At 51.9% G+C, this 57,671-nt stretch carries 41 protein-coding genes (2 of these 41 cut by a window edge); 12 read left to right on the plus strand and 29 right to left on the minus strand.

The window, feature by feature from the left end:
- From SH449x_RS19975 to SH449x_RS20010, 8 genes are all read right to left on the minus strand, one after another.
- Window positions 1–5: the start of an NUDIX hydrolase gene (locus tag SH449x_RS19975; protein ID WP_482377842.1), read on the minus strand. Its footprint begins 589 nt before the window's first position; the window shows 5 of its 594 coding nt (coding positions 1–5); it begins with the start codon at window positions 3–5; its stop codon lies off the left edge, out of view.
- A gap of 887 nt (window positions 6–892) precedes the next feature.
- Window positions 893–1,354, minus strand: coding sequence for a hypothetical protein (locus SH449x_RS19980; protein ID WP_482377843.1), 462 nt, complete (start codon window positions 1,352–1,354; stop codon window positions 893–895).
- 28 nt (window positions 1,355–1,382) lie between these two features.
- Window positions 1,383–3,515: an RHS repeat-associated core domain-containing protein gene (locus SH449x_RS19985; RefSeq protein WP_482377844.1), complete on the minus strand. Its 2,133-nt coding sequence runs from the start codon at window positions 3,513–3,515 to the stop codon at window positions 1,383–1,385.
- Window positions 3,516–3,525: 10 nt separating this feature from the next.
- Window positions 3,526–3,954: a hypothetical protein gene (locus SH449x_RS19990; RefSeq protein WP_482377845.1), complete on the minus strand. Its 429-nt coding sequence runs from the start codon at window positions 3,952–3,954 to the stop codon at window positions 3,526–3,528.
- Window positions 3,935–6,109, minus strand: coding sequence for an RHS repeat-associated core domain-containing protein (locus tag SH449x_RS19995; RefSeq protein ID WP_482377846.1), 2,175 nt, complete (start codon window positions 6,107–6,109; stop codon window positions 3,935–3,937). The genes SH449x_RS19990 and SH449x_RS19995 overlap by 20 nt, the downstream gene beginning before the upstream one ends.
- A 329-nt stretch (window positions 6,110–6,438) precedes the next feature.
- Complete coding sequence (locus SH449x_RS20000; RefSeq protein WP_482377847.1) at window positions 6,439–6,771, minus strand: hypothetical protein; 333 nt, start codon at window positions 6,769–6,771, stop codon at window positions 6,439–6,441.
- A gap of 54 nt (window positions 6,772–6,825) precedes the next feature.
- Window positions 6,826–7,167, minus strand: coding sequence for a hypothetical protein (locus SH449x_RS20005; RefSeq protein WP_482377848.1), 342 nt, complete (start codon window positions 7,165–7,167; stop codon window positions 6,826–6,828).
- Complete coding sequence (locus SH449x_RS20010) at window positions 7,151–8,656, minus strand: RHS repeat-associated core domain-containing protein (RefSeq protein ID WP_482377849.1); 1,506 nt, start codon at window positions 8,654–8,656, stop codon at window positions 7,151–7,153. Before SH449x_RS20010 ends, SH449x_RS20005 begins: the two co-directional genes overlap by 17 nt.
- 59 nt (window positions 8,657–8,715) lie before the next feature.
- On the opposite strand from SH449x_RS20010, the gene SH449x_RS20015 reads away from it, so the two are divergent.
- Window positions 8,716–8,856 (plus strand): hypothetical protein, encoded by a 141-nt coding sequence (locus SH449x_RS20015; protein ID WP_482377850.1) that lies wholly within the window; start codon window positions 8,716–8,718, stop codon window positions 8,854–8,856.
- 682 nt (window positions 8,857–9,538) lie between these two features.
- On the opposite strand, the gene SH449x_RS20020 is transcribed toward SH449x_RS20015, so the two are convergent.
- Together SH449x_RS20020 and SH449x_RS20025 are read right to left on the minus strand one after the other, a co-directional pair.
- The gene (locus tag SH449x_RS20020; RefSeq protein WP_482381874.1) at window positions 9,539–10,459 is read right to left on the minus strand and encodes a hypothetical protein; all 921 of its coding nucleotides are present in this window, start codon (window positions 10,457–10,459) and stop codon (window positions 9,539–9,541) included.
- Window positions 10,401–13,661 carry an RHS repeat-associated core domain-containing protein gene (locus SH449x_RS20025; protein WP_482377851.1) on the minus strand — a complete coding sequence of 1,087 codons (3,261 nt, stop codon included), beginning with the start codon at window positions 13,659–13,661 and terminating at the stop codon, window positions 10,401–10,403. Before SH449x_RS20025 ends, SH449x_RS20020 begins: the two co-directional genes overlap by 59 nt.
- Before the next feature lie 226 nt (window positions 13,662–13,887).
- Between SH449x_RS20025 and SH449x_RS20030 the strand changes: the two genes are divergently transcribed.
- Complete coding sequence (locus tag SH449x_RS20030; protein WP_482377852.1) at window positions 13,888–14,589, plus strand: HD domain-containing protein; 702 nt, start codon at window positions 13,888–13,890, stop codon at window positions 14,587–14,589.
- A gap of 4 nt (window positions 14,590–14,593) precedes the next feature.
- Here SH449x_RS20030 and SH449x_RS20035 read toward each other — a convergent pair whose 3' ends face one another.
- Together SH449x_RS20035 and SH449x_RS20040 are read right to left on the minus strand one after the other, a co-directional pair.
- Window positions 14,594–15,772 carry a sialidase family protein gene (locus SH449x_RS20035; protein ID WP_482377853.1) on the minus strand — a complete coding sequence of 393 codons (1,179 nt, stop codon included), beginning with the start codon at window positions 15,770–15,772 and terminating at the stop codon, window positions 14,594–14,596.
- 72 nt (window positions 15,773–15,844) lie between these two features.
- Window positions 15,845–17,137, minus strand: coding sequence for a lactonase family protein (locus tag SH449x_RS20040; protein ID WP_482377854.1), 1,293 nt, complete (start codon window positions 17,135–17,137; stop codon window positions 15,845–15,847).
- A 323-nt stretch (window positions 17,138–17,460) separates the two neighbouring features.
- On the opposite strand from SH449x_RS20040, the gene SH449x_RS20045 reads away from it, so the two are divergent.
- From SH449x_RS20045 to SH449x_RS20060, 4 genes are all read left to right on the plus strand, one after another.
- On the plus strand, window positions 17,461–21,330 hold the full coding sequence (locus SH449x_RS20045) for a DPP IV N-terminal domain-containing protein (RefSeq protein ID WP_482377855.1): 3,870 nt from the start codon (window positions 17,461–17,463) through the stop codon (window positions 21,328–21,330).
- Window positions 21,331–21,526: 196 nt separating this feature from the next.
- Window positions 21,527–22,891 carry a radical SAM protein gene (locus SH449x_RS20050; protein WP_482377856.1) on the plus strand — a complete coding sequence of 455 codons (1,365 nt, stop codon included), beginning with the start codon at window positions 21,527–21,529 and terminating at the stop codon, window positions 22,889–22,891.
- Entirely contained in the window at window positions 22,888–24,249 is a 1,362-nt protein-coding gene (locus tag SH449x_RS20055; RefSeq protein ID WP_482377857.1) for a 3-keto-disaccharide hydrolase, read from the plus strand. The genes SH449x_RS20050 and SH449x_RS20055 overlap by 4 nt, the downstream gene beginning before the upstream one ends.
- Window positions 24,250–24,425: 176 nt before the next feature.
- Window positions 24,426–25,547 (plus strand): formylglycine-generating enzyme family protein, encoded by a 1,122-nt coding sequence (locus SH449x_RS20060; RefSeq protein WP_482377858.1) that lies wholly within the window; start codon window positions 24,426–24,428, stop codon window positions 25,545–25,547.
- A 17-nt stretch (window positions 25,548–25,564) separates the two neighbouring features.
- On the opposite strand, the gene SH449x_RS20065 is transcribed toward SH449x_RS20060, so the two are convergent.
- From SH449x_RS20065 to SH449x_RS20075, 3 genes are all read right to left on the minus strand, one after another.
- Window positions 25,565–26,698, minus strand: coding sequence for an FAD:protein FMN transferase (locus SH449x_RS20065; protein ID WP_482377859.1), 1,134 nt, complete (start codon window positions 26,696–26,698; stop codon window positions 25,565–25,567).
- A 281-nt stretch (window positions 26,699–26,979) separates the two neighbouring features.
- The gene (locus SH449x_RS20070; protein WP_482377860.1) at window positions 26,980–27,846 is read right to left on the minus strand and encodes a menaquinone biosynthesis family protein; all 867 of its coding nucleotides are present in this window, start codon (window positions 27,844–27,846) and stop codon (window positions 26,980–26,982) included.
- Between the two features lie 14 nt (window positions 27,847–27,860).
- Window positions 27,861–28,562: a phosphorylase family protein gene (locus tag SH449x_RS20075; protein WP_482377861.1), complete on the minus strand. Its 702-nt coding sequence runs from the start codon at window positions 28,560–28,562 to the stop codon at window positions 27,861–27,863.
- A gap of 213 nt (window positions 28,563–28,775) precedes the next feature.
- On the opposite strand from SH449x_RS20075, the gene SH449x_RS20080 reads away from it, so the two are divergent.
- From SH449x_RS20080 to SH449x_RS20095, 4 genes are all read left to right on the plus strand, one after another.
- A complete protein-coding gene (locus SH449x_RS20080; RefSeq protein ID WP_482377862.1) occupies window positions 28,776–30,263 on the plus strand; it encodes a Gfo/Idh/MocA family protein in 1,488 nt (495 codons plus the stop codon).
- Between the two features lie 521 nt (window positions 30,264–30,784).
- Entirely contained in the window at window positions 30,785–32,035 is a 1,251-nt protein-coding gene (locus SH449x_RS20085; RefSeq protein ID WP_482377863.1) for a leucine-rich repeat domain-containing protein, read from the plus strand.
- Window positions 32,036–32,244: 209 nt separating this feature from the next.
- Window positions 32,245–32,604, plus strand: a complete 360-nt coding sequence (locus tag SH449x_RS20090; protein WP_482377864.1) for an STAS domain-containing protein — start codon at window positions 32,245–32,247, stop codon at window positions 32,602–32,604.
- Between the two features lie 127 nt (window positions 32,605–32,731).
- Window positions 32,732–33,163 (plus strand): ATP-binding protein, encoded by a 432-nt coding sequence (locus SH449x_RS20095; protein WP_482377865.1) that lies wholly within the window; start codon window positions 32,732–32,734, stop codon window positions 33,161–33,163.
- Between the two features lie 8 nt (window positions 33,164–33,171).
- On the opposite strand, the gene SH449x_RS20100 is transcribed toward SH449x_RS20095, so the two are convergent.
- The 3 genes from SH449x_RS20100 to SH449x_RS20110 form a co-directional block, all read right to left on the minus strand.
- Window positions 33,172–33,594, minus strand: coding sequence for a universal stress protein (locus tag SH449x_RS20100; protein WP_482377866.1), 423 nt, complete (start codon window positions 33,592–33,594; stop codon window positions 33,172–33,174).
- A gap of 192 nt (window positions 33,595–33,786) precedes the next feature.
- Complete coding sequence (locus SH449x_RS20105; protein ID WP_482377867.1) at window positions 33,787–34,539, minus strand: response regulator; 753 nt, start codon at window positions 34,537–34,539, stop codon at window positions 33,787–33,789.
- Window positions 34,532–37,246 (minus strand): DUF4118 domain-containing protein, encoded by a 2,715-nt coding sequence (locus tag SH449x_RS20110; RefSeq protein WP_482377868.1) that lies wholly within the window; start codon window positions 37,244–37,246, stop codon window positions 34,532–34,534. Before SH449x_RS20110 ends, SH449x_RS20105 begins: the two co-directional genes overlap by 8 nt.
- Before the next feature lie 234 nt (window positions 37,247–37,480).
- Between SH449x_RS20110 and SH449x_RS20115 the strand changes: the two genes are divergently transcribed.
- Complete coding sequence (locus SH449x_RS20115; protein WP_482377869.1) at window positions 37,481–38,737, plus strand: outer membrane beta-barrel protein; 1,257 nt, start codon at window positions 37,481–37,483, stop codon at window positions 38,735–38,737.
- Window positions 38,738–38,854: 117 nt separating this feature from the next.
- On the opposite strand, the gene kdpC is transcribed toward SH449x_RS20115, so the two are convergent.
- From kdpC to SH449x_RS20155, 8 genes are all read right to left on the minus strand, one after another.
- Window positions 38,855–39,412 (minus strand): K(+)-transporting ATPase subunit C, encoded by a 558-nt coding sequence (gene kdpC, locus SH449x_RS20120; RefSeq protein ID WP_482377870.1) that lies wholly within the window; start codon window positions 39,410–39,412, stop codon window positions 38,855–38,857.
- A 65-nt stretch (window positions 39,413–39,477) separates the two neighbouring features.
- Window positions 39,478–41,565, minus strand: coding sequence for a potassium-transporting ATPase subunit KdpB (gene kdpB / locus SH449x_RS20125; protein WP_482377871.1), 2,088 nt, complete (start codon window positions 41,563–41,565; stop codon window positions 39,478–39,480).
- A gap of 21 nt (window positions 41,566–41,586) precedes the next feature.
- On the minus strand, window positions 41,587–43,257 hold the full coding sequence (gene kdpA, locus SH449x_RS20130; RefSeq protein WP_482377872.1) for a potassium-transporting ATPase subunit KdpA: 1,671 nt from the start codon (window positions 43,255–43,257) through the stop codon (window positions 41,587–41,589).
- A gap of 436 nt (window positions 43,258–43,693) precedes the next feature.
- A complete protein-coding gene (pdeM, locus tag SH449x_RS20135) occupies window positions 43,694–44,386 on the minus strand; it encodes a ligase-associated DNA damage response endonuclease PdeM (protein WP_482377873.1) in 693 nt (230 codons plus the stop codon).
- 3 nt (window positions 44,387–44,389) lie between these two features.
- A complete protein-coding gene (locus SH449x_RS20140; protein ID WP_482377874.1) occupies window positions 44,390–46,948 on the minus strand; it encodes a DEAD/DEAH box helicase in 2,559 nt (852 codons plus the stop codon).
- On the minus strand, window positions 46,945–48,567 hold the full coding sequence (locus tag SH449x_RS20145; RefSeq protein WP_482377875.1) for an ATP-dependent DNA ligase: 1,623 nt from the start codon (window positions 48,565–48,567) through the stop codon (window positions 46,945–46,947). The genes SH449x_RS20140 and SH449x_RS20145 overlap by 4 nt, the downstream gene beginning before the upstream one ends.
- On the minus strand, window positions 48,564–49,661 hold the full coding sequence (locus tag SH449x_RS20150; RefSeq protein WP_482377876.1) for a ligase-associated DNA damage response exonuclease: 1,098 nt from the start codon (window positions 49,659–49,661) through the stop codon (window positions 48,564–48,566). The genes SH449x_RS20145 and SH449x_RS20150 overlap by 4 nt, the downstream gene beginning before the upstream one ends.
- A gap of 21 nt (window positions 49,662–49,682) precedes the next feature.
- Window positions 49,683–49,925 (minus strand): DUF2256 domain-containing protein, encoded by a 243-nt coding sequence (locus SH449x_RS20155; RefSeq protein ID WP_482377877.1) that lies wholly within the window; start codon window positions 49,923–49,925, stop codon window positions 49,683–49,685.
- A 124-nt stretch (window positions 49,926–50,049) separates the two neighbouring features.
- Between SH449x_RS20155 and SH449x_RS20160 the strand changes: the two genes are divergently transcribed.
- Entirely contained in the window at window positions 50,050–50,604 is a 555-nt protein-coding gene (locus SH449x_RS20160) for a hypothetical protein (protein WP_482377878.1), read from the plus strand.
- Window positions 50,605–50,615: 11 nt separating this feature from the next.
- Here the strand turns inward: SH449x_RS20160 and SH449x_RS20165 are convergent, their stop codons facing one another.
- The 3 genes from SH449x_RS20165 to glgP form a co-directional block, all read right to left on the minus strand.
- Complete coding sequence (locus SH449x_RS20165) at window positions 50,616–53,951, minus strand: DEAD/DEAH box helicase (protein ID WP_482377879.1); 3,336 nt, start codon at window positions 53,949–53,951, stop codon at window positions 50,616–50,618.
- Window positions 53,952–54,204: 253 nt separating this feature from the next.
- Window positions 54,205–55,746, minus strand: coding sequence for a DUF4332 domain-containing protein (locus tag SH449x_RS20170; protein ID WP_482377880.1), 1,542 nt, complete (start codon window positions 55,744–55,746; stop codon window positions 54,205–54,207).
- A 21-nt stretch (window positions 55,747–55,767) separates the two neighbouring features.
- On the minus strand, window positions 55,768–57,671 hold the 3' portion of the coding sequence (gene glgP / locus SH449x_RS20175) for an alpha-glucan family phosphorylase (RefSeq protein WP_482377881.1). Its footprint extends 298 nt past the window's final position; the window shows 1,904 of its 2,202 coding nt (coding positions 299–2,202); its start codon lies off the right edge, out of view; it ends in the stop codon at window positions 55,768–55,770.

Consider the following 57,671-nt stretch of genomic DNA (forward strand, 5'->3'; position numbering starts at 1 on the left):
GACATGCAGGCTGAAGGTGTAAGGGAATACTTGCACAATTTAGCAGCAAAAAAATCCGCTGTCAGCAAGGAATGCCCCATGCTTGACGTGGGGTATCTTACGTTTCTCGCTAAATAGGTCGAGAATCTCCTCTCCCCTCATCCAGGTTCGGCGGCTTCGCCGCCGAAAAGAAGGGGGGGAGAGGGTTGGGGGAGTCGTTGCTTAGCGAGAAACGTAAAGCTCCGCAGGGCAAGCCTGCGGCATCCTCCCTCTATGCCACACAGCACGCGTAAAGATCAGAGCCAGAACTTTCATAAAGCAAGTACGGTTCCGATCTCAGCGGTCTTGGCATCCGTTTGGTCTGCAGGAAAATCGACTCGGCCCGCGACGTCGTATTGTTCCGCTCCAACAATTCGCAACAATTCGGCCATCGTACCGAAACGAGGTCTGAATCTCTACCGTCTCAATTCGGCCAAAAATACGACCACAATTCGGCCCGTAACACTTAACCCGGTTGGAACACGATTTGGCGATGCACCCGTTTCCTCTTTTAGATGCCGTTTTCTCTGGCTCGCCGCTCACTTTCCTTGCCCTCCGCTGCTCGCCTGCGCTGTGGTCGCTGGACTCGCTAGCGTTCGTCCTCGGCTACGGGCAACGCTCGTTTACCGGGAATTCAAGCTCACCTACTTCGATAACTATCATCGACGATTCGAGCCGTGTTGGCATGGCTAACGTCCTTTCGGCTCCCAAGCGAAAGATGCATCCTACTAAGACATTGCGGCGGCTTCCTGCCGCCGCTCTTCAGTTCAAACATCGTCGACAACGCAATGCATCAACGCGCTTCGAACATCACACATTGGAAAATCCACTGAGGTTCCGCCGGATTGCGGCGGCTCTGCTTAAGCCACATTCACTATCCGGCGGTTGTAGTTTGGTCCCCATCTCGCACACCTACAGCACATTTAGACATTATCCATGCACTCATTCGGTCGACCACTTCAACGCATTCCTTTGGGCCTCGCAATCGAAGCATTACAAGCTGATCGTCGATCGAATCTACCTCTACAACGACCCCAGTCGGAAGCGAGCTCAACGCGATTGGGAGGTATTTGTCGAGTAATTTTGATTGCAGCGCTCCGCATAGAATGTTTGCGTTGTCATCCTCGTTATCAGCGACCAATCGATTCGCAGTCTCGCCAATACCCGCCATTACGGCATCGAACAATTGCTCTTCAATCATGAGTTGAATGCTATCCGGGACGCTGACTCGAAGGTTCGTGTTTGCCACCTGCCAAGCTATTCCATCTACGCCGCGAAGGCCGTCTTCGATTTTCTCAATGCTTGCATCTGCACCCAAAACAAACGTGTATTCCATAGCTTAAAACTTTACCCTTTTGTGGCTTCTATCGGCCCATACACCAATCCCAGAACCGGCTGAAAGCATCTTCCAATGGTGGCTGCTCGTCCATAACCCCAAAGATCGATTGCCGCGAATTCATCCATTCGTTAGTGCTTCGTATAAGCTCCGCTCTCTCTCGATCAGTAAGCGGGCCCGAACGCCTCGAGATTACTCCACCTGGATCAACAACATAGTTGTAAACTGGCGTTCCCGCATCGACTATCACCATTCGAAAGCCGGATTCAATAAGGTCAGCACCAACGGCCTCTCTACCCATTGCTTCAAAGACTTCACCGCCACTCTTTCCGTTTGCAAACGCACTTCCACCAGCTCCAATGATGAAGATTGTACCGATTGCGCCTGGTATTTTTGGAGCGAACCTCTTCGTGTATCGAATTAGAGTACCGGCTTTCACTTGTGAAGCAATCGACTCGACCAACTGTCCATTTTGCAATATCTCCAGGACATTTCCGGCCGCAAGTCTGAACGAATGCCCAGTCTTCGCGAGCTTGCCCATAATGTCCTTGGTCCCTTCCGCATACGCGAATCCGTTTTTTAACGCGTCGAATTGGGCAGGTGTTAAAGACGAACTTTGCCCCTTGCTGATTATTTCCGTTGCCCAATCGGTCCATTGTGACCACGCTCCATTCTTGTACAGCTTGTGGTGCATATTGTGATCAGCAGCGTTAACCAACGTCATCGTGAAAGTACCGGTCTTTCGATCAAATGATTCATGATGCCAAACATGGCTACCTCGCGAGAACCCTTTTGACTTCTTCCCTGCGAGTTCATCCAACATCTTGTTGTCCATCTTCCTATCGCCCTGCGGAGTGATTTGATATCGGTGCGTCTTCCCATTTGAGTCCGGAACCGCAGAGATGAGCGGCGGTTCCTCGTACAATCCACTTGGGTCTGTCGCCATCGTAGGTTTATTCCCCACATATCGATAGAGATTCTCATCGCCGGCGGCGAAGCCGATGGGGTCTTGGCTGATGAAGCGGCCGGATTGGGTGCTGTAGTAACGATTGCGGTTGTAGGTTAATCCTCCTACGGGCTCGATGTCGCGGCCTGCGAATCCGTGATACGGCTGCTTCAATGCATTGCTCTGCGAGATTAGCTTGCCAAAGGAATCGTACTGCAATGTGTTGACTACTACCGCATTGACGCCGGTGGTCCTTTGCGCTACCCCGCGAACGGTTCCCAAATGATCGGTTAACTGATATTCAGGGGTACCCGCCGTTCCGCCGCTAAACCGTTGCTCGGATAGTACGCTGTCGACCCCAATGCCATAACGGAATCGACGTGTCGTTTGACCCGTTGCTCCCAGAATCTGACCAACTTGATCGCCATCGCTCATCAAATAATCGACCGATTGAGCATAACTCCCTGATCCAATGCCCGTTTGATTGCGAACGCTGGTTCGCCTGCCGGTCGGGTCATACGAATAATTCACTTGGCCGGTGAGACTGGTCAAGCTCGCATTGCTATGCACATCAATCTGAGTCAATTGACCTCTTCGGTTCCAAACGTAACTTTCCGTTTGTCCTGTGGTCTTGCTCGTGCGAACAGTCGTTCGTCCCTCAGCATCATATTGGTAGGTAAAATCACCGTCATCGAGCAGACGATTCCAAGTTCCAATTTGAGTCGTCTTGCCCGCTCGGTTAGTCGGGTTTCCGTTGGCATCGTAAGTGTAGCCCGTTGAGCCCGCTTGAATGAGTTGGCCATTGGCCGAGTAATTGTAGTTAGTGGTACCTTGTGGGGTGGTCAAGCTCGCTAAGCGGTTCGATGCACTGACATAAGCCATGCTGTAGGTCGCGAGCGAATTGGTACCTGATTGGTAGCTGATCGACGTGGGCCGCCCCGCTAAATCTCTCGTCGTGGTTTGCACCAATTCGGGATTGGAAGTGACGCTGCCGGTACCTTGCTCAGCGGTCGTGACAAGATCAAGCGTATTGTAAGAGAATTTGGACCAGAGGTTTCCTCCGGAAGACTGTGTGCGAGACTGCTGAGTCATCCGATCTCGGAAGTCGTAAAGCATGGCGTCGGTGTACTGGATGGTGGAGCCGTTGCTTAGCGATTTGCTGGTCGTTCTACCTGCCGTGTCAAAGGTATAGGTCTGTTTCAATACGTCGCTCACCTATGGATCGTTAGTTCGAGTTTCGTTCAGAAAGAGCAAAAATCTTCGAGATCAGCTCAGAGGGAACTTTATATCTTTCCAAAGTAGATCTAAGAGCATCTTTCTGTTCGGATGTGGCTGTCCCCCAAACGACTTGATATACGAATGTCAGCTCTTCGATAGGAATGTCGTAGTTGTATAATTCGTTTACTACGTCTTCTTCTTCGGGGTGATCTAGCTCGCTACGCAATAGCACTGGTGTTCCAATATTAATCAGATCCCTATATAGCGATGCACTTTGTTCTTCATCTTTGATGAAATAATAATCTCTTTTCTTTTTGTTAAATATAACGCAATGATCGTAAGGGCTTCTGTCCGTCCCGCGTAATTTAACGAAAACAATTTCTCGTGGGTCGTAGCCAAACCACCGAGTGAGCCTTTCAATAGCATCTTCTGACATACTTATCTCTTGTTAGGGTATTGGGAACGTTAATATTATACATGAACACCGATCCGTCGGACTGTACGACCTGAGACTCCCATTGGTCAAAAAACTCAAGGGTAACCCTATCGTCCCAAGAAGCCATAGGCCTTGAGAGAGGCGGATGAGTGTGCCAAAGCAGCTCGCCCTTCAATCCATCCTTGTAAACGACTCGTCCCATCTCTCCCGGCTCACCCGAAAACAATCGATATAGCACTTGCTCTTCAACTTTTTTTGTGATCGGATCTTTAACATGCATGGTAACTTTGACCAGCGAGAACTCAATGTCTTCGAAGTGTCTGGAAATCGACGCCCCTTCCTCGGCCGTTAACTCACGTTTTACGGGTAAGGACGCACGACCAGGGAGTGAAGGAACAATGACATCCCCAGCGGAGGATGTCCATGGTCCACTATTTTCACCGGCTAGGCCAGGACCAAGTTTGGAAGGCACATTTTTTTCAATCAGGCCAGAACTCGACCTGCCCACCCTCACGGATCGCATTTTTAGCAACTGCAGATGGGGTATCAATGAAATTGGCAACTCAATGCCAGCCGCCACGGGATTTTCTTTCCCTCCAGCAGCGTTCTCTCCGTACATTAAGTGGTAGATGGGAACGGTGGGCGCTAATGGTGTTAGGCGAACGACCTCACTTGAATCCTCAAACCCTCGCTGTGATGCATATGATCGAAGTTCCGGTGGCTCGGTTAAGCCATTTGCAAGCCCAGCTGTAGAGTAGCGAATAATGCCGCCACCCATGCCTCCAACTCCATTCGCATGATTCGAATGAATTGTTCCCGTTGGCCCTAGATGCGTGCTGCCGCCCGTTGCATATGCGGCTCCGTAGTTGAAATGTCGGTTAAACCACTGACGCATGTAATAGAATGGATCACCTCCCGAAACGGGACTGCCCCATAAGCCCGTCGGATCAGTCGCATTTGTCGGACTATTTCCGACATATCGATACAGATTCTCATCACCGGCGGCGAAGCCGATGGGGTCTTGGCTGATGAAGCGGCCGGTTTGAGTGCTGTAGTAACGATTTCGGTTGTACGTTAATCCTCCTACAGGCTCGATGTCGCGGCCTGCGAATCCGTGATACGGCTGCTTCGATGCATTGCTCTGCGAGATTAGCTTGCCAAAGGAATCGTACTGCAATGTGTTGACCACCGCAGCATTGACGCCGGTGGTTCTTTGCGCCACCCCGCGTACGGTTCCCAAATGATCGGTTAACTGATACTCAGGGGTACCCGCCGTTCCGCCGCTAAACCGTTGCTCGGATAGCACGCTGTCGACCCCAATACCATAACGGAATCGACGTGTCGTTTGACCTGTTGCTCCCAGAATCTGACCCACTTGATCACCATCGCTCATCAAGTAATCGACCGATTGAGCATAACTCCCTGATCCTACGCCCGTTTGATTGCGAACGCTCGTTCGCCTGCCGGTCGGATCATACGAATAGTTCACTTGGCCGGTGAGATTGGTCAAGTTCGCATTGCTATGCACATCAATCTGAGTCAATTGACCTCGCCGGTTCCAAACGTAATTTTCCGTTTGCCCTGTCGTCTTGCTCGTGCGAACAGTCGTTCGTCCCTCGGCATCATATTGATACGTAAAATCACCGTCATCGAGCAGACGATTCCAAGTTCCAATTTGCGTCGTCTTGCCCGCTCGGTTAGTCGGGTTTCCGTTAGCATCGTAAGTGTAGCCCGTTGAGCCCGCTTGAATGAGCTGGCCATTGGCCGAGTAATTGTAGTTAGTGGTGCCTTGTGGGGTGGTCAAGCTCGCTAAGCGGTTCGATGCGCTGACATAAGCCATGCTGTAGGTCGCGAGTGGATTAGCACCTGATTGGTAACTGACCGATGTGGGCCGCCCCGCTAAATCTCTGGTCGTGGTTTGCACTAATTCGGGATTGGAAGTGACACTGCCGGTACCTTGCTCAGCGGTCGTGACAAGATCGATTGAATTGTAGAAGAATTTGGACCAGAGGTTTCCTCCGGAAGACTGTGTGCGCGACTGCTGAGTCATCCGATCTCGGAAGTCGTAAAGCATGGTGTCGGTGTACTGGACGGTAGAGCCGTTGCTAAGCGATTTGCTGGCGATGCGCCCCACTGTGTCAAAGGTATAATTCATGGTCGAGGTCACCGATGACGCTCCCACGGCCGAAGTGACTTGTGGAATTGTCGTAATCTCCGAGGTCACCAATCCTGCCGTATTGTAAGTCCAATTGACTTTGTCTGTTGCGGATTGCGTGATGCCGGTCAGCCTGGAGCGAGCATCATAAGAATAATCAAAAGCCGTACTGGTACCAGTCCAGCATCGGCAAGTGAGTGGCTTTGTTTATACTGTTGTATAGGTCCGCTCCAAAATTCGCAACCATTCGGCCATCACACCGAAAAGAGGTCCAAATCTCTACCGTCTCAATTCGGCCAAAAATACGACCACAATTCTGCCCGTAACAATTATTCTGCTTTCCCAAGCCAACTGTTTACCAGGACTACAATAACCGTGAAGACTAGTGCTATCAAGAAGACCAGCCAGATGGACCAATACCAACTTATCAAGGATAACGGTGAATGGCATACGTAGCTTATCGCAAGTCCTAACAGCGCGACTGTGCTCAATCGCCATTCAACAGGTAGCTTCTTGGTCAGTTGATACCCAAACGCCATAAGCCCTGAAGCGAAAAGGTAGAGCCATCCGCAGCCAAATGCGAATCGCCGAAATTCATCGAAACCTAGTGTTCCATTCTTGTCGATGACCAAATACAAGTACGCGACAAGGATCGACAACACTCCGTTCACAAACACCGAGTATGCAACTGGGTGGCACTGTTTGTCTATTCTCTGCTAAAACCTTGCGGCGGCATCGTGCCGCCGCTCTTCAGCTCCTGGGCGTTCATCGAAACTCACTAAGAACACGTCGTTTAGGTCTTCTAGATCACAACTGATCGGTTCGATGTGCATTAGCATAAACCAATTCTCTGCATTTGCATCGCCATGCGCAATCGTTGTGGATACAAACCGGAGTTGCTTCGTAGGATTCCCTGCAACGTGAAACAGTTGACCTGGGAAAACACGATCCATTCCTTCTACGAACTTAACATGAAGGCTGAACCTACCTCGAAATCCTTGCTTGGCAAGGATGCACTTGACCGCAGCCAAGGCAACTTGGTCACTTGCACTTCTCAAGGTCGTCCAAAAAACCTCGAAGTCTGCTTTGGATATTTGATACTTCATTCTCTGGAATCTTCCACTTGCTAGCGTTCTGGAGTAGTTTTCTCTGTGCTTCTATCTCGGCCATTAGCCTAGCTTTGACTTCGCCGTACTCATCGACCCATTTCTGATACCGTCCTTTGATTCGCTGAGTATTGTGAATAAACTCCTCGAATACGTGAGACCGTGAAGCACCCGGAGAAAGAATGATTTCACCAGCCTTTTCGCTGGCGCCCATCACGCCTTTCCCATACGTATCGAGAAGGTGTTGAGCCGCCCAATCATCGTCCCAAATGTCACCGCCATTCTTCTCAAATGCTTTCTTCATTTGATCATAAAGTCGACGGTCTGCCATCGGCTGAAGATCGTCGCCCGTGCCAAGCAGAGTTCTTCCGAGGTTGTCGGACTGCTTGACAGCAGCTTCACCGCCTTCAGCAAGAAGCCTTTTCGGATTGAGTGTCAAAATGTCAGCTGCCAAAACCGCCTTGTCTGCAACCTCAAGTGAAACCTCTGATGCACGCAAAGTGCTTTCAGCTTCCCCAAGCAAACGCCGATATTCTCTTCTCGGATCGCTTGCACTATTCACAACAGATGACGGTACACCAAGTGATCTCAATTGATCCTTCGGGAAATCCTCAATACTCTTGTAAGAAGTCCCGAGTCGTTGGTTCAGTCCCTGAACCAATTGATCATGCTCCGAGTACAGCTTTTGCCACTCACTTTCAGAGGGAATTGCCTGCTCAAACCAAGGTTCTGCCCATGTCCACGGCTTGTACCACGTCCAATCTAATCCCGATGGATCCCTACGATTGGTTGGTGAATTTCCGGTGTACCGATAGAGATTCTCATCACCAGCGGCGAAGCCGATGGGGTCTTGGCTGATGAAGCGTCCGGTTTGAGTGCTGTAGTAACGATTGCGGTTGTACGTTAATCCTCCTACAGGCTCGATGTCGCGGCCTGCGAATCCGTGATACGGCTGCTTCGCCGTATTGCTCTGCGAGATTAGCTTGCCAAAGGAATCGTACTGCAATGTGTTGACTACTGCCGCATTGACGCCGGTGGTTCTTTGCGCCACCCCACGTACGGTTCCCAAATGATCCGTTAACTGATACTCAGGGGTACTCGCCGTTCCGCCGCTAAACCGTTGCTCGGATAGTACGCTGTCGACCCCAATGCCATAACGGAATCGACGTGTCGTTTGACCCGTTGCTCCCAAGATCTGACCCACTTGATCGCCATCGCTCATCAAGTAATCGACCGATTGAGCATAACTACCTGAGCCAATGCCCGTTTGATTGCGAACGCTCGTTCGCCTGCCGGTCGGGTCATCCGAATAGTTCACTTGGCCGGTGAGACTGGTCAAGCTCGCATTGCTATGCACATCAATCTGAGTCAATTGACCTCGCCGGTTCCAAACGTAACTTTCCGTTTGCCCTGTGGTCCGATTTCGGAGATCGATAACCATCGCCTTAGTCTTTGCCAAAGGGAACCAGAGCAAGTCGCTTTTGCAACAGCAACCTTTTCATGTTAGCCGCAAAGGGGGCTGGTCGCAATCGAGCACTTGATATTCTACCTGCAATCAAATGTGGCATAAGTCACCACATCGATCGCAAAGAAGGACGGGAGTTTTTCAAGTCGTTGGCGTTCACGGAATTGTTCGAATAAAGGGATAAGGCCCAGTCTGACGGCTCCGCTGACCTTGTGTCAGTGGACCGATGACTCGTTGGCTAGATCTGCGACAACACTTCCCGCGTTCTTCGCCCCCATTGAGCTTGCCTCAATGGAGCGCATGACGGTCTGGCTGGAGAACGCACCGACGCTGAGAAATTTCCGTCTTTCAAACTTCACCCTGCACATTTCAAACTTCCTTCGCTTCCACTGACGCAAGGTCAATGGAGAGCAAGGGGGTGGGGGTATACTCGTTGTCAATGAATATTCAGAATAACGGTTCACTCCGTAAATAGGTCGAGAATCTCCACTCCCCTTATCCAGGTTCGGCGGCTTCGCCGCCGAAAAGAAGGGGAGGGGAGAGGGTTGGGGGAGTCGTTACTTAGCGAGAAACGTGAAGCTCCGCAGGGCAAGCCTGCGGCATCCTCCCTCTATGCCACACGGCCCGAATTAAGATCAAAGCCAGAAATTTCATTAAGCAAAAACGGTTCCGATCTCAGCGGTCTTGGCATCTGTTTGGTCTGCAGGAACGTCGACTCGGCCCGCGACGTCGTATTGGTCCGCTCCAACAATTCGCAACAATTCGGCCATCGTACCGAAAAGAGGTCTGAATCTCTACCGTCTCAATTCGGCCAAAAATACGACAACAATTCGGCCCGTAACAACTAATGATTCCAGTTCATGGAATATCGACATGTATTTCTCGTCGCACCTTAAGTGCCTTTTGAAACTGTTCATCGGTTGCGCCGTCACATTCCGTATCAATTGGTCCGAAGGCAAACGGAGTCATGTCATTTCTAATCATCCATTCAAGAAGTTCGCCTGTAACCGCTACCCAATTTTCTCCGCTTACGGCATCGTCCAGATTCCACGTCGATAGTTTCACCGGCCAACCGGAACCGTTAGTCGGATTTCCGAATATGTCCTGAGTGTTTACTTCTTCCTGGGGTGTAAAAGATTCGCACTTCGGACATCTTTTGGGAACCTCTCCACATTCGACGCAAGCTACGATTTGATGCTTACAATTGGAACAATAGCCGTCCTCATCCTTTATGATTCCTGAGACTTTGCATACGTCGCTGATTGTATCCAAGAACCAATAGGCATATTGCAGCGACGACTCAATAAAAGAATCCTGTTTCTTGCTGTTTTGCACAAATCGAAAGCCCTTAAAGCAGCTCGATTCGAACAACTCTTTGACACTCGAGTGGATATACGCCGTTCCAACTCCATGAATTAGCGGCTGACAAGTGTCGTTACGCAATGAAAACTCAACCTTAGCTACACGCTTTCGAATCCGATTACATCCAATGCACACTCTAGCATCCAGGTATTCAAGTCTATCATTCAATACTTCGTTAAATTCGAAATCATCGAAGGGATCCTCAAAGTTGGGCCAAGGAACAAAACGGCTTGTTAGTCCCTCCGATTCCCAACGGATGTTTAGATTATCCGTGACGAAGATTTGCCCTGGGCAAATCCAGTAGAAGACACCGTCCAATTTCTTCCGCAATTTCGGTCGATAAATGCGCATAATGAGCTTAGTGATTGCTTCCTTCCCAATACAGTCCGCATTGGATGGAATTGTTGATTTTGTCATCAAGTCCTATCGAACGCCCCCAGTTCGCTGCTGCATCACCCAGATTCATCAATGCTTCACGACTGGGACTTCCCATCGGCCCTGATTTCTGACGCAAAACTCTGCTGTAGGCGGCAAGAAAGGCATCGAACTTATCCTGTTGTTCTGGTGTTGGCGCAGCCATTGCGGAAGCGGTATTCAGTCCACCGTACACTGTTACGAGAATACCGAATCTCCGCAACCACTTCGACCAGTTGGCGCCCGCCTTAGGTTTCGTCGAGAGCAAATTCTCCACTTGCTCATTAGCTCGATTGATGTACCTCTTTCGGCTCTCGTTGAAGGCAACACCATATTGCGGACCCAGGTGTGTTGGGGTTGCGTTAATAGCGGTGTGGTGTGCCTTCGCGATATCGTCCGCACTCGAACTAACTCCAATGTAGAATCCTGACCAGTTTGACTGCTGAGCTTTTACAAACTCCTGGTATCGACTAAATATCCTTCTTTGTGTTGCATCGTCAGCGCTTCTGATCGCGGCAGAGACATCTTCGTATCTGCGATAATTCAGTTTTCCTTTGTCGACATCGAGTTCTGAGCCTATCTGATCCCAAAACTCCCTCTGCTCTCTTGTGATTTGGTTATGAACATGAGTCGGAACTGCTACAATATAAGTTGGAGAGTGTACCCCCTTAGAAAACATCCCTCCCGGAGACATCTTTTGTAACCACGGAGCCATCGAATCGTGCTGACTGAACCAGTGGTGCGCTTGCCAAAAACGCGTATTTCCCCTACCAACCGACATCGTATCGTCTAACGCCTCAAAAGCCTCTAGAGTCCCCCGCTTTCGTAGCTCCTCAATAAAATCGTCGCGATACTCTTCCAATCCACTCGGATCAGTCGCATTTGTCGGACTATTTCTGACATACCGATAGAGGTTCTCATCACCAGCGGCGAAGCCGATGGGGTCTTGGCTGATGAAGCGGCCGGTTTGAGTGCTGTAGTAACGATTGCGGTTGTACGTTAATCCTCCTACGGGCTCGATGTCGCGGCCTGCAAATCCGTGATGCGGCTGCTTCGCTGTATTGCTCTGCGAGATCAGCTTGCCAAAGGAATCGTACTGCAATGTGTTGACTACTGCAGCATTCACTCCGGTGGTCCTTTGCGCTACCCCGCGAACGGTTCCCAAATGATCCGTTAACTGATATTCAGGATTGCTGGCCGTTCCGCCGCTAAACCGTTGCTCGGATAGTACGCTGTCGACCCCAATGCCATAACGGAATCGACGTGTCGTTTGACCCGTTGCTCCCAGAATCTGACCCACTTGATCGCCATCGCTCATCAAATAATCGACCGATTGAGCATAACTCCCTGATCCAATGCCCGTTTGATTGCGAACGCTGGTTCGCCTGCCGGTCGGGTCATACGAATAATTCACTTGGCCGGTGAGATTGGTCAAGTTCGCATTGCTATGCACATCAATTTGAGTTAGCTGACCTCGCCGGTTCCAAACGTAACTTTCCGTTTGTCCTGTGGTCTTGCTCGTGCGGACAGTCGTTCGTCCCTCGGCATCATATTGATACGTAAAATCACCGTCATCGAGCAGCCGATTCCAAGTTCCAATTTGAGTCGTCTTGCCCGCCCGGTTGGTGGGGTTTCCGTTGGCATCGTAAGTGTAGCCCGTTGAACCCGCTTGAATGAGTTGGCCATTGGCCGAGTAATTGTAGTTGGTGGTGCCTTGTGGGGTGGTCAAGCTCGCCAACCGGTTCGATGCGCTGACATAAGCCATGCTGTAGGTCGCGAGCGAATTGGTACCCGATTGGTAGCTGATCGACGTGGGCCGCCCCGCTAAATCTCTCGTCGTGGATTGTACCAATTCAGGGTTCGAAGTGACACTACCGGTGCCTTGCTGCGCGGTTGTGACAAGATCGATTGAATTGTAAGTGAATTTGGACCAGAGGTTTCCTCCGGAAGACTGTGTGCGCGACTGCTGAGTCATTCGATCTCGGAAATCGTAAAGCATGGCGTCGGTATATTGGACGGTGGAGCCGTTGCTAAGCGATTTGCTAGCGATGCGCCCCACTGTGTCGTACGTATAATTCATGGTCGAGGTCACCGATGACGCTCCGAGGGCCGAAGTGACTTGTGGAATTGTCGTAATCTCGGAAGTCACCAATCCTGCCGTATTGTAAGTCCAATTGACCTTGTCCGTTGCGGAACGTGTGATACCAGTCAGTCTGGAGCGAGCATCATAAGAATAATCAAAAGCCGTACTGGTACCAGTCCAGAGTTCTTTGGAGACTTGGCCACTCACGTTGTGTTGATACTCGGTTTTGGCACCGGTTCGATCGGTGTATTCTCGTGTTTGACCGGGAGTCGTGTATTTCCATTGACGCGAAGCGTTTCCGACTTGCTCCTCGGTTGCAACCCGTCCCATGGAATCATAAACCCATTTGGTGATGTTATTGTTGGGGTCTTTGAGTTCCGTAATTTGACCCGCAGGATTGTATTTGTAGGTGGTGGTGCCACCTCCAGACTCGACCGTCGTTATCGGACGCCAAAGTCCGTCATACGTAACGGTATTGCTTTCACCATCTGAGGAGGTTTGCTGAACCGTTCTCAAGTTGCTCGTAAAGTTGTAGTTCCATGTCGTACTGCGCCGAACAAGAATGCCAGTACCGTCCGGATCTGGTTCCGACATGGTTGTGATACGATCCCAAGGGTCATATTGGAAATTGGTTGTTGCCCCATTGGGAGCCGTGATGCCAGTGTTACGACCTAAATTATCGTAGGTAAAGTTTGTGGCAAAATTTACATCGGCAACGCCAGTGAGCGGATTCGGACCGCGCACCGAGGTGACTTCGTCAAATCGGTTGTAAACATATTGCGTGAACGCACCGGCGAAATTTCTTTCGCTCGTTAGCCTGTCCAGGTTGTCGTATTGGAATGAGGCGAATACCGTACCTGTGCCATTTAATGAGGGCATATCGATTCGGGTCAATCGATCTCGCGAGTCACTGGTATAGGTTAATGCACGTCCGTCAGGAAGAGTTACTGCCTGGTAGTGCAGTCCGTTAGAACGAGTTTTGGCGCCGAATTGCGTCATTGATCTCCCGGCGGGCCCGATGCCGTCTGGATCTGAGGTGACGATGCTCGACAGTCGTCCCAAGGTATCATAGCGGTTGATTTGTGCCTGTCCGTTGAGATTCGTCGCGGCGACCTGATCCATTTTGGAATCGTATGCGAACGTCACGCGCGGTCTGCAAATCGAGCCGCAACTAGCCCTGCTCCGTTTTTGTAAAAAATCGGTAAAATGCAAAATTCATGGCTACACGGCACCAAAACCAATACATACATAGGAAAAATTCCGTGGCAACCATCGGCTTTGAGGCGAGCGAGCAATAGCGATACTATCAACAGCACGCAATACAAACACACATTACAGGACTGTAACTTTGAATCAGGTTTGGAATGAAACTTGGGAATCGCAGATCTCTTCGTGGGTGGATCGCGCGATCGCGGATGCGGACGCTGGTCACGGCGTGGACCACGTCAAGCGGGTTGTTGTTAACGCCGCTCACTTGAGCCGTACCGAACAAGCCAACGTGGATGTTGTCATGCCCGCGGCTTGGTTGCACGATTGTGTATTCGTCCCTAAAAACTCACCCGACCGATCGCGAGCCTCTCGCTTGGCTGCCGAATCCGCCTCAATATACCTCAGTTCCATAAACTACCCCGCTGAACTGATCCCTAGGATTTATCATTGCATCGTGGCCCATAGCTTCTCGGCGAACATCGCATGCGAGACTTTAGAAGCGATGGTCCTCCAAGATGCGGATCGCCTGGAAGCGGTCGGCGCGATCGGAATTGCCAGATGCTTAATGACCGGTGGGGCTATGCGACAACGGCTCTACCACCCCGACGAACCGTTTCCATTGAACCGACAGCCGCAAGACGATGTGCAGTCAGTCGATCACTTTTTTGCTAAGCTTCTAAAGCTCCCGCAGACTATGAAAACCAACTCTGGTGCCGCGATGGCTCGAGCGAGAACGGGATTTATGATCCAGTTTCTGAATCAACTGGCCAGCGAACTCGGAATCGATATCGCGCACGTGGATGCGGCGATACGTAAGAACTGCGAGAGCCGAGCAACCTAGTCAATCAGTCCTGTTTCCCCAACAACCAAGCTTCGTCGAACTGGGCATGTTTCATGCTCTTGCCTCCCTCGACAAAGTAACTGTACACGGCATGCACCAGGCCATCGTGTGTCTGAATGATCGCGGGATAGTGGAACGAGCCACTCGGCTGATCTTCTAGATATTGCCCTAGTTTCCACGTTCTACCCTCGTCCTCGGAATAGCTCAGTGCCAAGCGATTTCGACCTCGGATGGTATCGTTATGAATCATCACCCAGCGACCACTCGTCAGTCTCACGGTATCAAGGCCGGAACCCGGATTCGGCAGTTCCGTGGAGTAAACGGCTCCCCACGTTTCTCCTCGATCGGTCGACTCGCACGCTCGAACACGCTCCGTGACCCCGTTCTCTCGCATGTAAGCGACCAAGCTGCCGTCTGCCCGCTCGAGCACAGCGGGCTGGATATTACCGAAGCCAATCAGCGGTTCTGAAGCGTGCCATGTCTCCCCTTGGTCGTCGCTGATCGCCATCAGTGAGAAGGAATAGGTGTCGGAGTAAAGAGGCAATACGATGCGTCCATCCTTCAAGACGGTCGGTTTGCACCGAGGTTGCCAACCGAGCCGTTGAAAGAGCTTGTCCGGCAAACGCTCCTTGACCAAGTCGATAACCTTTTGCAACGATTCAGAGATAGGTGTTTCGATCTCAGCCACAAGCTTGTCCAACTCCTCGAGAGCTTTGGGGCTGAAGTCGTTTGGCTTAAGCCACAAGCTGTCTCGTCGATTCCAAGCCGGGTTGCCAACTCCCACGGGATTCTCGGAAACGAGAAGCTGCGTCACGCAGGACTCCCATGTATTGGCTAGAACCAACGGCCAAAAGAGCAGCAGTCGGCCTCGTTCGTCGACCATGAGGCACGTGTTTCCGTCAGGAAAGCCCGGGGTGTCTACCATCAAAAACGGTTCGCTCCAAGTGTCAGAACCAACCGGTCGCCGGGAACCGTACACGGCAACATCATCTGCCTTTCGTTCTCCTGACCCTCTATACCACGAAACGATCAATTCCCCATTGGCGAGCTCCGCAATTCCGGGTGCATGGTTATGTTGATGATGCAACGGAAAAATCAGCTCGGACTGCATCCCCTGTTGGGAAAGTACCGGTTGGCCAGAAATCAGGTAAACCAAGCAAAAGAATGCTGTAATCAGTCGCATTAGAAATCCGCTTTGGATCGAGAGGAAGGAAGAAGTTGAGGTGGGGTCAGGACGACAATTCTAACGTGTCGGTTATTTGGCTGGCAACTCTGCAAAGACGACGTGGGATGGATTTCCCACGGGTGTAAAGTGCCCTGAAAAGTGCAGCTTGCCCGACGGCTTGTCCACGTGAAATAGAACCACGTTATCCGCACGTTGGTTGCAGCAGTAGAGGAATGACCCGGTCGGATCAAAGCTAAAACTTCTCGGGTAATTGCCCCGTGTCCATTCCTCACCAATGTAGCTCAACAGTCCATCCTCGCCGACAGAATAGATGGCGATAGAATCATAAAGTCGGTTGCCGGCGTACACAAATCGACCGTCATCAGACACTAGAATCTCTGAGCAGAAGTTGCTTCCCGCATAACCGGGTGGCAAGGTCGATATCGTCTGCCGGTGCTGCAACGTCCCTTTCGTTGCATCATAGTCAAAGAGGGAGACCGTTGAGCCTTCCTCTTGAACCGAATAAAACCATTTGCCATTCGGATGGAAGTGGAAATGGCGAGGTCCATCCCCCGCAGGCAGTTGCGCAAACGCGGGCTCATTTGCTGTTAGTAGCCCTGTTTCGGAATCGAATCTCGAAACAAAAATTTTGTCCAAGCCGAGATCGACATGCAGAACGAACTGCCCGCTGGGGTCTGACTGAATCATATGCGCATGGGTTCGGTCGTGTCCGCTAAAGGCAAAACTGCCTGGGGGAGCACTGGCGGCACGCGTAGGTCCGATCTCTCCTGCATCGTTGATAATACAAGCCGCTGCACCGAGGCTCCCGTCCTCGAGAACAGGCAGAACCGCCACCGATCCGCCAAAGTAGTTGGCTACGAATAGCCACTCCTCACTTGGGTGCAGCGAAAGGTAAGTCGGTCCGGCTCCTCCGGAATCGACTCTAGCTAAAAGGGTCAGATTGCCTGAATCGGAATCGATTTTGTAAGCACTAACGGTACCGTGTTTGGCATCACCCACGCGATCGGTCTCATTCGCGGAATAGAGACGGGTTTGGGCTTTGTTCACACAGAGGCAACTCGGGCTGGTGCCCAGTTCGAAGATACCGGCAGGTTTGAGTGTGCCCTGAGAGCGGTCCACTTCAAAGATATGAATACCTCGCCCGTTGCCAGGCGGCAAGTCGACTTGGGTGGGCAACACATCTTGCAACGGGGAGCTAAAGGTTCCTATGAAGGCAAAAAGTCGCGTTGGCAATTCGTCTTCCGTGGCCGCTCGCAGCGTGGAAAAGCTCTCGCTAAAGCCGAGAGCCGACAGCAACGCAATAGCGAACGGAACAGGGATCCCAAATACTCGGTGGGATAAACAGTCCATGAATTTTCTCATGGTTCGATTCGGTTTCCTAAAGGGCCTGCGGGTGGCCAAGTGCTGGTGGGATGTGAAACTGTCGAGGGTTGTCAGGCAAGTACGAAACTCGCCAGTGCTCCTCTAGGATACTCGAAAATCGGGCGCAAGGTGAAAAGAACTGCGAACTCGGCCTACCTAAGCTTTCATCGGTCGAGTGGATTTGCCCTTTCCTGCGATTAACTATAAACTGCGTTTCCGCATGGCTGCACTCTCTCCCAGTTATCGCTTTTGTAAACGCGTCCGCTGCGCCTTTGCTTCAGGCCTCGAAAACTCCTTGACCTTGCACCGTACCGATGGGCTTTATGAAATCAACTTCCGTTCAAAACCTCCTCGCTTGTTACATTAGTTATTTCGCGATCATCTTAGCCCTCGCAGTCTCGCTCCCCCAAAACGCATACTCACAAGGTGACAATGCGAACGATCCTCTCGCCAAGCTGCGTGAGCTTAAGACGGTTGCCGAACAGACCTCCTACCAAGGGACTTCGGACGAGTTTCAGGTCAGTGACTTTCTCGATCAAATCGATCAGGCCAGCAAGAAAGTTACGAGAGTATCACTTGGTAAAACCACCGAGGGACGCAGGCTAGACGCAGTTGTGCTGGCGAAGGAAGGTGGCAATCCGCTCCCACTCCCGGCTTCGGACAAAAGACTCGTCGTTCTCATTCACGGAAACATTCATAGTGGTGAATGCGATGGTAAAGAAGCGATTCTAGCACTGATGCGGGACTTGCTCCTCGATCAGGCCAAGCTCAATCGATACCTAGAAAAAACGGTTCTCGTCATCATGCCGAATTTCAATGCCGATGCCAACGCTCGCATTGGCAAACTCCACCGTCCCGGCCAAGCTGGCCCGGAGTTCGGAATGGGCCTCCGCGAGAATCCGTTCGGACTCGATCTGAATCGGGACTTTATGAAACTGGATAGCTCTGAGGTTCGCAGCCTCGTTCGCATCCTTGATGCTTGGGATGTCGATGTTCTGATCGATGCGCACACTACGAATGGTTCGCTGCATCAGTATGACCTGACGTACGACCTTCCTCACAATCCAGCATCGAATCAAACGATTGTTTCGTGGATGCGGAAAGAGTTGTTCCCAACAGTCACGATGGATCTGGCAAAGCAAGGTACGCCGGTTTTCTACTATGGAAATTTTTCTCGCGATTACAAACGTTGGGAATCTTACGGTCACGAACCGCGATACAGCACGGAATACATGGGTGTTCGTGGCAAGATCGGTATCCTCGTGGAATCCTATTCCTACGCAAGCTATCAACGTCGCATCGAAGCCTCCTACCAGTTCATTGATGCTTGTATCAACCAGCTTTCTCTGAATGCGGAAAAGCTTGGCGGCATGATTGCGGCGGAACGTCCACGCAATCCGCAAGTTCCGATCCAGGGCAAGATCGTTACGGAACCGGGAACCTTCTTGGCAAAGGGGTATGCCTGGAAAGAGCCCGTGAAAGAAAACGAATCCCGCCCAGCGTTTCCCTCGCCACGCGATAAGGAGCGACTCGATCAGTTGCTCAAGGTCGACTACGAAGTCGAATTGGTGAATCGAGGCGAAGGAACAGTACACGTCGCTGCACCGACCTACTACTACATCCCGTTCGAGTCCGCTTGGGCAGCGAGTAGATTGCGGTTGCACGGAGTTCGCATGTCGGAGATCACCCCGTCAGAAGCAGCAAAGCATACAGCTCAATCCATTGCAGCGACCGCCTATCGAATTCAATCCGTTACGAAGTTGCCCGCTTATCAGGGGCGTAATCCGCAAAAACTGGAAGTTGCTGAAGAATCCATGCCGTGGACTATGCAACCGGGTTGGGTTGTGCCGTCGGATCAACCGCTCGGTGTGTTGTCTGCTTTACTGCTGGAACCGCATGCCGACGATTCACTGGCCGCCTGGAATTTCTTCGACCCAGGCATTCAAGCCAAGTCGCTATATCCCGTTTTGCGGTTAGCATCGCTCCCCAACGGGACGGTTCTCAAGCCATTGCCGCCCCTCGCATGGGATGACTACAAACCGTCTGACATCAAGCGTGAAGAACTCACGATCGAGAAATTGTACGATCCTGAGGCAAAGGTCTCCTACATCGGCACCAGTACGCCGCTACCGAAGTGGCTGCCGGGCACTACGGACTATATCCAGCAACAGCAAGGGCGTTGGTTCTCGGTGGATTGCAAAACAGGTGCCATGACTCCTTGGGACCTGCCTAATCGCATGGCTTCGGCACTGCTCAAGCTCAAAGCATTCCAAGAGAGAGATGTAGCGAGGTACCGCACCTCGGTGAACGCATTTGATGACAGTTTTCAAAATGCTTTAGTTAATCACAAGAACGATCTCTTTCTTTACCAAACGGAAGGGAATTCTGCCCGGCAGTTGACGCACGATGGAGATGCTGAGGAGAAGGTGCCCTCGTTGAGCCCAGACGGCAAGCATGTCGCATTTGTTCGTGACAATAACCTGTGGGTTGTAAATTGTGAGTCTACGGAAATCCGTCAATTAACCACCGACGGAGCCGAGGAGATCCTGAACGGTTATCTAGATTGGGTCTATCAAGAAGAAGTCTACGGGCGGGGCAACTTCAAGGCCTACTGGTGGAGCCCCGATGGTAAGAAGATCGCGTTCTTGCGATTGGATGAATCCCCCGTACCCAACTTTGTGATCAACGATTCGATTTCGTTCTCCCAGAAGATCGAGAACATTCGGTATCCCAAAGCGGGTGAGCCCAACCCGTTCGTTTCGCTACATGTAGTCGATATCGAGACAGGGGCCATAGATGAAGTGCCGATGCCCAACGATCCCGTAGAGGATCGGCTGGTCGTTCGCGTCGGTTGGTCCGCACAAGACTCCGGGGAATTGGTTTACCAAGTTCAAAATCGAATCCAATCGCGACTAGATGTGCGGAGTTATGATGTGCAGACCAAGTCTGTTCATCAATGGTTGCGAGAAGAATCACCTGCTTGGGTTAATATTATTGACGAACCCCGATTTGTCACCAAGGATCGATTCCTTTGGGTGAGTGATACAGATGGAGGTCGACGCCATCTGTTTATGATCGACAGAAATGGGGATCGCAAGCAGCTTACCAAGGGAGATTGGGACGTTAAGAGTATTGTGTGGATGGCCGAAGACGGCTCACGAATTATCTTCACAGCCCATAAATCAGGCCGAGCCAATACCGATCTCTTGACGCTAGACACTGCTACTGGGGACATGCAGCAGCTAGAACCGCGTTTAGGAGTTGCGAGCACCACGGTGCACCCAAGTGGTGACTATCTAGCTTGCTCGTGGAGCAATACGGAGACTCCAGCTCAAATGTGGTTATTCGACCGAGCTGGCAACCGAATTAGACGTCTCGATGCCATGCAGAGCGATCGGTTCGACTATGTGAAGTCTTCCGCACCTGAGCAACTGACGGTTGCCGCAAGAGACGGATTTGAGATGCAAGCCGTACTCTACAAGCCGTCTGATTTCGACGCCAAGAAAGCAACCAAAAAGTATCCGGTTCTGATTCACGTTTATGCAGGTCCACGTTCTCCGACCGTGCAGAACTCCTGGGTTCGTCGAAGCGATCTTTGGCATCGCTATTTAGCCGAGCAAGGTATCGTAGTGATGCTGTGCGACAATCGCTCCTCGCTCGGCCGAGGAAATTCCGACACTTGGACGATTTACAAGAACTTAGGAGAGGTAGAGCTTCGAGACTTAGAGGATGCAGCAGGTTGGCTCAAGGGGCAGGACTGGGTCGATGCGGGGCGATTAGGCATCTGGGGCTGGAGTTACGGTGGGTACTTTACCGCGTACGCCATGACCCACTCCAAGCTATTCCGAGCTGGAATCTCGGGAGCTCCCGTGACCGACTGGCGAAACTACGATTCGATCTACACGGAGCGTTACATGTCGACTCCTGAGCTGAACCCAGAGGGGTATCGCACGAGCTCGGCGGTAGAAGCGGCCAAGGATTTGCATGGCCGCTTGCTACTGATCCATGGGGAGATCGACGAGAATGTTCATATGACGAACACCTTGCAACTGGCCCATGCACTGCAACAAGCCAACCACACCTTTGAGCTCATGATCTACCCCAAGAATCGGCATGGTGTGACTGATCCCAAGCAGCAATTTCACATGTATAAGATGATGACCGACTTCCTAAAACGGGAACTGGGGGAGTAGTCCCGAAAATGTGGAATCCACTTTCCGAATTCGGTATTTCCCACAACGATTGTATTCGTGGTAAGATATAGAGGCGGTAGCGGATAGGGTGGGGTACCTCCCTCAATGCCCTGAAGCATCCTGCCAGATGCCTGCGGCTGCAAAGTTCAGCAGCAGATTCATGCACGACATGCGTTGACTCCATCCCTGGGAACCTATGTACTTTCGACTCGCTAAACGCCTCCTGTTGGAAACCGACAAACGGCTTCTTTGGAAACTTGCTTACTTGGCCGGCTGGAAAGGTTTGCGAAGTGTCCAAAAGCACAAGAGTCGATTGAAGAAGGGAGAATTTTTTCCGCCGTTTTTGTACGTGTCGATCATCAACACGTGCAACCTACGTTGCCAAGGTTGCTGGGTCGATGTCGCGGGCAAACAGACGAAGATCGAGCTGGACGCCATGAATCGCATGCTCAACGAAGCCAAGGCGATGGGCAACTCATTCTTTGGTATTCTGGGCGGGGAGCCTTTTCTTCACAAAGAGATCTTGGACATTCTCGCAGCCCACCCTGACGCTTACTTCCAGGTTTTCACCAACGGCCATTTCATTACCGACGAAGTTGCTAAGAGGCTACGACAGCTCGGCAACGTTACGCCTCTTATAAGTGTTGAAGGGTCCGAAATTATCAGCGACCAGCGAAGAGGTCGCGGCGGTGTCTACAGCAAGACGATGGAGGGCATTCAAAACTGCCTCAACAACAAAGTCATGACCGGGGTTTGCACCAGCGTCTGTAAAACAAACATCGACGACTTGCTCAACGATCGCTGGGTGGACCGCTTGGTATCGATGGGAGTCATGTACTGCTGGTTTCACGTGTATCGAGTGGTCGGCCCGGAAAGCTCGCCTGAATTGGCTTTGAATACCGAAGAGCTGCGGAGAGTTCGCGAGTTCGTGGTGAACACCCGGGTCAAAAAACCGATCATCGTTATCGATGCCTATCATGACGGTCAGGGACGGGCTCTATGTCCGGCCGTGACTGGATTTACGCACCACATAGGACCGAGTGGCAGCATTGAGCCTTGTCCGATCATTCAATTGGCAACCGAAACGATCCATGACGATCGGTCGCTCAAGGATAAGTTCCAGAACAGCCAGTTTCTTAGGGATTTCCGGGAAACGGTCGCACAAAACACTCGTGGCTGCGTCGTTCTCGAGCGACCTGATTTGCTGCTAGAATTAGCCAAAAAGCATTCCGCTCAGGACACGACTCAGAGACAAACGGCGTTGCAAGAGATCGCTGCCATCCAGCCGCGTCGCAGCCAACACGTCCCCGGCAACGAGATTCCTGAAAGATCTTGGGCTTACCGGCTTGCGAAATGGTACGCCTTCCACGACTATGGAGCGTACACCCGAAGCTTTAACGCTGCGAACTGGGTCGACCCGGAAAAGGTGCCCCTAAAGGTCATCTCGGAGCAAAGCGTTACACCAAACGGCTCGTTGGCGATCAGCGACGCCACTGCCCATCAACCCACCGTTCACTCCATTTCCCCTCCACTCGCTTCAGAAACTTCTTCGACATCATGAAATCCAGGTTCTTGCGCAAGCTGCTAGTTTCGTCTCCGGCAGCACTTCTGTTTGGCTCAATGCTTTCCCTATCAGCAGTCTCGTTCGCCGATACGTTCGAGCTATTCAACGGGAAAGATTTTTCCAATTGGTATGGTAGTACCACCATCTCGGCTGATGGGTACGCGGCAGCTTCCGAAGATCAGAAAGCCAAATGGAATGCTGAGATTGAAAAGCATTGGCGAATCGATGGTAACGAAGTCGTCAACGATGGCAGCGGTGCCTACCTGACCACCTCTCAGGAGTTTGGGGACTTTGACTTTTCGTTTGATTACAAGATCGTAAAAGATTGCGACTCGGGCATTTATCTGCGAGGTATTCCGCAAGTTCAAATCTGGGACCCAGATTCGCCTGGCACCAAGCCCCACGGCGGCGAAAAAGGAAGTGGCGGTCTATGGAATAATCCCGCTGGATGGGCCGGCAAAGATCCGTTGGTTCGAGCTGACAAACCTGTTGGCCAGTGGAACACGATGAAGATTCGTCTCATCGGCGAGCGTTGCTGGGTCTGGTTGAACGATTCTGTTGTGGTCGATAACGCGCGGCTTCACAACTACTTTGGTGGCAATAAAGGAGAGCCGCTCCCTAAAACAGGCCCGATTCAACTGCAAACACACGGAGCGGAAATTCGATTTAGGAACATGGTGGTCAACACCTACAACTCCGAAGAGAGCAACAAGTTGCTGGCCGAGGCGGATGACAAACAATACGGTGCCGATAAGTTCGTAAACTTGTTCAATGGGTCGGATCTCTCAGGTTGGGCCGGTGCTGTTGACAATTATAAAGTCGTTGATGGAGCCATTCAGTGCTTGAAGGGCAAGGGTGGTGTGCTTCATACCGAGGGTGTTTATTCGGACTTCTTGTTCCGTGTTGAGTTCCAGTTGCCACCCGCTGGCAACAACGGCCTCGCGATCCGCTATCCGACCAAGGAAGAGTTCGAAGCTATGCCAGAAGGAAAACGGAATTATGACACCGCTTATGTCGGAATGTGCGAGTTGCAGGTTCTCGATGACGGACACGAAGCTTACAAGAATATCGACCCACGCCAAGCACACGGCAGTGCTTACGGTATGGTCGCTGCTCGGCGAGGTTATCTCCGTCCTCAAGGAGATTGGAATTATCAACTGGTCCAGGTACAAGGTTCCAAGATTCGCGTCGAACTGAACGGAACGCAGATCCTCGATGCCGACTTGAGCAAGGTAGAGGAATTCATGGCCAACACCCCCCACCCCGGCAAGGACAGAACTTCCGGGCATGTCGGCTTCGCCGGTCACTCGGACCCTGTCAAATTCCGAAACATCGCGATCTTTCCCCTGAAGTAAACCGCTTGGATTTGATCGCGAAGCATTAAATGTGTGTCGCCCGACTTACATGAGGGGGCGACGCAACCATCTAGCCCGATAGATAGAGGCCCGTTTTGGCTTTGGTCTTTCGGGCGATCCCCACCTTATAGACTTTCTCCCACCCAGCCGACCGCTCGACCTAGATTAAAACAACCATGATCGTATCCCTTTGCAAGAAAAAAGTATTGCCATCCGCTTTGGCCACCAGCCTCGGCCTATTTTCTGCTAACCTGCTCACCGCACAGGAAGCCCCGACGCAGGAGCTAAGCGTGCAGGAAGATAACGTCTTGCCTATCAAGGATGCGGATGCCAAGGTAGAGGAAGAGATGAAGCTCTACGTCGAACTCATCGAGCATTCGACGGCCAAGATTGAAATGCTCCCCATCCCCGGCGGAGTATTCAAAATGGGAAGCCCAGAGACGGAGGCTGACCGAGGCAAGGATGAAGGGCCCGTTCGCGAGGTAACCATCTCTCCGTTTTGGATGGCCAAAACGGAGATTACTTGGGACGCATATGATGTCTGGATGTCCGATCTCGATCTGTTCAATCGAGAAGTGAACAAGATCCCTCCGAACACTCGCGACAATCTCGCTGACCAATACCAAAAGAGCCAGCCCACCAAACCCTATTGCGACATGTCCTTTGGCATGGGAACGCGCGGTTACCCAGCGATCTGCATGACCCAACATGCCGCGAGAACTTATTGCAAGTGGCTCTCGGCCAAGACGGGACGCTACTACCGCTTGCCGACAGAGGCCGAATGGGAGTATGCATGCCGAGCTGGTACGACGACCGCATATTCGTTTGGTGATGATCCGAGCGAACTGGAAGAGTACGCATGGTTCGAGGACAACTCCAACGAAAAGTACCAACGAGTCGGCAAGAAAAAGCCCAACCCATGGGGGCTTCATGATATGCATGGCAACGTTGCGGAGTGGGTTCTCGATCAGCATGACCCTTCTGGGTACCTACTCGACAAGCTCCGCCCCAAAGATCCTCTGTTCGTCCCCGAAACCCTATATCCGCGAGTCGTCCGTGGTGGCGGCTGGAGCAGTTCGCCTGCACAATGCCGAAGTGCCGCACGAGAGGGATCAGACGAAGACTGGATCGCTCAAGATCCACAATTTCCGGTGAGCATTTGGTACTTGACCGATGCTTTGCATGTCGGGTTTCGTATCGTACGCCCGCTCAACGAGCCGACTCAAGAAGAGAAGGATACGTTCTGGGAGTACTCGGAACCGATCCAAAAGGAACGACCCGTTCCACTCGAGCGATAAATCGGCCGGTCGCCTTATCAAGTCGATTGGCGAATATAATCCAGGAAGCTGCCGAACTCAGTGATTTCAAGTTCGTTGCCAATAACTTCTTGGACGACGCCGAACGTGCCGCCACCCCGTAGGGCCTGCAGCTCCTTTAACCATGCCTTACCGGCTTTCCGCATCTGAATGCAGGTCGCAGTGGAGGCCGCATCAGCATCGGCAGCGTACTTCGTGAGCACCGAAGCTAGTTGCTTTCCTCGGATTCCAAACCCTGTGGTTGGGTCGATGATGTGGCTGCTCAGGTCCTTAGGTGACTGACTGTTCGCATCAGGAAAGTTCTGCCATTGGTCACCGGAGGATGACAAGCTCAGGTTCGCCAACCGAAAGCGATAGGGTGGTTTTGGAAAGTCCGGAGCGGTTTTACTGCTCAAGCTAGTATCTTCTGAAAGGGATTCAATTTCGATGGGCCAGCCAGTGCGGCCAGTTGGGGGCAGTGCTGCTCGCATGTTGCCCGAAAAATTGATGATGAACCGCTCGAGTCCCATGCCTGACAATTGATCGAAGAGCTTATCGATCACGATTCCTTTGCCGATGCCGCCGAAATCGAATTTGAGCCCTGGCTTGACGATACGGACCACATTCTTTTCCGAATCCCAAAGCACTCCATCCCAGCCGACCGATTGGATGGCTGATTGCCACTGATCGGATGTTGGGGGGCGTCGTCTGCGTCGAAGCGAGGTAACCGCTCCACATGTAACATCGAACGCACCATGAGAGAAGTCGTGCCACTCCTTGGCCAAGTCGAGCGATTCAGCCAATTCGTTGGAAACGGATTGCCACTTGCTATGAACCTTCGGATTCGACAGTTTTGAAACCTCGCTGTCCTCATCGTAGTCGCTCAGGATAGCGTTCCATCGATCAATCAACTCGTCCGCAAGCTGGCGGATTACTGCCACGGCAAAGTGTTGTCCGCTAGGTTGCTCCCACCTGACGGTCAGCACGCTTCCCATTGCAGGTATTGAAACTTCGGCAATGTCAGAATCACCCACAGCATCATCAGCAGCAGCACAAGCAGCGAAATGACGTGGGCCGAAAACACCAACGCCGATTGCGGTTGCTAGACATTGTTTCAGCCAAGGTCTTCGGTGATTGTGTTTGTTTTTTTGCATAAGGATGCACCTAGGGATTTACTGAAAGAGACTTTTCTCGCCTAACGCTGCCATCGAAAGCTTATTGTAGCGTAAGCCGTACGGTGCCGGGCGATGTGAAGCGAGCCGGGAGTCGCCTCTGGCGATGATTTACGAAGAGCCGGGAGAATGAGATTGTGCCGGGTAAGCTGATGGGCGGTTAACGTGAGGGAGCCCTACCGTAGGTCTAGCGCCCCTACGCTTGCAATTAACGTCGCTTCGCGACACATTTCCTAGGTTGATTCGGTAGTTTTTCGTCTAGATCAGGAGTTCTGAGTTTGCAGAGGGGCCACTTGGGTTGAGATGATTCTAAGGTCGGTCGCGGACTTGATAAGCCCAATCTCATGCGCTCGTCGTGCGAGTTCCTGCAGTGCGTTCAGGCCGACTGGTCCAAGCTCGTTGGTCCACTCATTGACGTAGAGCTCAACGTGCTGCATCAACACTTTATCGTCAAACTCCTGTGCGTACTGTCTCATCGTGACCATGGCTTCCTCGGGGTGTTTTTGACCGTATTGGAGAGATTCGTGAATGATGGCTTGCACCTTTTCGAGTACTTCATTCCCTAGATTCCAGGCACCGACGATTCCACCCAAGGGGAGTGGGCATTTTGTTTCCTGCTCCCAGCGTACGCCGAGATCTTCTACAAGCGACAGTCCTTCGGCTTGCCAAGTGAAACGCCCCTCATGGATACATACTCCGAAGTCCGCGTTGCCTTGTTGAAGTCTCGGCATGATCTCGGAGAAGACGACGTTTTCAATGCGAGTGGTTTTCGGATAGAACAGCTTAAACAGAAGTGAAGCAGTCGTATGTTCCCCGGGGCAGAGAGTGACTTGTTTGGAATCGATTGGTTTAGTCTCTGATAAAGCCGCCAGCAGTAGCGGCCCCACGCCATATCCCAGCGCGGAACCGCTCGGGAAAACGCCGTAATCCTCAGCGAGGTAAAGGGCCGCATGAAAGCTTGTTTTGGCAACATCGAGTCGCCGAGCTAACAATGCTTCGTTCAAGGTTTGAATGTCGAGTAGTTGGATATCAAAGTCGAGGCCATGCCAATCCACTTTTTTCTCGAGCATTGCGTGAAACGCGAACGTATCGTTGGGACAGGTCGAGATTGCAAATCGTATAGGTTTCATGGTAGTGTGTTGGTTCATTGAGGCAGATCGTCGTATTCGATTGCGAGCTGGCAAGCCGAATTCAAAGCTTCTTCAATTTGCCATTTGCTGTGGTTGCGATCGCCAGCCCAATTGGAAAAACCACGTATGATCGTAAGGGGGGTGTTGCTTAAAAGGCAAGCCATGGCAACCCCGTATCCCTCCATATCCTCTGCGATCGCGTCGGGCATCATTCGCATTTTGTCCTTGACCTCCGATTCGTTTGCAGATGCCGCCGTGACACTGAGCAAGGTGTTGGGAGGTTCAGGAATAAGCGATTGCGGGCCAGCCAGTAGAATCGAATCGCCCGACTCGAGCATCGGGGAGCCTGAATTGGGGCTTCCCGATTGCTCAAGAGCATCTTGCCTTGGCACCTGATTCCAGCCCATGGCTGCCGCACTTTGGAACAGCCCCCCGGCACCGACTCCAACACCGTAGCAGGCCACTCGCCCGAAAATTGCTGCCGAACCAATTTCGAAATTGGTCGAGTTTCCGTTTCTATAGAGGCCTGAGATCCCAATCAGGATAACCGAATCGGGCTTGGCGGAGCAAACTAGCTGCATGGTTTTGGCTGCTGACGCCACGAGCCCGAAACCACAAATTTTCGTTTGAAACCCTAGTTCGGCAAGCTTTAGCTGCATTCCGAGGGGGATGCGAGACCATTCGAATTCGGTGGGGACAATGAGCAGTCTATTCATCGAACTTATTGTGGCTTTTCTGGGGAAAATTCTCAGAGCGCGGACAAACGGGAGATGAGGACTATACAGAAACGTTGCGATCCTAACATGTATAAGGTAAGATTCAGCGTCCTCTTCAAGGTGTTTAACAGAGCTCTAACCGCCATTATGGGCGATCATTTTTGAGCTAGGTTAGCACTTTACCAGTCCCCCTCACCTCAATGGAAACACTCCATGTCGAACTCAAAGCAGAACCGTAGAAACTTTATTCAGAACACCGGGGCCGTTATCGCCGGTGGTTATTTTGTTGCATCAGGCAACACCAAGGCGATGAGCCGCTCCGCCTTGGAGACTCTCAATGTGGCTTGCGTCGGCGTCGGCGGCAAGGGGGGGAGCGACTCCAACAACGCAGCCAAGTTTGGAAACGTCATCGCCATGTGCGACGTCGATCGCTCAACGCTTGAGGGTAAATCGAAGCAGGCCGAGTTCAAAGCGGCCGAGCAGTATACCGATTACCGAGAACTTCTGGCCAAGCATGGCAAGAACATTGACATTATGACCGTCAGCACACCTGACCACATGCACGGTCCTATTTCGTTGGCAGCCATGCGGCTCGGTATCAGTTGCTACACTCAAAAGCCGCTCACCCGAACTATCTACGAAGCTAGATTGCTATCCGAGGTGGCTAAGGAAACCGGAGTGTGCACTCAAATGGGTAACCAAGGGACTGCCCTTGATTCCTCGCGAGAAGCGATTGCTCAGCTCAAGACTGGTGTTCTTGGTACATTGCAAGAAGTGTACGCTTGGTCGAATCGTCCCATTTGGCCAAAGGGCCCAGGGCGTCGCATGACGATGGAAAAGTTTGCACAGCAAGCTAACGAGGAGGACAAGGAAGCAGCGCAATCCCTCATTGACGGAAAGAAACGGGAAATCGATCGCGCGCTGAGGAGACTCGATTGGGAGAACTGGTTGGGAGTGGCCCCAGAGCGAGAGTACTGGCCTGGTCTCTATCACGCATTTGCTTTCCGCGGATGGTGGGATTTTGGTACGGGAGCGTTGGGCGATATGGCTTGCCACCAGTTAACGGTTCCTTTTGCATCGTGCGGGCTGAGAGACCCAATCTCGGTGCAAGCCAAGTCTTCTGGTCACGATTTTGATTCCTTCCCAGCAAGCTCGGTGATCAAATTCGAGTTTCCTGAGACAGCCGAACGACCTGCGATTCCATTCTGGTGGTACGATCGAAACGGCAATAAGCCACCTATGGAAGTCTTCACCAAATGGGGAATTGAAAACGTCGCCAGCAGCGGCGTTCTGATCGTAGGTGACAAGGGCGCGTTCTACAGCGCCGACGATTACTGCGGTGTTTACGAACTTCGAGGAGTTCAAAAGGCCAAAGTTGACTTTGAGCGAGCGGAAAACAAAGGCGACAATGACGTCAACAACATGTATGAACTCTTCCGCGCGAAAATGGAAGGGGATCCGATGATTTGCAAGTCGAACTTCATTGATCGAGCCGGACCGCTTACCGAAACCATTCTTCTCGGCAATCTGGCGGTTTGGGCTGCGTCGGAGGGTGGTGAAGACGGAGCGATGGGAGAATGGGGCGAGAAGGTTGAATGGGATGCAAAGAATCTCAAGGTAACCAACTTGGCTGCCCTCAAGACTCCGGGAGTCGCAGACTTGATCAAACCAGTTTACCGTGGTGAACACCGTCTAGATTAGGTTTGAGGACTAGCAAGCGACTTCGCCTCTTGCACAGGCAGTCTGTGGGACTGTCCGCTTGATTTATACGGCGGAGCTCGTTCTAGTAGAATCAGTACGATGAATTGCACTTGGTTTCTCCAGGTGCAGTTTTCGTTTACGGGTTGCGCACGAGCTGAGGCTTTGCGATGGGCGTGGTGTTGCTGTTATCGCTCCAGCCCCCGCCGATTCTACCAAAACTCTAGCGAATTCATACACTCAAGCAGCAATGTTGAGCTGGCAGTCCCTAAACCACGCCCTTCGAAGACTCAGGGACGTGCCACCCAAAAAACAGGGATGTGGCAACCAACTCGTCGACTCTGGTTTACCACCATTTCGTCAGGCCAGCGGTGGGAGGTGATGGCTGGAGCTGCCCGAATCTAGTAGAAAATCCCCGCCCATCTAAACCTTTAGGAATCGTGGCTGCTCGACTACAATACGTAGTGACACTCTCCGTCGATTCTGGCGGAAGCTAATTAACTCCAACACATAGCTTTGTACGAATGGCAATCAAGAATCGTCGATCGTGGTTTCAAAACTTAGTCAGCACCTCTCTCGCATGGACGGTTGCTGCTAGTTTCGGTATCGCGGCATTCGGAACTACCACAGGTGTTTTGCGGGCGGAAGACATCGAAGCCCGCATCCAGCAACTCGGAGCGATCGCCAAGCTGACCAAAGTCGATGGCAAGATCACAGAGATTTCGATCAGCGACGGATCATCACTTACCTCTGATGACATCAAACTGTTCGCGACCGCAACTGACCTCACCTCGCTTCAGTTGTTAAACTTTCGGACACTAGGTTCGAGCGACGTTGCTCCGCTCTTTGCTCTGAAGAAACTGAAGTCCCTGGCTATTACAAACACGGCAATCGACGATACGGCAGTCGAGGGAATCGTAGAGGCGTTTCCCGATTTGAAGGAACTGAATCTTTCCTCGAATGCGAACATGAGCAGTCAGATTCTAAAACCCATTTCCCAGCTAAAGGGGTTGCAAAGCTTGTTGCTCATTCAGACTCGCCTCAATGACATTAGCACTCGTAGACTGTCTCAGTTGCAGGAGCTTCGGGTACTCGATTTGCGAGGGAACATGGAGGCGGGTGATCTCACGCTTGAGGTGCTGAGTGGCCTGCCAAACCTTAAGGCACTCAAACATCGCAGCACGGCAGTAACCGATTACGGCATGGAGCTACTTTCGGAAAATGAGTCGATCGAAAACTTACTCATTCAAGACTTTGTTATCACGGATGAGTCAGGGCCCTACCTTGCTAAGCTTCCGAAGCTTTCCCAACTGGAGATTTTTCGTTGTCCGAGCTTTGGTGATGATGGCGTCAAGGCGCTTATGGGTATGCCATTGCAACGGCTCACGTTGCGAGACTTATCAGTGGTAAGTGATGAGGCGATGCTCGTCTTCACAGACATGCCGAAACTAAAGCGGCTGTATTTGCATGAGTTGGCCGGCGTTTCCGATGTGGGCCTGGCAAATTTGGGTGCCGTTAAAACATTGGAAACGCTCGACATTTGGAGCATTCCTAAGATGACAGACGAAACCATTGAAGTGATCGCGAGCTTACCCAATCTGACCGAACTATCCATTCGCCTAACCGATATCAGCGATGCTTCTATCGCAAAGATAGCCAAGCTACCAAAGGTAAAGCGATTAACCATCAAGGACAATCCGAAAGTATCCAACGAAGCGTTGAAGACGTTAAAGGAAAAGCAATGGGATAAACTTGACATAGGCAATGTCAAGTAGGCTTTTCGTCAGCCTCCCAAAGCCTTCGCCGGCACGTTCAAAGGAACGAAGGGCGTTCCGGTGCACTGAATCCTTCGTTCCTATAAGATCGCCAAATTATTGCGAATTTTTCCGGGGATCGGTAACCCTTGATTGCGTGCCGATTCTCTGTCGTTTAATCTAGTGCCCTTGTAAAAGATTCATTGGTTCGGACATAAAAGGTTAGCTCTATGGGAAATTACCGACGCATCAATGTCATGGACGATAGTGGAGTGAGTGTCGTTCGCTTCATCGACAAGAAGATCGTGGATTCGGCAACAATCGAAATGCTGGGAGACGAACTCGTCTCTCTAGTTACCAACGACAAGCGATCGCAGATCCTTCTCAACTTCGAGGGGGTGGATTTTATGTCTAGTGCCGCGTTGAACAAACTTATTAAGCTTAACTCTAGTGTCAAAGCTGCAAATGGTCGCTTGAAGCTTTGTAACTTGAGGGCTGAGATCCAAGACGTGTTCAAGATTACCAAATTGGATCGCGTGTTCGATCTCAGAAAAAGTCAAGACGACGCACTCGCCGCGTTTCAGTTATAATCGGGGCTGTTTTAGAATGCCGCCGTGTTCCGCAACATTCGATACGGTCTGTCTGTTTAATAAGCTCGCTTTTGATGTGCAAACTTTGCAAACAATCTCTTCCGGATACACGTAGGGAAACTCCACAATGAATTCGCCGAAAGATTGGGCGATCGATAAATCGTTTCCAAGTGATTTGGAAGTAGCTCACGAACTCATTGAGCAAACCATTCTCGCCATGTCGGACCTCGATTGGCCTGGTGGTGATATGTTTCACGTGCAGATGGCGATGGAAGAGGCTTTGGTAAACGCCATCGAGCACGGCAACAAGCGTTCTAAAGAGAAACTGGTTTCCCTCAATGTATCGGTCTCCGTTGAGCAAGTGCAAATGACGGTCGCGGACCAGGGGGACGGTTTCGATCATCGCAACGTAGCGGACCCAACAGTTGAAGAGCGTGTCGACAAGCCACGCGGAAGGGGCGTGCTCTTGATCCGCGAACTTATGACTCAGTCTACTTACAACGATCGTGGTAATGAGCTGGTCATGATCAAGATGAGAACACCGCCCGAAGAGACTTGATCGACACTCTATAGTCCCTCCTCTAGTTTAGGCCGAACAGTAATCACGGGGCAATGAGCGGTTCTCATTACCTCTTGCGCTACGCTACCCAGCATTAACTTTGACCAGCCGGTCCTCCCGTGCGTCCCCATAACGATTGCATCGGCATGTTTGGCTGAAGCAATTTGGACGATAACCTCTGCTGGTTTACCACGAAGACTCAAGTGCTCTACTGCAACACCCTTTTCCTCGAACATTTGATCCCTAATCTTCGCCTTAGCATTGTTCGCGAACGCATCTGCCATCGACCTCGATTCCGACTCGTCCTTTGCAGGGTCAGTGACTGCAAGAACGATCATCTTGGAATGTGACGAATTACAAATTCTACACGCAAGTTCCAGTGCGTAATCCGAGCAATTGGAATAGTCGACAGGACACAAAATTATATTCATTTCTTGAGAGATTCTGCGTTGAAGTGGCGATAGATTGATGTCATCAGAAAATTGATACGATCTGATTGTAATCGATCAAAGGACCGCCGACACCTTCCTATGTTTGCGGGTTGGTAACCAAACTGATGGCTCATAAAATAGGATACTTTGAATGGTATACAGGTCGAGAGCCAATTGAATGGCAACATATTATCATGCTGGTCCTGGAATCTGATCACCTGTGATTTCGATTGATTCAACTAACCGGTACCCTACTCTAGGTTCTGTGAGAATGATCCTTGGACGAACGCTCTCGGCTTCCAGTTTCTTACGTAAATTGGCGACGAATACTCGCAGGTAATGCGTTTCGTGGGCATTGCCAGGCCCCCAAACCTCTTTTAGTAAGTACCGATGCGTTAGTACTCGCCCCGCATTTCGAATCATGACTGCCAACAGGTCGTACTCTAATTTCGTTAAGCGAATCTCCACGCCATCCCGGAAAACTCGGCGGGCCTCCAAGTCGACTTTGACAGCTTCGCATTCATAAATTGACGACTTACAAGCTGGGCTGGTTTCACTGATATTCGCACTATGTCGAAGGGCAACTCGGATTCGAGCGAGTAATTCGCCAACGCCGAAGGGTTTAGTCAAATAGTCGTCCGCGCCTGCATCCAAGGCTCGGATCTTTTCTGTTTCTCGATCTCGGGCTGAAAGAATAATCACGGGAATCGAAGTCCATCCTCGAATTTCGCGAACGATTTCTATACCATCACGATCCGGTAGCCCCAGGTCGAGAAGAATCAAATCTGGGCGTTCCTGAGTGATCAGTCGCATCCCCTCTTGAGCCGTTCCCCCTTCAACCAGTCGATAACCCTCGCTTGCCAGAGAGGCCCGCAAGAACCTACGAATCGGTTCTTCGTCCTCGATGACTGCGATGAGTGCTGGGTGTGGTTGCTTATCAGTCATTCGTCAAACTCCGTTCCAGTGGGCCTGAACCCCGAGGGTGTTTATTATCTGAAGGAAGTAGCAAGCGAAAAAGGGCCCCCCCTCCTTCACGATTTTCCGCGACGATGGTTCCTCCATGGAGTTTGGCAATCGCTCGGCAAATGGCGAGCCCTAAACCCGCACCGCGAGAATCGCTGATTGCGTGTTGACCTCGTTGGAAACTTTCGAAAATCGTTTCCAGTTCTTCAGGATCCAGTCCTGGCCCACGGTCTGCAACTTCGAGTATGATCTCTCTCTGGGTTTGCCGCCCCCGAATTTCAATGGGGTCGCTTACAGGAGTATAGCGGGCAGCATTTTCTAATAAATTGATGAGTGCCAACTGCAGCAGGACCTCGTCAAAATACCCCATCAGGAGGTCGCTTGGAAAATGGACGGTTACCGAGCGCTGCTTTAACACGTGGTTCAAGCTGTGAAGTGCTGTTCCAACAACATCCTCGACGGGATGCCATTCACGGTGGATTTGGACAGCCCCAGATGATAGCTGCGTTAATCGAAGCAAGTTCTCGACAAGCTGAGTTAGTCGTGCCGACTCATCGAATATAGTCGACAGCAATTCCTGTTTTGTTTGCTCATCCATAGCAGTTTGATTTTCATGGAGCAAACTGCTCGAAGCCCCTGCGATCACGGCAAGCGGTGTTCGAATATCGTGAGAAACGGATGCTAGCAGCGAACTCCGGAGTTCTTGAGTTTCCGCTTGGACTCTGGCGTTATGAGATTCAATTGTCAATCGATCTCGCTCCAGGGCCAGGGCAATCAAAGTTGCATAGGCTTCGAGCAGCGAGCGTGAGTCGGGTGTCAGCAAATCTTCAACACGATCATGACGAATTCCTAAAACCCCAATTGTCCCATGCGGTGAAGCAAGCGGGAAATAAACCCCTTCAGATAGCGGCAGCGTATCCGTTTTACGACCAGCAATTTCCGAATGATCGAAGGTCCATTGGGCAACTACAATTTCGCTTGCTTTGGTTGCAAAGCTACCCGGTCGTATAGATTGTGCAACGATGCGACCGTTCTCTGGCAAAAGCAAGGCTACTTCTCCGCCGAATTCTGCCGCAATCACTTTTTCGGTCTCTAGGGCCAAAAACGGTAAGCCTGTTATCCCGGCTAATTTTCGGCTCAAGCGATACAAGGCTTCGGTTCGTCGTTCGTTTTGCAAAGCGTATTGAGCTTGCCTTCGAATGCGGTTGTTCAACGCAACAATGGTCATGCCGACGATCAACATCACCGAAAATGTCACCACATATTGGCTGTCGTTGACCACCACAGTGTAGTAGGGTTTGGTGAAGAAGACATCGAATAGAACAACTGCCAAGATGGAACTGACTATCGAAGGCCAAAAACCGTATCGCGCACTGATGATCACGATACCCAACAAAAGAGTCATGACAATATTGGCTTCGGTCAATCCGCAGGCGTTCCACGCCAAGGCCATCACTGTACACAAAAACAAAATACCTGATGAACCCAACCAAGAACCAATACCAGTCTTTTCGTTGGTGTACAGCACCGATCCTTTGGCAGATGCCTCGGCCACCCCCCGCACGACCAAGACGTCAATTTCGCCACTATCTTGAATCAATCGGTCTGTTAACGTCGGTTTGGACCAACGATGTTTATTCGTGGGGACCGATTTACCGATAACAATTTTTGTAACGTTCCGTCTGCGTGCATACTCCATGGTTGCCATCACCGGGTCATCCCCCGTCAGGGTTACGGTTTCAGCACCGAGTCGCTCGGCCAGCCTCAAATGATCGGCTAGCCGATTTTCATCGGTAGGAGCAAGCTTTCGATCGCTCGTCGACTTGACGTGAACGGCCACCAACTCGGCTTGGAGTGCATTCGATACTCTTTTGGCTGAGCGGATCACACGTGCCGACGTGGGACTCGGGCTGATGCAAACCATTAAGCACTCGCGAGTCTCCCACGGAACGGTTGTTCCTCTCGAGATTCGAGCAAGCTCGACGTCCGAGTGGACATGATCAGCAGTTCGGCGGAGAGCCATCTCCCGTAAGGCGGCAAGGTTCTCACGTTTGAAAAAATTTCCTAAGGCCCTCTGTGCTTGTTGCGGCACATAAACCTTGCCCAGACGAAGCCGTTCTAACAGCTCCTCGGGCGGAATATCGATCAGAACCAACTCATGGGCTTTGGAGAAAACGTCGTCCGGGACCGTCTCGCGCATAACAATACCCGTGATTTTGGCGACGACATCGTTGAGAGACTCGATATGCTGGACATTACAGGTGGTCCATACATCGATACCAGCCTCGAGTAGCTCCTCGATGTCTTGCCAACGTTTGGTGTGTCGCAATCCTTCGGCATTGGTGTGGGCCAATTCGTCCACCAAGATCAGTTGCGGTTTTCTCGCCAGCGCCTGGTCCAGATCGAACTCTCGCACGTTTACTCCATGGTAAGAGACGAGCTTAAGAGGCAGCAGTTCTAACCCCTCCAGCAGCGTCTCTGTCTCCTCTCGACCGTGTGGTTCCACGTATCCAACGACGACTTTTACACCCGCCGCTTTTTCTTGCCTGGCCTGATTGAGCATGGCGTAGGTCTTTCCAACCCCAGCCGCATAGCCCAGGAAAATTTTCAGTTTGCCGCGATTGGCTTGAGACTCACGAGCCTGCAAGCGATGCAGCAGTTCATCGGGATCTGGTCTCTGGTCGATCATATTTGTTGGATGGAAGAGGCCAATCGTGACAAACTACTTTCTTCGGACTTTTCGTCAAGCCAATACAAAACTTTCATTGCCATCCTCCCCTTAAACTAAAGTTCCCTATAGATCAACGCCGATCTCCGCACGTATCAAAGTCGCTTGTCGACCAAGTCCGGCGGACTATTCGTCCGCACCTGTCTCGGACTACAGTTAAAGTTTGCAAAACGATAACAGTATTCGGAGACCGTCATGGATTGGATTAAAGTCGTCTTCTTTTGTTTACTCAGCTTTTCGAGTGTAGCGAGTCTGTCTACTTCTTTTGGCCAAGAGGGGTTGGTTGCATCCCCTGTTTCTCTTGGTAGTTCAGTTCCTGGCCCAGCTTGCGATCGCGTCAACTACAGTTGCGATGGGTGCGATGCCTTTACCGATTCGCAGGACAATTGGTTTCTCATGCGAACGCTCAGCGGAACTCATATGGGTGATTTTTTGCGAACTCGGCGAATTCAGGTATATGGATGGACCGAGGGTTCCTTTACTGCCAGCAGCGCTTCGCGAAACCAACTTCCGATGGGTTTCAACTACCGAGCCAACGATTTTGTGATGAACCAAAATTGGTTGCGGGTCGAGCGAGTTGTAGAGACCGATTCCAATAGTCCTTCTTTCGGTTTTTTGGCTGACACCATCCTTCCCGGTTCCGACTACCGATTCACGTTGGCACGTGGATTGGCCGACGACCAAACCGGCTCGCACGGGATTGACCCAGTTCAATTTTACGCGCAAATGTACTTTCCGAATGTCGCTCAGGGTTTGGACCTCAAAATGGGACGATTCTTTGGGCAATATGGGGTCGAAAGTATCGCGGCCGTCGAAACTCCGTTTGTCTCCCGAGCTTATAACTTTATCTACAATCCGTTTACACATACCGGTTTGCTGGCGACGCTCCAACTGAATGATAATTGGTCGGTACAAAACGGAATTGTAACCGGCAGCGATATCTTTTTCGATTCGGCCTCCGAACCTACCTACATTGGTAGCGTGAATTGGGAATCGGACAGCAAGGATACGAGTATCCTGCTGGCGACGATTTTCGGTTCGGGCCGTTTCAATCAGGCGGAAGACTTTGCGAACCCGCGGGTCTTTAATCTGGTGTTTAGCCAAAAACTTATTCAAGACCTCACCTACACGCTTGATGCGCTCTACGGTTACCAGACAGACGTTCCTGGGATCGGTACAGCCAACTGGTACGCGTTCGTAAATTACCTCAACTATCAATGGTCTGAACGATGGAGCGGTACGACACGATTGGAGTTTTTTAACGATATAGATGGGGACCGAACCGGCTTTGAGGGGTTGTACACGGCTCTCACGACCGGTCTGACTTATAAACCGCGAAATGGCATCCTGATCCGACCGGAGCTTCGCTACGACTACAACGATTCGTCTCGACCATTCGAAGATAAATCGGGGTTGTTCACCGCTGCCTGCGGTATGATCGTCCGTTGGTAGCATGATCAACCGTTTTGCTTTTTGTTCAAAAGGGCAGAGAGGACCGGCTGTCTACCAGCCCTCCTGCCCCGGCTCATCGGCCGAAGCCGAATCGCCTATTCCCTCGAAAAATTCACGCTATTTGTTGTTATCCAACGACCAATTGAGCATGAGTACATTTACCAGTGGCTCTGCCCCGAACGCGACGAGCGTCGGGGAATCGAGATGCGCACGAATGGATTGCTCGATTTGGTCTGGCGACAATCCACGATTGGCAGCGACCCGAGGAACCTGTGCCAAGGCGGCAGCCAGCGTGATGTGCGGATCCATCCCGGAGCCGGAAGCCGATACCAGATCGGCGGGAACCAATCGGTCAGTCTCCAAGTTCAACCGCTCGATGATCTCCCTCGCCGATTCTGTTAGCACCGGATTCGTTGGCGAATAGTTACTCCCCCCCGTTTCACTCGCGTCGTAATCCGCTGCAGAAGGCCGCGGCCAGAAATATTCGGGCCTTTTGAATTCTTGAGCCAATAATCGCGACCCAACAATGTTTCCGCCGTCGTCCCGTATCAGACTCCCTTGACGTCCTTCGGGTGCCAAGATCATGGAAAATACCAAAATCACCATCGGGTATATTCCAGAGCAAACGATCAAACTGAACATTACAAGCCGCAACGATGTCATTAAATCACTCATCGGAGCCATTTCCTTTTCCTTATTTTTGATAACTTGTGCGTAAATGCTTGTTCGAGATCGATAGGCTAGGCCATCCCAAGTCCGGTGAGCACCACATCGATCAACTTGATTCCAATGAACGGAACCACCAAACCACCCAGTCCATAGACCAGTAGATTCCTCGTTAGCAGCGTGTCGGCTCCGACGGCTCGGTACTGAACCCCACGGAGCGCGATCGGAATCAAGCAGGGAATCACAATGGCGTTAAAGATCACCGCCGACAGGATTGCACTTCTCGGAGTGGATAGATCCATGACGTTCAACGCCGCTAGTTGGGGCATAGCGACCATGAAGATCGCCGGAATGATCGCAAAGTATTTGGCAACGTCGTTGGCAATGCTGAATGTTGTCAGCGCTCCGCGGGTCATCAACATCTGTTTGCCAACGGAAACCACGTCGATCAACTTGGTCGGATTCGAATCAAGATCGATCATATTGCCCGCTTCCTTGGCAGCTTGCGTGCCGGTATTCATGGCCACAGCCACGTCCGCTTGTGCCAAGGCTGGAGCGTCATTGGTTCCATCACCGGTCATTGCCACCAGATGCCCCTCGCGTTGATATTTTCGGATCAATTCGAGTTTTGCCTCGGGTGTGGCTTCGGCCAAATAGTCATCGACTCCCGCTTCAGCAGCGATAGCGGCTGCGGTGTGCACGTTGTCACCGGTGATCATCACTGTTTTGATCCCCATCCGCCGCAATTCGGCAAAGCGTTCCTTGATCCCCCCCTTAACGATGTCTTTGAGATAAATCGTACCCAGAACACGTCCGTTTTCAGCGACCACCAGCGGTGTCCCCCCTTCACCAGCGATCTTGATTGCGTCGTCGTTGACCTGCGCGGGAAAATCTCCTCCCTCCTCGCGAACGAAATCGCGAATCGCCGAAATCGCTCCTTTACGAATACGGCGTCCATTCAAATTGATGCCGCTGATGCGAGTCCGCGCAGAGAATGGGATGAACTCCGTAGCAACTTCTTGCATCGGCCGTCCACGGATGGCAAACTTCTCCTTGGCCAGAACCACAATGCTCCGCCCCTCGGCTGTCTCGTCGGACAGTGATGCCAACTGAGCAGCGTCAGCCAGTTCCCGCCTATCGACACCTGGGGCTGGCCGGAATTCGTTGGCTTGGCGATTTCCCAAAGTAATCGTACCTGTCTTGTCCAAAAGCAATACGTCGACATCTCCCGCTGCCTCGACCGCGCGCCCTGACATGGCCATGACATTGAACCGACTCAACCTCGCCATGCCAGCAATTCCAATCGCAGCCAACAAAGCTCCGATGGTCGTCGGAATCAAGCAGACCAGCAGAGCCACCAGCGTTGGAACGTCAATCGTCACATTGAAGTAGCCTGCAATAGGGTACAACGTTAAGCAAACCAAAAGGAACACGAGGGTGAAACCCGCCAGAACAATCGTAAGGGCGATCTCGTTAGGAGTCTTCTGTCGCTTGGCCCCTTCCACCATCGCAATCATCCGGTCAAGAAAACTGTTCCCCGGCTTGGCGGTGACCTGAACCACCAACCAGTCCGAAATGACCCGAGTCCCACCGGTCACCGCTGAACGGTCACCGCCACTTTCTCGAATCACTGGAGCACTCTCTCCGGTAATAGCACTTTCATCAACGCTGGCGATCCCTTGGATCACCGAACCATCAGCCGGAATGGTTTCACCTGCCTTGACCAAGACGAAATCGTTTTCCTTCAACTCGGTGGATGCGACGTGAACACCTTCCCGTTCGTCCGCGTTAGCGATCTTGGTCGCCGTCACATTGGACTTTGCACTTCGCAACGCGGCGGCTTGAGCACGTCCTCTTGCTTCGGCGATCGCTTCTGCCAGGTTCGCAAACCAAACCGTCAGCCACAGCCAGATCGAGATACTCAAGAAGTAAAGCAAATCGGTGCTGCCAGAAACCATGGCCGAGAAGGTTACCAAGGTGGTGAGTGCCGCCCCAATTTCGGTGATAAACATCACCGGATTGCGAGCCATCCGCCGTGGTGCCAGCATCTTCACGGCCTCCAGGGACGATGGTATCAGCATATCCATGGAGAATAGCGATTTGGTTGCTGGAGCGGTTTTGTCCGTCCTAATTGATGCAGGAATAGTAGTCGGTGTATTCATGTTTTTCGTAGTCCCATGCAATTAGCCCGCTCCCAAATGCTCAGCAATCGGCCCAAGAATTGCCAGCGGCAAAAACAATAATGCGCCGACGATGAGCACCGTGCCCAACAAGACAATCCCGAAAAGGACGGTGTCGGTACGAAACGTACCTGCCGTTTCCGGGGATGAACGTTTCTCCGCAAGAAATCCAACCACTGCCAACGGAGCGATGATCGGAATGAATCGTCCCAATAACATCACCAAGCCCGTGGCGAGATTCCAGGGTACCGTGTCGTCACCCAAACCTTCGAAACCGGAGCCGTTGTTCGCCGCAGCTGAGCTGAATTCGTAAATGATCTCGCTCAATCCATGACTGCCCGGATTGTTGAGGGTCTCGACACCCCAAGAGGTTGAGGCGAACAAGGCAGTTCCGCCCAAAATGAATAGTGGATGAGCAAGCAAAGCGACAAGAATGATCTTCATCTCCTTGGCTTCCACCTTGCGAGTCAAATACTCCGGCGTTCGGCCCACCATCATGCCCGAGAGAAAGACGGCTGTGATGACAAACAAAAACATGTTGATCAAACCTACGCCAACCCCGCCGAAAACGACATTGAGCCACATGCCAGCCATCGGCAGTAACCCAGTCAACGGATTCAAACTATCATGCATGGCATTGACGCTGCCGTTGCTGGTGGAGGTGGTTGACACCGCCCACAAGGCACCAGCGGTCGAGCCAAAACGCAATTCTTTTCCTTCCAGGTTTATGGCTTGCTGAACCGGCAAATCTGCCAAGGCAGCTGTCGGCTGATTTTCAAACCAACATGCGGTGGAAACAAATCCCAAATACAAAGCCAACATCACCCCAAAGATGACTTTCGCATGTTGAATGCGATTGGTGATCCAGCCAAACATCCAAACCGTTGCCATCGGGATAAGAATGATGGCCACGTTGCAGAGCACGTTCGACCAGAAGTTCGGGTTCTCAAAGGGGTGGGTACAATTCGGTCCAAAAAAACCGCCACCGTTGGTCCCCAATTGTTTGATGGCCACAAACGCCGCCACCGGGCCGCGAGCAATCGTTTGAGTAGCCCCCTCCAAAGTTGTGGCGATGGCCGCCCCCTCCAGAGTCATTGGCATACCGGTCAAGACGAACAGCACGGCCCAAATAAAAGATAAAGGTAATAGAATCAGTCCAGTGGCACGCCAAACGTCCAGATAGAAATTTCCTAGATTGGCATTCCCGGCCAACCCACGACTCAACGCGGTAACCGCTGCAATGCCTGTGGCAGCGCTAACGAATTGCAGCCACATCAAGCCGAAAAGTTGTGAGAAGTAGCTCATGGAAACCTCTCCCGAATAGTGTTGCAGATTTGTGTTGCTGGTAAAGCTCGCCGCTGTATTGAAAGCCAAACTGGCCTCGAGATTCTCTTTTTGATCAGGATTGAGCGGGAGCCACTGTTGAGTGGTCAAGAGGGCGTAGACCACCAGAAACATGATGAGATTGAAAACCAGCATGGACTGGCAGTACTGTTTCCAGTTCTGACCGGTCGCCGAACGCAATCCCATCATTAAACCAGCAAAACGCTCGAATCCTTTTCTTCCATTTCCGGAAGACGGTGCGTCCATCGCCCAGCGCATATAGCGTCCTAGGGGCCAAGAACAAAGAATGGTCGCACCAACAATAATTGTTGGAATGATGAACTGAATCATAGTGATATTTTCCAGATACTCCTAAAACCTCTCGGGACAGACGATGACGTAACCCAGGTAGGCGAAAGAAAAACCGAGTGCCGAAATGACACTGGCATTTACGAACCAATCCACGATATTCCTCCTCAAAGTTTCTCACAGGCGCGAACGAATCCGAACAAGCAAAGGAACGCAAACGCTCCCGCTAACAGCATCAAAGCCCAAGCCATCATTTCTTCTATTTCCTCGCGAGAACAGTTCTCAGTAAAGGTCGACGTAAATCATCGATATCAGCAGATCAAAGAATGATAGTGGCAATCGCATCAAGACGGTCTCAAACTTAGTTCGGACCATATCAAGATTTCATCAAGACTCGTACATAGTCAGTCGGTTAAAAAGTGATAGATTTTCTTACAGCCCACACTTTGTCGCAAGCAAACATGTGCGAATGGGGCCATTACGTTCGGATATACCTAGCGATTTCTTTTCCTCTGATGATGTAAACCGCATCGGTTTCTTGCTTGTCGATTGGAGTTCTTCCGGTGAAGTCACTGAAGGCCGGAAACACAAGCATGTTTTGCTGCCTTGCGAAACAAGGCAATTTCTCACCGTTGTCGGGCATGCGAAATGCGGGATGCAAATGACCGGCCAAGAACAAGAAGCCTTCGTGATTCTTGGAAATCGCTGGTAAGTCCAGCGGATCGTGCAAACAGATAAAATCCTCGAATCTCCACGGTGGCTTGACGATCTGTATTGGCCATTTCGCCAATTCATGCTTAGCACGTCGATCGTGATTTCCCTCGACCAAAATCCAGCTACAGTCCGGTGAAACCTCTCGCTGCTCCTCCCAGAATCGACTCATCGTAGCTCGGAATGTAAAACTAAAAGAACTTGTTCCGTGAATCATATCCCCAAGCACGATTACCCGCTTAGGACTATGCCTCTTCACCAAATCCGAAAGCCTCTGCAAGATCGACTCGAGCGATTGAATGGGGACCGGGATCCCCACTCGCTGAAACGTTGTTTCCTTGCCCCAATGCAAATCAGCGCAAAAAAGGGTCTCCGATTCGGCATGCCAAGCAGACTTCTCTGCATGGAGTTCCAACTCGATCGCTCCGTGCTGTAACAACTGAACGGCAGTTGTCGTCATCTCCTATCCATTCTCTACTTCGAGTTGCGATTGTAACTTGCGAATGCGATCCTCCAGCGACTCGCTCGACAGCCGCTGCCTCAATTGCTCAACCACCAGAGGAAACGCCAGCGGAGTCGGGCCTCTCGGCTGACAAACGTGAATTTTGCTTTGTGCGATCCTAGCTAACGCTTGCCGCATTCTGGTAATTTCGAACTGATTGTCGAGTAGCTCCTTATCAGCTTGGGCTAATAGTTTGTTTGCGGGATCGAACTGGCGGAACGCATCATAGAACATATTCGAGGAGGCTTGCAAGTGCCTACCCGGCTTGGTTTGGCCGGGAATCCCGGGATGCACCAAGCCCGATATTCGTGCGATCTCTCGGAATTGACGCTTGGCTAATTCCGTCGCATTCATACACTTCATCAAGTGCTCAACTAAAAACTCCTCGTCAAACAACGCCGCCAACTCCTGGGCATCCAGAACGATTTCCTCTTTGGCTTGAAACATAAAACCATAATCGTTTACCGCAATCGACAAAGTAATCCCTCGTGATTGAGCAAATCGCCAGGAGACCAGTGCTCCGAGACCCTCGTGCACCAAACGCCCTTCGAAAGGATAAACGCATAGGCAATAGTCTTTCTTCAAGCGAAACGATTCAACCAATATCATTCCTCGGCTGGGGATCATGCTACGTAGACGTTGCAACTCAAAGATGGGAACGAGACATCCCATTTCCTCCCCATCTAGTATGCCTCGCGATGCGCGATCAAACTGCTCCCTCACCTCCGCTGCTAATTGCGACGAGAGAGGCATGCGTCCGCCTCCCCACCGAGGGGTCGTGTTCGGCTGCTTGTTCGATTTCTTCACAATAGCAGCCCCCTCTCGTATCATCATGAGTTCGAGTGTCTTGCCTGCAAACTGAAAACAGTCACCCGGCTTCAGTCTCGTGATGTAACTCTCCTCCACTGTACCCAGCGTCCGACCGCTGGCATACTTAACTTGCATCACGAGGTCACCCGCAATGGTACCCATGGCCATGCGATGCATGCGTGCAATTCGTGGGTTCGTTACTTGATAGCGACCGTCCTCGAAAGCGACTCGGTGAAAATCAGGATAAGCATTCAACGAATCTCCACCATGCACGATGAACTTCAATGCCCAGTCAAGATCTACTTCTTGCAAATCCCTATAGGCGAACGTCTGTCTTATCTCTGCGTACAACTCATCTTTCGAAAACGACTCTGGTAGCGCGAGCGTGATAGCATGCTGCGTCAGACAATCGATCGGATTCTGTATTGGCTCTCTACTCTCTAGAATCGATTCTTCCGCAGACGATTCCTCGGAACTGGCCCCTTCAGAACCTCGAACGACCGATTGAGCGGCCTTTAGTCTCGCCATGATCGCTCGAGCTGCGGATAGTTCAACCAACTCCAGTGCATGAGTGGGGACAAACAGCAATCGGCTCGCCTCGCCAGGACTGTGTCCGCTCCGACCGGCCCTTTGTAACAAACGAGCTACACCTTTCGGACTACCCACTTGTATCACTTGATCAACTGCCGAGTAGTCCACCCCGAGATCAAGGCTACTGGTACATACCACACACTTGAGCTTGCCAGTACGAAGCGCATCTTCCACCCAGCGACGAACCTCATAGTCGAGCGAACCGTGATGCAACGCTATGATCCCGGACCAATCGGGGCGAGATTGCAAGAGTTGACGATACCACTGTTCTGTTTGATTTCGCGTGTTGGTAAACACCAGTGTCGAGTTGGCTTCCTCAACCGCCTTGACGACGTGAGAAACCATGCTCAGTCCCAGATGTCCCGCCCATGGAAATCGATCTACCTGTTCCGGAATGCAAGATCGAACCAACATCCTCTTGCCCGATTCACCTCGAATACACCGGCGAGGATTCGTACGCCCCGAGCCACAAAGCACTTCAAGCGCTTGTTGTGTATTACCAAGCGTTGCACTTAGCCCACACCGCGTTGCCTGAGTGGCGATTTGAGTCAATCTCGCTAATGCGAGCTCCGTCTGAACCCCGCGTTTCGTTCCCAATAGTTCATGCCACTCGTCCACCACGATAGCCTTGAGATGCTTAAAATTCACACGAGCTTCCGGGTAGCTTAGCAAAAGCAACAGACTCTCAGGGGTGGTGATCAAAGCGGTGGGCAAGTGTTTACGCTGATTGGCTTTGACGGAAGCAGAGGTGTCACCGGTCCGACGTTGGATGGTCCAAGGCAGTTTCAATCCATCGATGGTTTCCGCAAGGGAGGATTCCGTATCAGCAGAGAGAGATCGTAGCGGGGTGATCCAAAGTACCGTCAAAGGTGGCGATGCCGGCTTGCCGCGTTTGCGGATCCAGTAAGGTTGCTCATCGGGTGAGTTGAGAAATTCCGCAACAGGTCCGCCCCAGGCGGCCAAGGTTTTGCCCGATCCTGTTGAAGAGTGCAACAGAACATCTGTTTTGGATATGTACGCATCCCAACAAGCTCGCTGAAACGGGAACGGTGTCCACGATTGCCCCGCGAACCAGCTCTCGAGCAATGCAATCCCACCTTTGCGTTTGACGCGGCTCATGACTGGTCCTGCATTCCATGAGCTCGCACTAGAGCTCGCAGGTCTTCTATCGTATTAGCATCCGCAGCCAGTTTATCTTGTCGCCAACGTGCAATACGAGGAAAGCGAACCGCGAAACCACTCTTGTGACGATTGGATAACTGTATATTTTCAAAGGCTAATTCCATCACCAGGATGGGAGCAACTCCGCGTACTGGTCCAAACTTTTCCTTGAGATTAGCTTTGATAATCGCGTCGACTTCACGGATCTCTTTATCTGTTAAGCCCGAATAGGCTTTCGCAAAAGGTACCAAACTGGACGTCCCTCCAGGCTCGCCGCCATGCCATAGTGCAAACGTGTAGTCGGTGAACAAACTCGATCGACGGCCGTGCCCTTTTTGAGCGTAAACCAATACGGCGTCGATGGTCAGTGGCTCGATCTTCCACTTCCACCATGCGCCTCGTACGCGACCAACTTGATAAGGACTATCGAATCGTTTGAGCATCAGCCCTTCGGCCCCAAGACTGCGGCTCGACTCCCGCAGACTTGCCAGTTCCTCCCAGGAAGACTTCGGTGCTATGAGTTGTTCGGAAATCTGAAGCTTGGTCGTCGATAGGATTTCGGTCAGCCAAGCGCGCCGTTGCGATAAAGGTACATGGCGAATATCCTTCCCTTCATGCTCGAGTAGATCGTATGCCATAAAGATGACCGGGATGTCTCGGAGCAGCTTGGGAGTCACCGTTTTTCGGCCCAGCCTTTTCTGGAGCTCCGCGAACGGTAGCGGTTTACCATCGCGCCAAGCCAATAACTCTCCATCTAGCACGATGCCGTCTGGTAGCGACTTAGCAAGTACCGTAACGTCCGGATAGCGATCCTCGACCCGTTCCTCGCCTCGGGTCCAAACGTAGATTTGCCCGTTTCTCTTGATCAGTTGAGAGCGTATCCCATCCCATTTCCACTCGGCAAGATAATCGTTCACAGCCCCGATGCTATTAACGTCGCCGTCGATGGGATTCGCTAAGCAAAAGGGATAGGGTTGTGACGGGAGTTGCTGTTCCTGCTCCTCCGAGATCAGTGACCGAAACGATTCCGCAGTGGGTTCCCAAGTTCCCGTTAAACGATGGGCGATAAGCTCTGTAGGAAGCCGAAAAGCTTCAGCTATCGCTCGAACAACTAGACGTTTACTTACCCCGACTCGCAGTCCGCCTGTAATTAACTTGAGGAATAAGAATCTTTCCTGGGGACCGAGTTCGTGCCAAAGGGAGGTTAGTTCTTGAGGTACGTTTTCGGGGGGGCAGTGCCGGAGTGGTTCAATCCTTTCCTTCACCCAGTGTGCTAGACCGCCTGCGGTATCAGTCGCCTCGGAGGGAACGAGCAAGGAGATGGTTTCTGCCAAGTCGCCAACCCAATCGTAGCTTTCTTCGAAGAGCCATTCCGATGTGCCGCTGGAGTGCCTGGCCCACTCGCGGAGAATTCGAGTGTTGATAAGTCGCTTAAAGCGTTCACCAGATAGGAAGTTTATTGCCCATGCGGCGTCGTCATGCGAAGCGCTGCGAAAATAGGAATGCATCGCAGACAACTTGGCATTGGTCTTTGTGGTTTCGTCGATCGCCCGGTAGAGCGCAGAGAACGCTTTCATGAGGGGGCTCCAGATTCTGGGAGCGAACCTTTTAGGAGCCCCCCTTCACTTTCGAGGCTATTGCTCAATCCCTCGGAATCTTCGTTCGGCTCCTTCTCTTCTGTGCTCTCGCCGACAAACTCGGTTCGGAGAGGTTTGGCATTCCAGCCCAGATCGCGCAGGTGTCGACTGAAGACGTCTGCAAATCCGTGAGTCACCCAAACTTCTTCCGGAGCAACCTCCTCGACCGTTCGGAGAAGTCCATCCCAATCCGCATGATCGGATAGCACAAAGCCACGATCCATCGAACGTCGCCGTCGGTTGCCTCGGATTTGCATCCAGCCTGAGACCATCGCGGTGGAGCGTTTGGGAAAGCGGTTGAGCCAAGTCGTGCCATGCGCACTCGGAACGGCTAGGATGATAGCCTGACTCCAATTCGTATCCTTTGGGGCCTGGCTGACGAGTTGGGTGCTGGGAAGCTTGATGCTGGCTCGTCGGTAGGCATCGATTGGTTTGTGCAGTGCACCGTGAATATAGATGGGTCCGGTACTCTCATTGAGCATGCTCAGGACTCGTTGTGATTTTCCGAGAGCGTACCCGTAAAGAATACTGGTTAACTCAACGGACTGGTTGGCTTGCCACCAAATGTTAATCGATTCGGCGATTGAAGGTCCTGTGGGCCAGCGAAACACAGGAAGTCCAAAGGTCGATTCTGTGATGAAGCAGTGTGCTCGGAGCGGCTCGAACGCTTGGCAAGTCACATCGTCATCACGTTTGTAGTCACCGGTGACGACAGTAACATGTCCTTTGTTCTCGATACGAATCTGGCTTGAGCCAAGTATATGGCCGGCGGGATGAAACGACACACGCACGGATCCGATCGTTGCAACTTCACCGTAGGTCATGCCATGAACTTCAATTTCGGCTCCCAATCGATCCTGCAAAAGGGTGACACTCTCGCTCGCGCAAAGATACTTGTTCGATCCCCAGCGAGCATGATCGCTGTGTGCATGCGTGATAACAGCATGCTTGACAGGTCGCCAGGGGTCGATGTGAAAATCTCCTTGCGGGCAGTACAACCCGGCAGGGCTCATTTCCAACGAGTGTGACTTCATCGGGGACCCCTCCATTTCCAATCAAGTTCCAATCTGTTTTTCCGACTGTTCGGAAGATTTTGGGCGGGAGCGTTTACAACGTTCGCTGCAGTACTTGACATCGGTCCACGTTTTGGCCCACTTCTTTCTCCAGGTAAACGGCAACTTGCAGGTCGAGCAAACCTTGCTAGGTAGGTTTTCTTTGGACTTTGTCATGGTTGCCGGAATCTGGAGGAGAAAAGATCGTATCTGGTTGGAAATAGTTGATTTCGTATCGTCACGCATGATTGTTGGTTGTCGTCAATCCCTCTACTGTTTACCCAGGTTTTGTAATCCATCCAATTTGCCTAACGGGAAAATTCTTCTAAATTCTCATAACCCATCGAGCCGATGACGAATAAGTGAGTGGGTGCCTACAGATTTAGACTGGGAAATGCGATTGATGCGGGCGGTCCGATCGAAACAACTTTTGGCGGGAGTTCTCGGCTTGATGCTTTGCGGCTCGGGCTGCGTTTCGATCTGTCATGAGAGGGATTTCGACTCTGCCTTTGGCACTCCGTCAGGGGTACCTTTGCTAGCTAGAGATTTCTCAACAAGAGAACCTGAACCAAAAGCTCGGCCGCTAAGACATCCGCAACCACACCCTGGCGTCGCAAGAGTCATTCACGAGGATTGCGGCGAATCCCATTGCGATTGTGCGATGCCCAGCCATCCTCCGGCAGAACCTCTGCTGGACGCGGTAAGCGGATTGCGAAGTGGAGCAGGGCATCTCTACTACCGAGCTCTAGGTGCGAAACACGATCTTCACAGCAAATGCACCGATTGGCGGAACAGACGGAAAGAGAAATCTAACCCTCCGCCATGGCCCAAGTTTCATCCGGTGCCTGCCAAGCCTGTTTTCGAGTCAGATACCACTGAGTCACTTACAGCTCCCGATATCTTCGGCGCGTTTGGCCCATCCTGAATCGTGGATCTCTACGTTTCTACTTGGCTCAAGCGAATCAGGCTGACCAATTCGTCGGTTGACATGCGACCCGCTCGATCAGCACCGTCTAGGACGCCGCTAATCAATTCCCGTTTGTCTGCATGCAATGCCAGAATCTGTTGTTCGATCGTATCCTTGGCTACCAAACGATAAACCGTGACGGCTCGCAGCTGTCCGATTCGGTGTGCTCGGTCGGTCGCCTGATCTTCAACAGCCGGGTTCCACCATGGGTCCATGTGAATCACGTAATCAGCGGCAGTCAGATTGAGTCCTGTTCCACCAGCCTTGAGCGAGATAAGAAACAGATCCCCCTCGCCCGCTTGGAAACGATCGACCGCATCCTGACGCTTCGCTGCTGGTGTGGAGCCGTCGAGATACTGATACTTGATCCCCACCTTATCGAGAGCTTCGCGGATAAGGGACAGGTGTTGCACGAACTGACTAAAGACCAACGCGCGATGTTCGCCATCTCGCAGTTCTTCCACGATCTCCATGAAAAGGTCGAGCTTGGCCGAACTCTCGGTCCATCGCTTGTCCACGAGAGCAGGGTGACAAGATAACTGCCGCAATCGCGTAAGCCACGCCAAGACCTTAATGCGCATTTGCGCGTCAGACTCAGGCCCTTCTGGCTTAGCAATCTCGCTGATGGCTGCCAGTCGTGCGGCATCGTACTTTTTGCGTTCAGCGGTCGATAGCTCGGCGAATCGCACTACTTCCGTGCGTTCTGGTAGTTCCGAGAGAACTTCCTTTTTGGTTCTTCGCAGAATAAACGGTCGCACGACGCGCCCGAGCGCCTGCAAGCGATCACGGTCACCAAGTCGCTCAATGGGTTCGGCAAAGTTCTTGCGGAACCGATCCCAAGAGCCTAGGAGGCCAGGGCTGACGGTACGCATCAAGCTCCACAGTTCACCCAGGTGGTTTTCTAAAGGTGTACCTGACAAGGCAACTCGCCAATCGGAATCGATTTGCCGCACGGCCTGAGCAGTTTTGGTTTGGAAGTTTTTGATGAACTGTGCTTCATCGAGAACCAGTGTGTACCAAGATCGTGCCGTGAATCGCTCGACATCTCGTTGTAGGAGCTGGTAACTGGTGATGATGATGTCACCAGGGCCTGCGGAATCGATCAAGCCTTGTCGATCGTGATCGCGATATAGCTTCGCGTTAAGAGTCGGTGCAAACTTTTCTGTTTCTCGCAACCAGTTCGAACCAACGCTGGTCGGAGCGATGACCAAAGCAGGTCCCTTCTTGGCGCGATCCAACAATACTCCAAGCGTTTGAACCGTTTTACCCAACCCCATGTCGTCAGCTAGGCACCCACCGATACCCCAATGAGCTAGTCGGCTGAGCCAACTGTATCCGGAACGTTGGTAATCTCGCAGATCTGCCTGCAAGGTCGCGGGGACTTGTGGGTTGAGGGATCGTGCCGTCTTGAGCCGATCGATTGCATCTCGCCAGGAACTGTCGAGTTCGTAGGTAATGTCGGTCCCGAGAGCTTCCTCCACAACGGCGGTAGCAGCTTTGGAAAGCTTGATCACCCCACCGTCCGCCTGCGAGACATCCTGGATACTATTGAGCCGCTGTCGGAGTTGTTCTGATATCACAGCAAATTGGCCGTCACCAAGCGGAACGAATCGCCGGCCACCCTTTAGTGCTGCCAGCAATTCGGCAAGCGGTAGCTCGAGTCCCTCGAGTTTGGCAACTCCCTCAACACCGAACCAATCCCTTTGGCTAACCAAGCGAACTTGCAACCGCTGTGGTGTGATCTCTCCAACAATGCGTAGCGGCTGACTCTTGGGCCAGCATACTGGAGGTGCAGCCTCTCCGAGGTTCTGAATCCGTTGCAAAAGATCCAGCGCGTCGTCTGGGGTTTCTGCCACCCAGGTATACGAATTTTCATATGTTAGTTTGCCGAGTTCCAGGATCCCAGCCAACTCGTCAGCACGCATCGCTTCTTCTTCCAGAGCACGCAGTAACTGGAATCGACCTGCTGCTGTTGCAACTCGTAGGCGATCCGGTTCTGCGCCAGGTACCGGTTGTTCTGGAACAGCATCGCACGTAACACGCAATGCCACGAGTAGGCTTTCCTTACCGAACGGTGATAGCTGGACCTCGATATTAGGCAACAATGGCTGCTCTGGACCGGCTAATCGTTCTGGCAAACTGATTTGCAGTTTGGTAGGGTCGGCGGATCTCGCCAGTAAGTCAGCAAAGCGCTCTGCGGTTTCTTGGTCGAAGATGGCTTCCCGTCGTTCCGCTTGTTGCAAATCTTCGATCAGTCGTTTGGTCTTCTGGTCCATGGAGCTCACGAAGATACAACGCTGATCCCGATCCAAGCGAAAGAGAACAGATTCGTTGTTGTTGATCGCCCCGATCGAATAATTAATCGCATCCGCTGTGGAGACGATTTGGAAATCCCCCTGGTAGACCTTTGGCCTATAGGTTTCTTCTTCTTCGTCGACACGAACCTCGAGCGAGCATTCCTTGATGCGAATCGGAGTTAGCAATTCATCATCGAGAGTCACATTCGGATGATCTGCCAATAGTTTGAAGCACTCGCGAATCATGCGAGGCGTCTGACCTCGGTACGATTCCTCAGCGGCCTGCAAAAGTAAAACCAGAATGCGATCCGAAGGATGATTCAATGTGTTCTCATCGACCGTATCGAGCGATTCTCGGACCAGCCTACCTTTGTTCCAGCCGCCGCGTTTCCGCATCGTTTGGAGATACGGATTGATTTTTATCGCATGCTTTGTGAACGAGATTCGCCACTGAATCCGCGTGACTTTTTCTCGCTGAAACGTTTCTCCTTCGTCATCATCGGACGCGGCAGTCGTTTCAGGTTGCTTCAGGTAATCGAGCGACTCCACAAACCGTTTGCCCGCATGGCGACCATCGGTGATGCAGCTCTCCATCCACTGCAACGCATCTTCGGTAGAGCGCTGGCTAAGCTGCCGTCGCAAGTAATGCAAGCAAAAGATTTGATGAACACACGGCTTAACATCTTCAACACAGGAGCATTCCGCGCTGAGCTGTTTGACGACACGAATCGACGGATCATCGACCGCATAGGACAGATTCGTGGTGTCCAAGTCGAACAGAATACTGGTATTGAAATTGCCACGAACGGGAGACACACCGTGCAATTCAAAGTCCCACTGTAAAGTGTTGTCAGTCCGCTTCAGCCTAGGCAAATCGTTGGTTGCATAGTATCGGGACATCAACAGTTGTTGAGGCCGAATCTTCTTTTCCAACAGTGAGATAGCTTGAAGGATATGTACGATCAATCCGGTCGCCTTGGGAGGGTCCAGTTGAGCCAAACTCGTCATTCGATGTCGTTCCGTCTGTTACGGGGCAGCAAAAAGCAAGTCCACTAGTTTCGTCGAACAACGCGATGTTTGGCAAGGCGAAATTGCTTATTCTCTTCACATAAAAAAGCTTGAAAGAACAGCCGGTTTTCTAATCGTCAGAAGGGCCTAGCCAGAGTATAATGGTGAATTTGTTTTTTAGGTTCAGACTATCTAGAAGCTACTTGCCCTCAATGGTAAAGGGGGGGCGATAGGTGAGGTCTCGGCGGTCTGCTTACCGTTCCATCGCCCTCTGTCGCCACTTATTGATGAGCTCTCTCGATGGAGGTGGCTTGTCTCGCAAGACTCGTTGTCCTTGGGCAGTTTTAGCAACCCGAACCATCATCTGGTGCACCTCGTCCACAGTTCGGACGAGAAGCTCTTCAGACGTCGTTACGCCAGACAGGAATAGCAATCCTGATCCAGCAGAAGACAAGCCAGCGATTTCACGCGACAAACGTGCTTGCCCCTTCCATTGATCAATGGTTTGTGCGTTTATCCAGTTAGCTTTAAGCAACCGAGCGAGTTGTTCGCTGTCTGCAGTCAGCAATTGCCCAACAGTGGTGACACCCACAGCCTGCAAACGGGCAGCCGTCTTCGGGCCGATAGCGGGAGCGTCAACAATTGGGCTGTCGAGCTCTAGTCGTTTGAAACGCTTCGCAGCATGAGAAGCCTGCGGGAGTGTCGGGGGAGGTGGGCTGATTGTTGCATCACTCGTTTTTCTCGCGGCAGGTTGCGATTCTTCGCGTTGCTTGGTCGTGGCTGCGTTAGTTGGCTTTGTGATCGGTGGAGTGCGAACGCCCCCGGATTCGCGTGCGTCCATATCCTTCACGATAGAGCACGCATCAGCGATCTCTCGCTGTGTCGGCAGCAAATCGGGGTAGCGAATCCGTGCCTTGGATACTGTGACCTGTTCTTCAGGCAAAGATCGCTTAACGCTTCCCGTGGAAAGGTACTCTTGCAGGATGGCTTCGACCTCTCGTTTTTGCTGGGCATCGGAGATCGTTTTGGTGATGCGGGCAACGGGCACCTTCACCGTTGCCAGCAAAGTGGGCCAAGTGAGCGAGAACGAAGGCACCTTTGTAGGAGACTCAAAGGCGAGCCGGTCGATTATCGCAGCCCAGCCACTGATGGCCCAAGTGAATAGCTGAGCGAGCATGCGTCGTGATGAAAGATCGAGTGCCACTTTCGGTTGTACGCGTGCCTCGGTCATATCGTAAGCATCGATCAGAGCGTCATAATAGCGATTGGATAAAAGAGCAGCCGAATGGATCGAGTCTTTTAGCCAGTTATCCGTTTCCGGTAGCTCAAACGAGGGAAGCGAAGGATCGGAGAGAGCTAGATCGAGAATCTCGTCATAGGCGCAGCAAATGCTCCATTCCATCGGGCGATGCACGATCGACTCCTTAGGGGCTTGCCCGGTATGCAGTGGCATCCAAGGATCAGTAAAGTAATGGCTGAGAACTCCGATGGAGTAGGCGGCATCTCGCCACCGCCCTGCTTTGAGATGCTCGAGTGACTCCGAGTACCATTTCGCTGCCGCCTTGGCTGCTCCTCCCCAGAACTTATCTTGAACGTGCAAGCAATGATTCTGGAAGTCTTTGAACGCGGTATCCGGATCCTTGGCACCGGTTAGATAGTCCGAAAAGTGAGCGAGTAGCATTCGGCAGAGCTGCCGGCCCGATTCCGTTCGAACCTCTTCTAGGGCATCCAACGCAAAGTAATGATGAACACTCTTGCAATGGGCTGCCCTCAGAACTGCAACGATGAGCTGCATCGCACAACTAAAATTTCTTCGCTAAAATTTCTTCATCTCGCAACTGAGTCCACCCGCTGCTGGCACATAGGCTTGTCTGGTGTAGTCCATCACCATGCGGTGACTGCTAAACCGCCATGCCAAGGTGCTGATACTGCTCATCATCATCTTGATCCATTGGCGAGGCAGCCCGTCAGCGTCGCGATTGTAGAAAATCGGTACGACTTCTTCCTCGATCGTTTTGTACAGATACTCTGAGTCCCGTGCATCGGTAATGCGATCTTCGGCGTGGCTGGTACCCTTGCCAATTGCGAAACCGTTGGTGCCGTTAAAGGCCTCGGCCCACCAACCATCGAGGACGCTACAGTTGAGTCCACCGTTGTAAACAACCTTTTGCCCGCTCGTGCCGGATGCTTCGAGAGGCCGACGTGGATTGTTGAGCCAGACGTCAACGCCTTGTACCAAGTGGCGGCAGACATTGATATCGTAGTCTTCAATGAAGACCACGCGACCACCGAAACGAGAGTCATGGCGTAGATTGGCTATCTCCTGGATAAACCGCTTACCAGGCTCATCTTTGGGGTGTGCCTTGCCTGCGAATATGACTTGGACTGGTTGATCCTCGCTATCGAGGAGTCGGCTGATGCGATCGAGATCTTTGAAGAGCAAATTCGCACGCTTGTAGGTTGCAAACCGACGCCCGAATCCGATGGTCAAAACGTTCGGCGACAATACGTTTCGAGCTGCTTCTACCACATCATCGCTCTCACCACGACGTCGGCATTGCCTGGAGACGCGTCTCCGCACGAACGAGAGGAGCAGGTTCTTCAATGCATTATGTGTTTCCCATAGCTCACCTGGATCGACGGAGTGGATGTTTTGCCATACGTCGGCCTCACCCATTTGCGACTTCCAATTGGCAGGGAAATGCCGATCGTAAAGCTGTTGCATTTGCCATGCGAGCCAGCTTTCGACGTGTACGCCGTTCGTAATGTGTCCAATGGGGATGTTTCGTTCTTCGCGGTGAGGATACAGGGTATTCCACATGCGGCGGGAGATATGTCCATGCAATTGGGAGACCGCATTGGCACATCGAGAGAGTTTAAGTCCGATGACCGTCATGCAGAACGGCTCCGCATGATTGTCAGGATGAACCCGTCCCAAAGCCATGAGAGCATCGTGGCTGAGAGATACAGAATCTCGGAGCGGGCCGAGGTGCTCCTCGATCAACGCCCCGTCGAATCGATCATGACCTGCTGGAACGGGGGTGTGAGTGGTGAAGACGGTCATGTCGGCAACCTCGCGAGCTGCTTCGTCAAAGCTGAGTCCGTCGTCTTCCATGCGTTCGCGAATGACTTCGAGCGGAGCAAAAGCACTGTGCCCCTCGTTCAAGTGATAAACACCCGGCTGAATGCCCAATGCCCTAAGGGCCTTTACACCTCCAACACCGATGACTAATTCCTGGCGAATTCTGGTCCGCTCGTCACCACCGTACAGTCGGCTAGTCAGCTCGCGATCTTCTGGTCGGTTTCCGTCAACATTGCAGTCGAGCAAGAAGAGAGAAACCCGGCCGACGTTGACCTTCCACACTTTCGCGAGCAGTCGGCCGTTTCTGGTTTCAATGGAGACTGTCAACGGGGTTCCATCGGGCAGCGTAGCTGGTTGGAGCGGCAGATCCTCGACTCGTGTCTCGAAATATTCCTCACGCTGATAGCCGTCTTCGGATAAGTGCTGCTTGAAATATCCGTGAGAGTAGTACAAACCGATCCCGACCAAAGGCACACCGAGACCGCTCGCACTCTTGACGTGATCTCCAGATAAAACCCCCAAGCCGCCGGAGTACACTGGCAGTGACTCGTGAAGCCCGAACTCGGCCGAGAAATAGGCAACGGGTTTCGCACCGAGAACGCCGGCATTGGTCTGCGCCCAAGTACTCTGAGATTCCA

Source organism: Brakhagea baltica (assembly GCF_052161605.1).
Taxonomy (GTDB): domain Bacteria; phylum Planctomycetota; class Planctomycetia; order Pirellulales; family Pirellulaceae; genus JBKCUI01.

Excerpts from the sequence above, each read along its gene's own strand:
- SH449x_RS19980 (WP_482377843.1), bottom strand. The coding sequence starts at position 1,354 with ATGGAATACACGTTTGTTTTGGGTGCAGATGCAAGCATTGAGAAAATC.
- SH449x_RS19990 (WP_482377845.1), bottom strand. The coding sequence starts at position 3,954 with ATGTCAGAAGATGCTATTGAAAGGCTCACTCGGTGGTTTGGCTACGAC.
- SH449x_RS19995 (WP_482377846.1), bottom strand. The coding sequence starts at position 6,109 with ATGAATTATACCTTTGACACAGTGGGGCGCATCGCCAGCAAATCGCTT.
- SH449x_RS20010 (WP_482377849.1), bottom strand. The coding sequence starts at position 8,656 with ATGGTTATCGATCTCCGAAATCGGACCACAGGGCAAACGGAAAGTTAC.
- SH449x_RS20015 (WP_482377850.1), top strand. The coding sequence starts at position 8,716 with ATGTTAGCCGCAAAGGGGGCTGGTCGCAATCGAGCACTTGATATTCTA.
- SH449x_RS20020 (WP_482381874.1), bottom strand. The coding sequence starts at position 10,459 with ATGACAAAATCAACAATTCCATCCAATGCGGACTGTATTGGGAAGGAA.
- SH449x_RS20025 (WP_482377851.1), bottom strand. The coding sequence starts at position 13,661 with ATGGATCAGGTCGCCGCGACGAATCTCAACGGACAGGCACAAATCAAC.
- SH449x_RS20035 (WP_482377853.1), bottom strand. The coding sequence starts at position 15,772 with ATGCGACTGATTACAGCATTCTTTTGCTTGGTTTACCTGATTTCTGGC.
- SH449x_RS20040 (WP_482377854.1), bottom strand. The coding sequence starts at position 17,137 with ATGAGAAAATTCATGGACTGTTTATCCCACCGAGTATTTGGGATCCCT.
- SH449x_RS20045 (WP_482377855.1), top strand. The coding sequence starts at position 17,461 with ATGAAATCAACTTCCGTTCAAAACCTCCTCGCTTGTTACATTAGTTAT.
- SH449x_RS20050 (WP_482377856.1), top strand. The coding sequence starts at position 21,527 with ATGTACTTTCGACTCGCTAAACGCCTCCTGTTGGAAACCGACAAACGG.
- SH449x_RS20055 (WP_482377857.1), top strand. The coding sequence starts at position 22,888 with ATGAAATCCAGGTTCTTGCGCAAGCTGCTAGTTTCGTCTCCGGCAGCA.
- SH449x_RS20060 (WP_482377858.1), top strand. The coding sequence starts at position 24,426 with ATGATCGTATCCCTTTGCAAGAAAAAAGTATTGCCATCCGCTTTGGCC.
- SH449x_RS20065 (WP_482377859.1), bottom strand. The coding sequence starts at position 26,698 with ATGCAAAAAAACAAACACAATCACCGAAGACCTTGGCTGAAACAATGT.
- SH449x_RS20070 (WP_482377860.1), bottom strand. The coding sequence starts at position 27,846 with ATGAAACCTATACGATTTGCAATCTCGACCTGTCCCAACGATACGTTC.
- SH449x_RS20075 (WP_482377861.1), bottom strand. The coding sequence starts at position 28,562 with ATGAATAGACTGCTCATTGTCCCCACCGAATTCGAATGGTCTCGCATC.
- SH449x_RS20080 (WP_482377862.1), top strand. The coding sequence starts at position 28,776 with ATGTCGAACTCAAAGCAGAACCGTAGAAACTTTATTCAGAACACCGGG.
- SH449x_RS20085 (WP_482377863.1), top strand. The coding sequence starts at position 30,785 with ATGGCAATCAAGAATCGTCGATCGTGGTTTCAAAACTTAGTCAGCACC.
- SH449x_RS20090 (WP_482377864.1), top strand. The coding sequence starts at position 32,245 with ATGGGAAATTACCGACGCATCAATGTCATGGACGATAGTGGAGTGAGT.
- SH449x_RS20095 (WP_482377865.1), top strand. The coding sequence starts at position 32,732 with ATGAATTCGCCGAAAGATTGGGCGATCGATAAATCGTTTCCAAGTGAT.
- SH449x_RS20100 (WP_482377866.1), bottom strand. The coding sequence starts at position 33,594 with ATGAATATAATTTTGTGTCCTGTCGACTATTCCAATTGCTCGGATTAC.
- SH449x_RS20105 (WP_482377867.1), bottom strand. The coding sequence starts at position 34,539 with ATGACTGATAAGCAACCACACCCAGCACTCATCGCAGTCATCGAGGAC.
- SH449x_RS20110 (WP_482377868.1), bottom strand. The coding sequence starts at position 37,246 with ATGATCGACCAGAGACCAGATCCCGATGAACTGCTGCATCGCTTGCAG.
- SH449x_RS20115 (WP_482377869.1), top strand. The coding sequence starts at position 37,481 with ATGGATTGGATTAAAGTCGTCTTCTTTTGTTTACTCAGCTTTTCGAGT.
- kdpC (WP_482377870.1), bottom strand. The coding sequence starts at position 39,412 with ATGAGTGATTTAATGACATCGTTGCGGCTTGTAATGTTCAGTTTGATC.
- kdpB (WP_482377871.1), bottom strand. The coding sequence starts at position 41,565 with ATGAATACACCGACTACTATTCCTGCATCAATTAGGACGGACAAAACC.
- kdpA (WP_482377872.1), bottom strand. The coding sequence starts at position 43,257 with ATGATTCAGTTCATCATTCCAACAATTATTGTTGGTGCGACCATTCTT.
- pdeM (WP_482377873.1), bottom strand. The coding sequence starts at position 44,386 with ATGACGACAACTGCCGTTCAGTTGTTACAGCACGGAGCGATCGAGTTG.
- SH449x_RS20140 (WP_482377874.1), bottom strand. The coding sequence starts at position 46,948 with ATGAGCCGCGTCAAACGCAAAGGTGGGATTGCATTGCTCGAGAGCTGG.
- SH449x_RS20145 (WP_482377875.1), bottom strand. The coding sequence starts at position 48,567 with ATGAAAGCGTTCTCTGCGCTCTACCGGGCGATCGACGAAACCACAAAG.
- SH449x_RS20150 (WP_482377876.1), bottom strand. The coding sequence starts at position 49,661 with ATGAAGTCACACTCGTTGGAAATGAGCCCTGCCGGGTTGTACTGCCCG.
- SH449x_RS20155 (WP_482377877.1), bottom strand. The coding sequence starts at position 49,925 with ATGCGTGACGATACGAAATCAACTATTTCCAACCAGATACGATCTTTT.
- SH449x_RS20165 (WP_482377879.1), bottom strand. The coding sequence starts at position 53,951 with ATGACGAGTTTGGCTCAACTGGACCCTCCCAAGGCGACCGGATTGATC.
- SH449x_RS20170 (WP_482377880.1), bottom strand. The coding sequence starts at position 55,746 with ATGCAGCTCATCGTTGCAGTTCTGAGGGCAGCCCATTGCAAGAGTGTT.